This window comes from Lederbergia citrea, from assembly GCF_018343525.1.
GTDB lineage: Bacteria > Bacillota > Bacilli > Bacillales > Bacillaceae_C > Lederbergia > Lederbergia citrea.
Genome location: NZ_JAGYPH010000007.1, coordinates 1 through 57,671 on the forward strand (window position 1 = coordinate 1; position 57,671 = coordinate 57,671).

A 57,671-nucleotide genomic window follows, 5' to 3' on the forward strand; every position below is an offset into this window, starting at 1 on the left:
TTAAGTTAGAAAGGGCGCACGGTGGATGCCTTGGCACTAGGAGCCGATGAAGGACGGGACTAACACCGATATGCTTCGGGGAGCTGTAAGCAAGCTTTGATCCGGAGATTTCCGAATGGGGAAACCCACTGCCCGTAATGGGGTAGTATCCATTTCTGAATACATAGGAAATGGAAGGCAGACCCGGGGAACTGAAACATCTAAGTACCCGGAGGAAGAGAAAGAAACATCGATTCCCTAAGTAGCGGCGAGCGAAACGGGAAGAGCCCAAACCAAGAGGCTTGCCTCTTGGGGTTGTAGGACACTCTATACGGAGTTACAAAGGAACGGGGTAGACGAAGCGGCCTGGAAAGGCCCGCCAAAGAAGGTAACAGCCCTGTAATCGAAACTTCGTTCCCTCCAGAGTGGATCCTGAGTACGGCGGGACACGAGAAATCCCGTCGGAATCCGGGAGGACCATCTCCCAAGGCTAAATACTCCCTAGTGACCGATAGTGAACCAGTACCGTGAGGGAAAGGTGAAAAGCACCCCGGAAGGGGAGTGAAAAAGATCCTGAAACCGTGTGCCTACAAGTAGTCAGAGCACATTCATGTGTGATGGCGTGCCTTTTGTAGAATGAACCGGCGAGTTACGATTTCATGCGAGGTTAAGTCGAAGAGACGGAGCCGCAGCGAAAGCGAGTCTGAATAGGGCGCATGAGTATGAGGTCGTAGACCCGAAACCAGGTGATCTACCCATGTCCAGGGTGAAGGTAAGGTAACACTTACTGGAGGCCCGAACCCACGTACGTTGAAAAGTGCGGGGATGAGGTGTGGGTAGCGGTGAAATTCCAATCGAACCTGGAGATAGCTGGTTCTCTCCGAAATAGCTTTAGGGCTAGCCTCAAGGTAAGAGTCTTGGAGGTAGAGCACTGTTTGGACTAGGGGCCCTCATCGGGTTACCGAATTCAGACAAACTCCGAATGCCAATGACTTGTCCTTGGGAGTCAGACTGCGAGTGATAAGATCCGTAGTCGAGAGGGAAACAGCCCAGACCGCCAGCTAAGGTCCCAAAGTATACGTTAAGTGGAAAAGGATGTGGAGTTGCTTAGACAACCAGGATGTTGGCTTAGAAGCAGCCACCATTTAAAGAGTGCGTAATAGCTCACTGGTCGAGTGACTCTGCGCCGAAAATGTACCGGGGCTAAACGTATCACCGAAGCTGCGGACTGACACCTTCGAGTGTCAGTGGTAGGAGAGCGTTCTAAGGGCTGTGAAGCCAGACCGGAAGGACTGGTGGAGCGCTTAGAAGTGAGAATGCCGGTATGAGTAGCGAAAGAAGGGTGAGAATCCCTTCCACCGAATGCCTAAGGTTTCCTGAGGAAGGCTCGTCCGCTCAGGGTTAGTCGGGGCCTAAGCCGAGGCCGAAAGGCGTAGGCGATGGACAACAGGTTGATATTCCTGTACCACCTTTTTACCGTTTGAGCAATGGGGGGACGCAGGAGGATAGGGTAAGCGCGCTGTTGGATATGCGCGTCCAAGCAGTTAGGCCGGGGTGGAGGCAAATCCTTCATCCTAAAGCTGAGCTGTGATGGCGAGGGAAATTTAGTACCGAAGTTCCTGATTCCACACTGCCAAGAAAAGCCTCTAGCGAGGTAACAGGTGCCCGTACCGCAAACCGACACAGGTAGGCGAGGAGAGAATCCTAAGGTGATCGAGAGAACTCTCGTTAAGGAACTCGGCAAAATGACCCCGTAACTTCGGGAGAAGGGGTGCTCTTGCGGGTGCAAGCCTGCGAGAGCCGCAGTGAATAGGCCCAGGCGACTGTTTAGCAAAAACACAGGTCTCTGCGAAGCCGCAAGGCGAAGTATAGGGGCTGACGCCTGCCCGGTGCTGGAAGGTTAAGAGGAGCGCTTAGGTGTAAACCGAAGGTGCGAATTGAAGCCCCAGTAAACGGCGGCCGTAACTATAACGGTCCTAAGGTAGCGAAATTCCTTGTCGGGTAAGTTCCGACCCGCACGAAAGGCGCAACGATCTGGGCACTGTCTCAACGAGAGACTCGGTGAAATTATAGTACCTGTGAAGATGCAGGTTACCCGCGACAGGACGGAAAGACCCCGTGGAGCTTTACTGCAGCCTGATATTGAATGTTGGTGCAGCTTGTACAGGATAGGTAGGAGCCTTGGAAACCGGAGCGCCAGCTTCGGTGGAGGCATTGGTGGGATACTACCCTTGCTGTATTGACATTCTAACCCGCACCCGTGATCCGGGTGGGAGACAGTGTCTGGCAGGCAGTTTGACTGGGGCGGTCGCCTCCTAAAGTGTAACGGAGGCGCCCAAAGGTTCCCTCAGAATGGTTGGAAATCATTCGCAGAGTGTAAAGGCACAAGGGAGCTTGACTGCGAGACCTACAAGTCGAGCAGGGACGAAAGTCGGGCTTAGTGATCCGGTGGTTCCGCATGGAAGGGCCATCGCTCAACGGATAAAAGCTACCCCGGGGATAACAGGCTTATCTCCCCCAAGAGTTCACATCGACGGGGAGGTTTGGCACCTCGATGTCGGCTCATCGCATCCTGGGGCTGTAGTCGGTCCCAAGGGTTGGGCTGTTCGCCCATTAAAGCGGTACGCGAGCTGGGTTCAGAACGTCGTGAGACAGTTCGGTCCCTATCCGTCGCGGGCGCAGGAAATTTGAGAGGAGCTGTCCTTAGTACGAGAGGACCGGGATGGACGCACCGCTGGTGTACCAGTTGTTCCGCCAGGAGCATCGCTGGGTAGCTATGTGCGGACGGGATAAGTGCTGAAAGCATCTAAGCATGAAGCCCCCCTCAAGATGAGATTTCCCATAGCGCAAGCTAGTAAGATCCCTGAAAGATGATCAGGTTGATAGGTCCGGTGTGGAAGTGTAGCGATACATGGAGCTGACGGATACTAATCGATCGAGGACTTAATCAAATATGTAACAAATGTTTCAAGGTTTACCTTCTCATTTATCTGGTTTTGAGGGAATGAATACCTCAAAATAGTCTGGTGACGAAAGCGAAGAGGTCACACCCGTTCCCATCTCGAACACGGAAGTTAAGCTCTTCAGCGCCGATGGTAGTTGGGGGATCTCCCCCTGCAAGAGTAGGACGTTGCCAGGCAACTAAAAACGCGTTATGGTTTAATCCATAACGCGTTTTTTTGTGTTTATTTTAAGGCTTGTTCTCATACAGGCTCTATGCAGACAGACTTATCCAAAAAGAGTAGTAAGTTGTCTTCATACCCCCTGTATGAAGACAAACTTATCCAAAAAGAGTAGTAATCTGTCTTCATAACGCCTGTATGCAGACAGACTTATCCAAAAAGAGTAGTAATCTGTCTTCATACCCGCTTCATGAGGAAAGCCAAATCCATAAGGAGCATTTTTTTGTCCTCATGGCACCCCAAAAAAACCGTTTTAAGAATACTCATAAAGAAGTGACCTCCGGTTTCCATCTCACTCTTCAGCCACCACAGATATTGCTACAATCAATAAGTAACAAGACACAATAACATTATGTCCTGTTTTTATTTCTTCCTTTTTAATCACCGTACAAACACAGCAGGTGTCCTAAGTGCATAGAATTTACAGTGGAGTTACTCCAATTGGTTAAATGTTATAAATTGTGTATACAAATCATGAGAATGGGCAAACTATTGTGTATGGAGGTGGGATTGTGAAGAAATGTATCATATGTGAGGAACCTCAAAAGCACGGAATTCATCTTTATACATCCTTTATTTGCACAGATTGTGAGAAAGCTATGATTGCTACAAGCACGAAGGATCCAGCCTATCGTTATTATATTAATCAATTAAAAGTGATAAAGGAAACAAAAATCTTTTCGTAAACCAGGTAAAAGCTAAACTGCCTGGTTTTTTGTTTTTCTATTGTACAATATAGAAAAGTAGGTAAGTGAGGTTATTTATGATGGAGCAAAAACAAATGCCTCTTTATGAACGATTGGCAAAGCATAAAGCGAATAATCCTATTTCCTTTCATGTCCCGGGACATAAAAATGGAATGCTGTATAACGGATTTGATTCAACTTTTAAAGAATTTATGGAATTTGATGTCACAGAGCTGACGGGCTTAGATGACTTACATGACCCAAATGAGGCTATTGCTGAAGCACAGCAGCGGCTTACTAAATTATATAAAACAAAGAAAAGTTATTTTCTTGTTAATGGAAGCACCGTTGGAAATTTAGCAATGATTTTATCGACCTGTAATGAAGGCGATATAGTGCTGGTCCAGCGCAATTGTCATAAATCAATATTGAATGGACTCATGCTCGCAAACGTAAAACCAATATTTATTTCCCCGGAAATCGACAAAAATCTATTAATTCCTACAGGGGTAGACGCGAAGAGAGTTCGAGAGGCACTGGATCAATACCCCAATATAAAAGCTTGTATATTTACATATCCGGATTATTATGGACAAACATACGAATTAAAAAAAATCATTGAGATGGCACATCAAGACAATATCCTTGTTTTAATTGACGAGGCACATGGGCCGCATTTTCAATTGGGAGATCCCTTCCCACCTTCATCGTTAGCACTCGGAGCCGATATGGCTGTACACTCAGCTCATAAGATGTTGCCCGCCATGACGATGGGTTCCTATTTACATATAAATAGTGAGCGAATCTCACTCGAAAAGGTAGAATTTTATTTAAGTGTTCTACAATCAAGTAGTCCCTCCTATCCTATTATGGCATCTTTAGATGTAGCTCGTAGCTACCTTGAACATTTGTCGGAAAATGATTTAGCTTATACACTTCGGCAAAAAGATGCTTTTATTGATAAGTTAAAAAGTATTCCAGGTCTTAATGTTATAGGCGTTCATGATCCAATAAAATTGCTGCTAAGGCATGATTATTTATCTGGATATGAATTGCAAACTATTCTTGAAGGCATCGGTATATTTCCTGAACTTGCTGATCCATATCAAGTGCTGCTTATCCTTCCTTTATTAAAAGAAAAAAAGGAATATCCATTTGAACAAACGATTGAAAGAATGAAACAGTTCTCATGGAATACGATAAGAAGCTCAACTAAGATAAAAAAAGTGAATCACTTGGATAAAGAAGAAAATAAAATAATTGAATTGTCATTTTCCTATAAAGAAATGTTGAATATGGCTTACGAATGGGTGAAATTTGAAGTAGCATTGGGAAGGATTGCAGCCAAGATGGTCATTCCATACCCGCCAGGCATTCCCTTACTATTACCCGGGGAAAAAATCACAGCTGAGCATATTACACGTTTAAGACAGCTTTTACAAGCCGGTGCTCGTTTTCAAGGTGGTACGGAAGAAATAAAAGCGGAAAAGATTGCAGTATTTATCAAGTAGTTTCGCTGTCAAAAAGTTGTTACAGTGTTATACTAAAACGACATCAAGCACTGCTTACGGAGGCTAATAATGCAGGGATTATTTATAACGTTTGAAGGTCCTGAAGGCGCAGGAAAAACAACAATTATACAAAAATTAGCAAGCGATTTAGAAAAACTCGGGGTCAAAGTCCTTTTGACACGAGAACCGGGAGGTATCCAAATATCCGAAAAAATTAGACATGTTATTTTGGATCCCAATAATACTGAAATGGATGCACGTACAGAAGCGTTATTATACGCAGCAGCACGAAGGCAACATTTAGTAGAAAAAGTGGTACCTGCCTTAAACGAAGGCACGATCGTTTTATGTGATCGATTTATCGATAGTTCGCTTGCCTATCAAGGGTATGCGAGAGGGCTTGGGATTGAAGAAGTTTTTTCAATTAACCAATTTGCAATTCAAACATTAATGCCTGACAAAACTTTATATTTTGATATTGAACCTGAGCTTGGTTTTGAGAGAATTGGCAATAACGAAGGACGCGAGGTTAACCGCCTTGATTTGGAAAATCTCGACTTTCATTATAAGGTAAGAGAAGGATATCATATATTACTTGAGAAATTTCCAGAAAGAATGATTACCATAGATGCAAGTAAGCAAGTGGAGCAAGTTTATACTCAAACAAAAGAAATAGTTGAAAAGTTAATTGGTCGTTTGCACCTTTAAAATTACTGATTATCGATGTAACATATAGAGATAGCTGATATAATAAATATAATAAGAGATAAGTGACAATATTATGGAGGGGTGAATGGAAAATGAAATTAATTATGGCAGTTGTACAAGACCAGGATAGCAATCGTTTGATGAGTGCATTAGTTGAGAATAATTTTAGAGCGACAAAACTTGCAACCACAGGTGGCTTTTTAAAGTCAGGAAATACAACATTTATGATCGGTACGGAAGATGTCAGAGTAAACAAGGCACTTCAAGTAATCAAGGATAATTGTAAATCACGTGAACAGCTTATGGCTCCTGTGTCCCCAATGGGCGGTAATGCCGATTCATACATTCCCTATCCAGTAGAGGTATCCGTAGGAGGAGCAACTGTATTTGTCCTTCCGATTGAACAGTTTCATCAATTTTGATGGGTGAAAAAAATCGAGAGTAATTATTTATAAGATAGATAATAAGCAGCTATGTTAGCTGCTTAACTTTTATATGGTAAGCGAGTGAATGGGTATGTCCATGACTTGGCAAGACTTAGAACAAGAGCAGCCGTTTGCAGCAAAAATGTTAAAGAATAGTATTGAAAAAAAACGCGTTGCCCATGCTTATTTATTCGAAGGTGACCATGGTACAGGTAAGCGGGCAGCAAGCATGCTCATGGCTGAGACCTTGTTTTGTGAAAAACTTATTAATAACTACATTCCGTGTGGCTCTTGTATAAATTGCAAAAGAATAAAAACTGGAAATCATCCTGATGTTCATGTTGTACAGCCGGACGGTTTATCAATAAAGATAGAGCAAATTCGTTCATTAAGGACGGAGTTTAGCAAATCAGGAGTAGAATCGAATAAAAAATTATATATCATTATAGATGCTGAGAAAATGACAATTTCCGCGGCAAATAGCTTACTAAAATTTTTAGAAGAACCAAATTCTGAAACGATGGCTTTCCTTGTCACAGATCAATCACAGCGTATTTTACCGACTATTTTATCAAGGTGCCAATCGATTGCTTTTAAGTCACTTCCACCTGAATTATTCATAAAAAAATTGCAAGATAATGGGGTAAATCATGTAAAAGCCCCGCTCATAGCTGCAATTACCAATAATTTACAAGAGGGGTTAGAGCTAGACAGCGATGATTGGTTTGCACAAGCACGAAAAATAGTGTTAAAATTATATGAAGTCTTGAAGCAAAATCCTCTTTATGCAATGACATCGTTGCAAGATGAATGGACTAGCCACTTTAAAGAGAAAGCCCAACTTGATATGGGACTAAATCTTTTATTACTTATATATAAAGATGTGCTTTATGTTCAATTGGGGAAGGAAGGGCAACTTGTCTATCCGGACCAACTGGACAGGTTTAAGGGAGATGCACTCCAATCTTCTTCAAGAAGGCTGTCAGAGCAAATGACTGCAATTTTGGAAGCAAAACGGAAATTAAACGCAAATATCAATCCTCAGCTGTTAATGGAACAGCTTGTGCTAAATTTGCAGGGGGGACCTTCTTTTGTATAATGTTGTAGGTGTCCGGTTTAAAAAAGCCGGTAAAATATATTATTTCGATCCGGGAGACCATCCTATTCGCCAAAATGATTATGTGATTGTTGAAACGGCTCGTGGCATCGAATATGGAAAAGCTGTTACCGACAAAAAGCAAGTGGACGAAAATGATGTTGTTTTGCCACTGAAAAAGGTCGTAAGATTGGCTGACCAAAAAGATCAGTTGAATGTCGAGGAAAATAAGCAAGCAGCAGAGGAAGCTTATCAAGTTTGCTGTGATAAGGTTTTGGAGCATCAGCTCGATATGAAACTTGTGGATGTTGAATATACATTTGATCGGAATAAGGTCATTTTTTATTTTACTGCCGATGGACGGGTTGATTTTCGGGACCTTGTAAAAGATTTGGCTTCGATTTTCCGGACGAGAATTGAGCTTAGGCAAATCGGGGTTAGAGATGAAGCAAAAATGCTGGGAGGCATTGGTCCATGCGGGCGAATGCTTTGCTGTTCAACCTTTCTAGGTGATTTTGAGCCAGTTTCAATTAAGATGGCAAAAGACCAGAACCTTTCATTAAATCCATCGAAAATCTCCGGACTTTGCGGGCGACTCATGTGTTGCTTGAAATATGAAAACGATGAATATGAAGCTGCAAAAGCTGAATTACCCGACGTCGGTGAGGCGATTAAAACGCCTGATGGACCAGGGAAAGTCATCGGTTTAAATATATTAGAGCGTTTAATCCAAGTAGATTTATCAGGACAAGAAGGCGTTTTGGAATATACTTTAGAAGAAATTAAGGATGAAAATGCAACATCTGTTCCGGCCACTGAATAATGAGGTGTTAAATATGGATAAAAAGGAGTTCTTCGATTCAGTTAGCAGCATGGAGATGCAAATTGGCCATTTGTATCAGCAGCTTGGAGAGCTTAAACAATATCTTGCCGAGTTAATAGAAGAAAATTACGCCTTGAAAGTTGAAAATGACCATTTGCGAAAGCATATGGAACAAGAGCAGCAAGAGCCAGATGCCTCCTCTGACGATGGAGAAAATCGAAAGAAAAGTGTATACGACAAAATGTCGGAGATAGGTGAGGGTTATGATAACCTTGCCCGACTTTATCAAGAAGGCTTCCATATTTGTAATGTCCATTTTGGCAGCCCCCGTCGTGATGAAGATTGCCTATTTTGCCTATCCTTTCTAAATAAAAAATAAATGGAATGGCAGATGTTAGGCCATATAATTTTGAGAAGCCTTCCTCTTTTGCAATGGGGAAGGCTCTTTTATCATGTTTAGCCCGAAGCGCTTGCGCTTTTCTAATCTCTAGCTCCAGCGCCTAGCCCCTCGAGGTCAAATAACCTGATGCATTAAAAGTCAAGACCGGACTTTTATGCATCAGAACATTTTTGCCTGAGGCTGAACAAGGCGCTTGCGCTTTTATTAATAGGAGTGAGATCAATTGATAGAACTTAATAACGATGAGCGTATAGATTATTTGCTTGCAGAGGATTTGCGGATCATCCAAAGCCCTTCTGTTTTTGCTTTTTCCCTTGATGCTGTATTGCTGGCACGCTTTACTTACTTGCCTATTCAAAAAGGGAATATTATCGACTTATGCAGTGGCAATGCGGTGATACCTCTTCTGCTGAGCAATAAAACGAAAGCAAATATTACCGGAGTAGAAATTCAGAAGCGGCTATATGATATGGCTAAGCGCAGTATCTCCTATAATGGACTTGAAGAGCGGTTAAAGATGATTCACGGAGATTTAAAAGATATGCCTGGTGAATTAGGGTATAACAAGTTTGATGTCGTAACATGCAACCCGCCTTATTTTCTTTCTCCTTCACCGGATGTCATTAATGCCAATGAACATCTGGCCATTGCCCGCCATGAAATTCTTTGTACACTGGAAGACGTGATTCGGACAAGCAGCCAACTTTTAAGGCAGGGAGGAAAAGCGGCATTTGTACATAGGCCTGAACGGCTCATGGACATCTTGACACTCATGAGGGAATATCGCCTCGAACCGAAAAGACTTCGCTTTGTTTATCCAAAGGCAGGAAAGGAAGCCAATACCATTTTAGTCGAAGGTATTAAAAATGGAAATGCAAGCTTGAAAGTATTGCCTCCGCTTTTTGTTTATAACGAAAAGAATGAATATACGTCAGAAGTGAGAGAAATCTTATATGGCAATGAAGAATGACCATTATTTTTATGTGCTGGAATGCAATGATGGATCTTATTACGGTGGTTATACGATTGATCTCGAACGCAGACTTGCCCAGCACAACAGTGGAAAAGGGGCAAAATACACGAGGATGAGAAAACCAGTGAAAATAATTTATGCCTCAAAATATGACAATAAGAGTGAAGCGCTTCGTGCAGAATATTCATTTAAGCGCTTGACTCGTTTAAAAAAAGAGCAATTTTTGAATGAAGCGGGTGAGTGGGATGCAGATTCAGAAAAGTTTTGATGGAAAATCTCAAAAAGGCATATTATATTTGGTTCCGACTCCAATTGGAAACTTAGAAGATATGACCTTTCGAGCGATTCGGATCATGAAAGAAGCGAATGTCATCGCAGCTGAAGATACACGTAACACCAAGAAGATATGCAATTACTTTGAAATAAACACACCCTTGATTAGTTATCACGAGCATAATAAAGAGCTGGGCGGCAGGGAGCTTTTAAGGCGGCTGGAAAAGGGCGAGACAGTTGCACTTGTTAGTGATGCCGGCATGCCATGCATTTCAGATCCGGGTTATGAAATCACTGTAAAAGCGATAGAAGCGGGGATTACAGTCGTACCGCTCCCAGGAGCAAATGCAGCTTTAACGGCACTCATTGCTTCAGGAATTAAGCCCCAGCCATTTTACTTTTATGGCTTTTTGTCCAGAGGGAAAAAGGAAAAAAAGTCTGAACTGGAAATCTTGAAGAAACAATCCGGTACAATTATTTTCTACGAAGCACCACATCGTCTAAAGGATACATTGAAATGGATGCATGAGATTTTAGGAAACCGGAAGATTGTCTTATGCCGCGAACTGACAAAAAAGTTCGAAGAGTTTTTGCGGGGAACGATACAAGAAGCTCTGGCATGGTCTGAAAATGTCGAAGTTAGAGGGGAATTCTGTCTTATTATCGAAGAAGGAGAAACCATTCAAGAGGAAGATGATGAGCTGTGGTGGCATTCCATGGATTTAAAAGAACATGTGCGGCATTATATTGATGAACAAGGTCTTTCGTCTAAAGAAGCAATCAAACTGACAGCGAAAGATCGAAGCGTCTCAAAACGGGAAGTTTATCAAGCGTATCATATTAATACTGATTAAAAACTGTCGATTAGCCGGCAGTTTTTTTGTTGTCTAGCTCCAGCGCCCAGCGACTAGCAAACTTCAGGATTCTTCCTACGATAAGTCAACATCAATTCGCCCTTTAGGGCTCATTGTGTTTCCTTTATCTCGTCAGAATCCCTATAAGTTTGTACTCGCTAAACGGGCGCTTTCGCTTTTCTTTTTGTATTGCATTTATAAGCAACAAATGCTAAATTAAAGAATATACTAAATCCGAGTATTTTTATCTGAAAAGGAGGTATAAGCATGGCAACTGATTTTAATGAGTTATTTGATGAATGGTCTAGTTCCTATGATGAAACTGTAGCGGGGCATGATCCTGAATATAATGAAGTTTTTCGTCTTTATTCACATATATTAGAAGAAGTGTCTAATAAGTCAAAAGGAAATGTGATTGAGTTTGGAGTAGGTACAGGAAATCTTACGGAAAAATTACTGAATAGTGGAAAACAAGTGTATGGTGTAGAACCCTCAGCCGGAATGCGAAAAGTCGCAAAGGAAAAATTACCGGACCTTATTTTGAAAGAGGGAGATTTTCTTAATTTTCCTCATCCAACTGAAACAACTGACACTATTGTAAGCACATATGCATTTCATCATTTAACGGACGAAGAAAAATCTGCTGCAATTAAACAATATAGCCTCATTCTAAATGATAATGGGAAAATCGTATTTGCGGATACAGTGTTTGCAGATATAACTGCCAAAAATAATATGATTATATCTGCAGAAAGCAGGGGATATCATAGGCTTGCCAATGATTTAAAGACCGAATTTTATACGACTATTCCTGTATTGAAAGAAATATTCGAATCACATGGATTTACTGTCTCTTTTACACAAAAAAATGATTTTGTATGGATTATCGAAGCAATTAAACAAAGGAGTGTTTGAACATGACTGTAAAGAAAACAATGAATGTAGAGAGTTTTAATTTGGACCATACGAAAGTAAAGGCACCATATATTCGCTTAGCGGGTATGAAAGAAGGTCGGCACGGTGATGTAATCCGCAAATATGACCTTCGTTTTTGCCAGCCAAATAAAGAGCATTTGGAAATGCCAGCTTTACATTCACTTGAGCACATGATGGCTGAATTCAGCAGAAACCATTCTGATCAAATTGTTGACATCAGTCCAATGGGCTGCCAGACAGGGTATTATCTTTCAATGGTGAATCATGATGATTATGAAGATATTTTATCATTGGTAGAAAAAACACTAAACGATGTGTTAACTGCAACCGAGGTGCCTGCATGCAATGAAGTGCAATGTGGCTGGGCAGCTAGCCATAGCCTTGAGGGGGCGAAAGAAATTGCCAAAAAAATGCTTGCACACCGTGATGAATGGACGGAAGTATTTTAAATCATGAAATATGCAAAAAAAATTCATGAGTTGGTAGGAAATACTCCACTGCTTGAGATCACTTCTTACCCGCTTCCCACTGGAGTCAGATTATTTGCGAAACTGGAGTATTTTAATCCTGGCGGCAGTGTGAAAGACAGACTCGGCAAATTTCTACTTCAGCAGGCATTGAAAGATGGCAGACTGCAAAGGGGCGGTACAATTATTGAACCAACCGCGGGGAACACTGGAATTGGCCTTGCCCTTGCAGCTATTGAATACGATATAAAAGCAATCTTTATCACGCCAAAAAAATTCAGTCATGAAAAGCAGACCTTGATGCGAGCGCTTGGTGCAGAAGTAATCAATACGCCGACGGAACTAGGAATGGAAGGGGCCATCCAAAAAGCGAAGGAACTCCTTTCTGAGCATCCAGATGCCTTCTATCCCGGCCAATTTCAAAACCCTGATAATCCTGACACTTATTATGAAAGCATGGGTCCTGAGTTATATGCAGGGCTTAATGGTAACATTGACATATTTGTTGCTGGTGCAGGATCGGGAGGCACTTTTATGGGCACATCCCGTTATTTAAAGGAACATATTCCAGGAGTGAAATGTGTCATTGTCGAACCCGAGGGGTCGATTTTGAATGGAGGAAAGGCCGGGTCTCACCGAACAGAGGGAATCGGAATGGAATTTTTGCCTCCATTCATGGACCGAGAGTTTTTTGATGAAATCTATACAATCTCAGATGAAGAAGCGTTCGCACATCTTCAGGAAATAGCAAAACTTGAAGGTTTATTAGTAGGGAGTTCCTCGGGCGCAGCATTAGCTGCTAGTTTAAGAGAAGCGGAAAAAGCTAAACCAGGCACAAATATTGTGACTATTTTTCCAGACAGCAGTGAACGATACATTAGCAATCATATATATGATGAGGTGAATTGACGTTGAAAAAGAAAACAAGGCTGATCCATGGTGGAGTAAGCCGCGATCCATATACTGGCGCCGTTTCAATACCAATCTATCAAGCTAGTACATTTAAGCAAGATGGGGTGGGGAATTTTAAATATGAGTATGCTCGGACAGGTAATCCGACAAGAGAAGCACTTGAAAAGCTGATTGCTGATATTGAGGGCGGCAAAAGAGGATTCGCTTTTGGTTCCGGCATGGCAGCTATTACCGCTGTTGTGCAGCTTTTCTCTTCAGGTGATCACCTCATCCTTACAGATGATGTGTATGGCGGAACGTTTCGAGTCATGACGAAAGTTTTCAATCGCTTTGGCATTGACGTTACATTTGTTGATACGACAGATTTGAATAAAGTGAAGGAAGCTATTCTTCCGAATACGAAAGCGATCTATATTGAGACACCAACTAATCCGCTATTGAAAATTACGGATTTACAAGCTGTCAGTACAATTGCAAAAGAGCAGAATCTTATGCTTATAGTGGACAACACATTTAGTACGCCTTATTGGCAAAATCCTATTTCTTTAGGCGCAGACATTGTTCTCCATAGTGCAACAAAATATTTAGGTGGACATAGTGATGTTGTAGCGGGACTACTCGTTACGGCTGATGAGAAAATTGGCGAAGAGCTGCATTTCATCCAAAATTCTACGGGTGGAGTGCTTGGTCCACAGGATAGCTGGTTGTTAATGAGGGGAATTAAAACGCTTGGCATTAGAATGGAAGAGATCGAAGCGAATACAAAAGTGATTGCGGAATTTTTAACTGGTCATTCAGCAGTTGGAAAAGTATTTTACCCGGGATTTGAAAGTCATCCGGGTTATGAAGTCCACAAAAGACAGGCAGAAGGCTTTGGTGGGATGATTTCCTTTACTGTTGAAAGTGAAGAAAAAGCATTAACTTTATTAAATAAGGTTCAATATTTTACACTCGCTGAAAGCTTAGGAGCAGTGGAAAGTTTAATATCTATTCCTGCTTTAATGACCCACGCCTCGATCCCGCGTGAAAGAAGGATAGAACTTGGAATTGAGGACGGCTTAGTCCGCATCTCCGTAGGGTTGGAAGATGTCGAAGACTTATTGGAAGATTTAGAGAATGCTTTAGCGTAATAAATTTAAAAAATCCGGTTCATTATCGAACCGGATTTTTTTACGTATTATTTTTTAAAAGCGTCCTGTATTTCTTTAATTAATTGGTCAGCACCTTCACGGCTAAGAACCAATTTTCCGCCAGCAAAAAGAGCATTTTCATCAGAGGCATCCCCAGTAATATGACAAGTCATGCTTGGCTTATATTTTTTCAATATAATTTTTTCATCGTCAACATAGATCTCAAGTGCATCTTTTTCTTCAATCCCCAAAGTACGACGAAGTTCAATCGGGATCACGACTCTACCAAGCTCATCGACTTTCCGTACAATTCCAGTAGATTTCATTCCAAATTCCTCCCCAAATATCTCATATTATATTTATATATTTTTAACGTAATCGCCATTTTTCGACAATATTTTTTTACCGTTTTCATCATACCAATCCTTCCAAAAAACGTCAATTATAAAAATGTTGGTAAAAGTATCCAAACGAATAACCACATCTTTTTTAAAAAGCCCTTTCAATTAAAATTGGATAAGTTGCGTAAAGGTTTATTTTCACGTATATTTTGATGATATATGAGGTTATGATGCGAATGGTATAATATAATCAGAAGCTTATTTTATTAAGATGGAGGGGACTTGTATGAAAGAGAAATTAAAGACGTTTTATTTAACGACTCCTATTTATTATCCAAGCGGAAATTTACATATAGGACACGCATATACGACTGTTGCCGGTGATGCGATGGCACGCTATAAGAGAATGCGTGGATATGATGTCATGTATTTGACAGGAACCGATGAACACGGACAAAAAATTCAAAAAAAGGCCGAAGAAAGCGGCGTTACGCCTCAAGCTTATGTAGATGAAATTGTGGGCGGGATTAAGGAGCTTTGGGGTCGTCTTGATATTTCTTATGATGACTTCATCAGGACAACAGAAACGCGACATAAAGAACTTGTTGAAAAAATATTTCAACGTTTCCTTGATCAAGGCGATATTTATCTCGACGTATATGAAGGATGGTACTGTACACCATGTGAATCTTTTTTCACTGAACGCCAATTAGAAAATGGAAATTGCCCTGATTGCGGCCGTTCTGTTGAAAAAGTAAAAGAAGAATCTTACTTCTTTAAAATGAGTAAATATGCAGACAGATTGCTTCAATATTACGAAGAAAATCCTGGATTCATCCAACCTGAATCAAGGAAAAATGAAATGATCAATAATTTTATTAAACCAGGTCTTGAGGATTTAGCTGTATCAAGAACGACATTTGATTGGGGTATTAAGGTACCTGGGAATCCGAAGCATGTCATCTATGTTTGGATTGATGCATTATCAAACTATATTACAGCGCTTGGGTATGGATCAGATAACGATGCGAAATACTTAAAATATTGGCCTGCGGATGTTCATCTTGTTGGAAAAGAAATCGTTCGTTTCCATACGATTTATTGGCCGATTATGTTGATGGCTCTTGATCTTCCACTGCCAAAGCAAGTGTTTGCCCATGGCTGGCTGCTCATGAAAGATGGAAAAATGTCGAAATCAAAAGGAAATGTCGTTGATCCTGTGACATTAATTGATCGTTTTGGGCTTGACGCACTTCGTTACTATTTATTAAGGGAAGTTCCATTCGGTTCGGATGGTGTATTTACACCGGAAGGATTTGTCGAAAGGATTAACTTTGACTTGGCGAATGATTTAGGAAATTTACTAAACAGAACAGTCGCTATGATTAATAAATATTTTGGTGGTAAGATTCCAACTTATCAAGGTTCTATTACAGAATTCGACTATGACTTGCATCAAGTGAATGAAGCAACGATCAATCAATACGAAGAAGCGATGGAGAGAATGGAATTTTCTGTTGCTTTATCTGCCGTATGGCAATTAATCAGCAGAACAAATAAATATATCGATGAAACACAGCCATGGATATTGGCTCGAGATGAGGATAAGAGGGATGAACTGGCAAGTGTAATGGTTCATCTAGCTGAATCCTTAAGAAGAATTGCTATTTTGCTAAAACCATTTTTAACAAAAACGCCTGGGAAAATATTTGAACAGCTAAATATAAATAATGAACAATTTACTTCTTGGGAAAGCTTATCGAAATTTGGAGCAATCCCTGAAAACACATCCGTTGTTGAAAAAGGAGAACCTATATTCCCTCGTCTGGAAATGGAAGACGAAATTGCGTTTATTAAAGACCAAATGAAAGGTACTACTCCTGCAGCTGAAGAAAAAGAAGAAGAAAAAATTGAGCAAAGCCCGGAAATATCCATTGATGATTTTATGAAAGTGGAACTCAGAGTGGCTGAAGTCATTCACTGTGAGCCAGTGAAGAAGACAAATAAATTACTTAAGCTCCAATTGGATCTTGGGTATGAGAAGCGCCAAGTTGTTTCAGGTATTGCTGAATTTTACAAACCGGAAGATCTGATCGGACGAAAAGTAATTGTTGTAGCAAACTTAAAACCTGTTAAGCTGCGCGGAGAATTATCACAGGGGATGATCCTTGCAGGAGAGAAAAATGGCATTCTTTCCCTTGCAAGTGTAGATAGCACACTCGAAAACGGTGCGCTTGTAAAGTAAATGTAATATATTTGATAATTATGTAAGTTAACAACTCAATAACATAGGGAGATGTCAATGGAAAAATCCTTTTTAGATCATCTCTCTATGTTATTTTATTTGTAATAGGAATGTTATCTTGCTGTGATAAATGTTACGAAATTATGGCGTATACTCTAATAAGGAGATTTTAACTATGTTATTTGATACACATGTCCATTTAAATGATGAACAATTCGCTGATGATATTGAAGAAGTGATCGCACGTGCCAAGGCTGAAGGTGTAGAATACATGGTAGTCGTTGGCTTTGATCGAAAAACGATCACTAAAGCACTCGAAATTGTCGAGGAATATGACTTTATTTATGCGAGTGTTGGATGGCATCCCGTTGATGCAATAGATATGACAGAAGAAGATCTCGAATGGCTTGAAGAAATTGCGGCACATCCCAAAGTAGTTGCTTTAGGCGAAATGGGACTGGACTATCATTGGGATAAATCACCGAAAGATATCCAGAAAGAAGTGTTCCGTAAACAAATCAAGCTAGCTAAAAAACTAAAAATGCCAATCATTATACATAATCGTGATGCTACGCAAGACATTGTTCAGATTTTACAAGAGGAAAATGCCAAGGAAGTTGGCGGCATCATGCATTGTTTCAGTGGGAGTGCTGAAACGGCAAAACGATGTTTAGAATTAAATTTCTATATTTCTCTTGGAGGTCCAGTTACATTTAAAAATGCTAAAACACCAAAAGAAGTGGCAGATCAAGTGCCGATTGATCGTCTGCTTATTGAAACAGACTGCCCGTACCTTGCTCCACATCCTTATCGAGGCAAAAGAAATGAGCCTGCTTATGTAAGGCTCGTAGCGGAACAAATTGCAGAAATTAAAGGGATTGACTTTGAAGAAGTAGCACATGTCACTACAGCAAATGCAAAAAAAGTATTCGGCATTGATTGACAAAAAACTTTAGTTTTAATAAAAGACTAATCGCATGGTTTTAATAGAGTTTCAGGAAATTCAACAAATTATTTGCTTCTCCGAAGGCTGATATTGTCGATAACTCACCCTTTTCTTTTCATCCCACCCTGTGCATAATAAGGCATATCTTACGGGAAAGGATGTGAACGGCAATCGGCAAACGATATTCGTATAATCTCTCGGAGAAGAAGGAGGCGTGTTTTTTGAACACAAAACCACCAAAATACTCAATTTTTTCATCAATGAGCCGAAAAAAAATAGGTATTTTTATTGCTAGTTTCATAGTGTTTACAGCTACTTTAAGTTTACTGGTTTTCGAAGGAACAAAGAAAACGGTGGCATTGACAGTCGATGGAGAAAAAATGGTTGTGAAAACCCATGCAGATACGATTGGGGAAATTCTCAAGGATCTTCAAGTATCAGTCAATAAAGACGACTTTTTATCCCACCCCGTGGATACGCTTGTCAAAAACAAGTTGAATGTTGTGTTTGAACCGGCCAAAATGGTCATAGTAAAAGATGGCGAAACGGAAGAAAGTGTTTGGACGACAACTCATACAGTGGATGAATTTTTGAAAGACCAAGAAATTGCAATAAATGTTCACGATAAAATCAATTTTACGCTAGATGAACCCATTTCTGAAAATCAGAAACTGGTCATAGATCGCGCTTTTCCGCTTGTATTAAAAAATGGTAAGAAAAAGGAAAATGTATGGGCCACTTCGACTACGGTCGCTGACTTTTTAAAGCAACAAGGAGTTAAACTCGGTAAGCTGGATAAAGTAAAGCCAGATCTGAGCGATAACGTGGAGCCAAACGGTGTCATTAAAATCGTCCGCGTTGAAAAAGTCACCGATGTAGTGGAAGAACCGATTGATTTTGCAGTTGTAACGAAGAAGGATTCGAACATGAGTCAAGGTGCGGAAAAAGTAGTCCAAGAAGGAAAAGAAGGACTCTTGAAAAAAGAGTTTGAGATCACGAAAGAAAACGGTAAAGAAGTGACGAGAAGGCTAGTTAAAGAAACTACCGTGAGAGAAAGCCAAAATAAAATAGTGTCTGTAGGTACAAAAGTACTTGTGGCACAAGTATCCCGTGGTAAATCAACAACGGCCACTGGATCATCCGAAAACGATGCTTCTATTGGCGGTAAAGAGATGTATGTAAATGCTACAGCATATACCGCATATTGCAACGGATGTTCAGGTATAACTGCAACAGGAATCAACTTGCGCGCTAATCCTAACCTTAAGGTCATTGCTGTAGATCCAAGTGTCATTCCATTAGGATCTAAAGTGTGGGTGGAAGGTTATGGCTACGCTGTTGCCGGAGACACTGGTGGGGCAATTAAAGGCAATCGAATTGACCTATTTGTACCTTCAAAAGAGCAGGCATATCGATTCGGCAGGAAACAAGTTAAAATTCGTGTATTAAATTAAATATTTTATGATTGGGCAGGGGAGAATGATTCCTCTGCTTTTTCCATTTTCTTAAAAAGAGGGTTATAATTTAAAGATATTGCCGAAAACCTTCTTAACTTATGGCTAAGAAGATTTTCGGTAAGAAGATAGGGGAAAACCATCTCTATAGATTAGACGTCTATAGTATATAAAATGTTTCAATGTTTTGGAGGAAATATGAAAATTAAAGAAATTATTGTGGTTGAAGGCAAAGATGATACAAGGGCCATTCAAAGAGCAGTAAATGCAGACACAATTGAAACAAATGGATCAGCGGTTTCTATGGAAACAATTGAGAAGATTAAATTGGCACAAAAGGTAAGGGGCGTCATCGTTTTGACAGATCCTGATTTTCCCGGTGAAAAAATTCGGAAATTCATCGTAGAGCATGTACCAGACTGTAAACATGCCTTTATTGATAAAAAACATGCCATTCCAGCGTATGGGCGCGGCTTAGGAGTGGAACACGCTCCGCCAAGCGTCATTCAAGAGGCACTAAAGGATGCTCAAGCCATGGAAGCTTATGCTCCAGAGTGGATTTCTAAAGATGATTTAATCGATGCCGGTTTAATTGGAGGTCCAAAAGCGAAGGTTCGTAGAATGCGAATCGGGGAATTATTAAAAATCGGCTATACTAACGGAAAGCAGCTTCATAAACGATTAATGATGTTCCAAATCTCCAAAGAGGAGTTCGTTGAAGCCTTAAAGAGCGTTTTACAGGAGGAACAAGACTAATGCAAAAAGATATTGCTACACCGATACGTACGAAAGAAATTTTAAATAAATATGGATTTTCCTTTAAAAAGAGCCTTGGCCAGAATTTCTTAATTGATCCAAATATTTTACGCAATATTACGGGATTTGCCGAGTTGACGAAAGATTCAGGTGTTATTGAAGTCGGACCGGGGATCGGTGCCTTAACAGAACATTTGGCGAGAGCAAGTAAAAAGGTAGTTGCTTTTGAAATTGATCAACGTCTTTTTCCGATTCTAGAAGACACGCTTTCTCCGTATGACAATATAAATATTGTTCACCAAGATATTTTGGAGGCGGATTTGAAAACCGCGATTGCGGAACAATTTACAGATGTCGATGATGTAATGGTTGTAGCCAATCTTCCGTATTATGTCACGACACCGATTATTTTAAAATTATTAGAAGAGAATCTGCCGTTACGTGGGATTGTCGTCATGCTGCAAAAAGAAGTTGGTGATAGGATAGCGGCCAAACCAGGTACAAAAGAATATGGATCATTATCCATCGCCATTCAGTATTACACAACGGCAGAGACTGTCATGATCGTTCCTAAGTCCGTTTTTATGCCGCAGCCAAATGTAGACTCAGCAGTCATTCGGTTAATGAAGCGAGAAAAGCCTGCCGTAGAAGTGAAAAATGAGGCGTTCTTCTTTGAAATCACAAGAATGTCATTTGCACAGCGCCGCAAAACCATTTTAAACAATTTAACGAGTGGTCTACCGAACGGTAAAGAAAAGAAGGAAATAATCTTAAACGCATTAATGACAGCTGGGGTTGACCCTTCGAGAAGAGGAGAAACACTTTCCATCCAAGAGTTTGGGGCATTGAGCGATGCTCTTTTAGTATCATTTCACTAAACAAGCACAAGGCTCGAGTCGTCCGCATAGCCTATGACGAGTATGAATTTTATTCTGCTTTTCAATGGAGTTGACGACCGTGATTGAAATCAATATGATTGTCGGCCGCTTGTCCCATCAGTGTGACATTTTATTTAGAGTCATCGATATCATGGAGATTAACGGTCAAAAAGTGGCGATATTATACGGTGAAGATTATCGGCTCGAAGCGGATGCACCGATCGATGATTTAGTCCCGATTAATGATTTAGAACGGACAAAGAGAACCTCTCAAGTGCGTACGCTTGAAGAGCAGTCATTTGAATTGTTTAGGCAGGACATTGATTTGCTCCGGCTGGAACAGGAATTTAATGCAACATCAGGCTATAAACGGGATTTTAATTATTTTCAAGTTCCCGGGCGAGTGCTTCATCTTGACGGGGACCCCACATATTTGCAAAAATGTCTCGACTTATATGAAAGACTTGGCGTTTCTGTAGTTGGAATCCATTGTAATGAAAAAGAAATGCATCTGCGCGTTGGATCATTAATCGAACAATACCGTCCCGATATTCTTGTTATTACTGGCCATGATGCCTATTCAAAGACGAAAGGGAAAAAGATTGATTTAAATGCTTACCGTCATTCGAAGTATTTTGTCGAAACGGTAAAAGAGGCTCGAAAAAAGGTTCCAAATCTGGATCAGTTAGTTGTTTTTGCTGGTGCATGCCAATCGCATTTTGAATCCCTCATTTATGCAGGAGCCAATTTTGCAAGTTCCCCACTTCGGGTTAATATCCATGCACTGGATCCAGTCTATATTGTTTCCAAAATTAGCTTTACGCCATTTATGGAAAGAATTAACGTATGGGATGTGCTGAGAAATACACTTACCGGTGAGAAAGGTCTAGGAGGAATAGAAACAAAAGGCGTTTTGAGAACAGGAGCACCGTTTAAACCAATTATCGATGAATGATTACTTTTATAAACGATGCGAAAGCATTGGTGAATAGGAGCCAATGCTTTTCGTTATTCCGTAATGACGAGGGCACTTTATAGCGTACATAAAAATACTGAATTGAAGCATAATAAAAATGTTGCAATTTAGGTCATATTGTAGAAAAAAAACCATTGACAAAGGATAGGTTTCATTGATAAAATAAATAATTTATTTGACCTTTTTGCTGCACTGTGGTATGATTATAATCAGTGAGGTGGAGCGAAATGCCAAAAACATTAGCAAGCATTAAAAAATCCCTTGATTCAAACTTGGGTAAGAGATTAATGTTAAAAGCCAATGGGGGTCGCAGAAAAACCATTGAGCGTTCCGGGGTTTTGGCAGAAACTTATCCATCAGTTTTTGTCATCGAATTAGACCAGGAAGAAAATGCGTTTGAGCGGGTTTCATACAGCTATGCAGATGTACTTACTGAAACGGTTGAACTTACATTCTACGAAGATACAGCAGGGAATTTAGCACTAGGACAGCAGTAAACATTATTATGTTTACTGCTGTTTTTTGTTTAAAACAAAACTATAAAATATCAAGATGTAGATCAGTTTTAACAAAGTGTGTAGTCGTCCAGCTGCAGCGCCTAGCCCCTCGAGGTCAAATAACCTGATCCAATAAAAGTCAAGATCGGACTTTTGTTGGATCAGAACATTTGCTTGTCGGGGCTGAACAAGGCGCTTACGCCTTTCTCATTAAGAAAAAATTCCCGCGATAATTTTGAAATGATTTACCCACACTATAAAAGCGGGCTAAGGGGGAATTTGTTTTGGGGCGAAGAAGAGGGATTATGTCGGATCAATTGAAAGTGGAGTTGGCAAAAGAGCTCGGCTTTTATGATGTTGTTCAGGAGGAAGGTTGGGGCGGCATCAAAGCAAGGGATGCAGGAAATATGGTTAAACGTGCCATTGAAATTGCACAAGAGCGACTCGCCGGCGAAAATAACAATGGTTGATATTTTTCAAACCAATAAACAATGAACTACCCGCTAAACCGAGGCATCCGCTTCGGTTTTTTTGATAATTATTTATGTACCGGCTTGTTTCATGTTAAAATGGGGAAAATGATGAGACGGAAAGACAAGCAGGTGAAGACAATGAAACTTTTAATGAAGGCACCGGCCAAAATTAATTTATCTTTAGACGTACTTGGCAAGCGCCCAGATGGATATCATGAAGTAGAAATGGTCATGACAACAATAGATTTAGCGGACAGGATTGAACTTTCCGAAACGACTGATGGTCGGATTGAAATCATTTCCCATAATCGATTTGTTCCTGATGACCAACGAAATCTTGCCTATCAGGCTGCAAAGCTCCTTAAGGAAAGATTTAAAATTAAACAAGGGGTTGCTATCTCCATTGATAAAGCGATTCCTGTAGCTGCTGGCCTTGCAGGTGGTAGCAGCGATGCTGCAGCGACTTTAAGAGGATTAAATATTCTTTGGGGACTGCAACTATCAATGGATGAATTAGCGGATCTTGGCTCCGAGATCGGTTCAGATGTTTCTTTTTGTGTTCATGGAGGGACGGGCTTAGCACGTGGTCGAGGGGAAAAAATCACAAGGCTGCCTGCACCGCCCAATTGCTGGGTAATATTAGCAAAGCCGTCCATTGGTGTTTCTACGGCGGATGTATACAGAAATTTAAATATTGAAAATATCGAACATCCAAATACGGCAGCTATGGTGAAAGCAATTGAAAATCAACAGTACAAAGACATTTGCAGTCATTTAGGCAATGCTTTAGAAAAAGTTACATTAAATATGCATCCCGAAGTGATGCATATTAAAACGCAAATGGAGAAATTTGGTGCGGATGCCGTGTTAATGAGCGGAAGTGGACCTACTGTATTTGGCCTTGTCCAGCATGATTCAAGGCTACAGCGTATTTATAACGGACTACGTGGTTTTTGTGATCAAGTATTTGCAGTTAGAATGTTAGGTGAATAATGAGAGATTATCCCTCCAAATCTTGCTTATAACCGTACAATAATGTATATTCATAATAATAATATTCGCATTTGACTTGTGCAGGAGGTTATAGGATGAAATTTCGCCGCAGCGAGCGTCTTGTAGATATGACACACTTTTTAATGAATCATCCTCGCGAGCTTGTTTCATTGACATATTTCTCTCAAACATATAATTCGGCCAAATCGTCCATTAGTGAGGACCTGGTCATTATTAAAGATACTTTCGAAAATCAAGGTATTGGTACGCTGCAAACCCTTTCGGGAGCGGCAGGCGGGGTTAAATACATACCTAAAGTAAAGAAAGAACAGGCGGAAGAATTCATTGGCCGCCTATGTAAGTTGATCGCTGATCCCGAACGATTACTACCTGGCGGTTACTTATATATGACAGATTTATTAGGCGACTCCCAAATCTTAAATGAAGTTGGGAAGCATCTAGCCTCTGCTGTCGCTGATCGGGACATTGATGTCATTATGACGGTTGCAACGAAGGGAATTCCCATTGCCCAGACAGTAGCACACCATTTAAATGTCCCATTTATTATCGTCAGGCGCGATAATAAAGTAACTGAAGGATCTACGGTTAGTATTAATTATGTATCCGGTTCATCTAAACGCCTTCAAATGATGTCTTTATCTAAACGTAGTTTAAAAGAAGGGGCAAAGGTGTTAATTGTCGATGATTTTATGAAAGCTGGCGGAACAGTGAATGGGATGGTCAATCTTCTTGCTGAATTTAACGCAACTGTTGCAGGAATAGCAGTTTTAGTTGAGTCGGAATTTCCTGAAGAGCGTCTTGTAAATGATTATATTTCACTTGTAGAGCTTTCAGATGTAGATCTCAAAGAAAAGCGAATTAACGTATCAGCGGGAAATTATTTTACAGGAAGAACAGAATTTTTATAAAGGAGAGGTAAAGGAATGCGGATAATATCTACTGACAAAGCACCGGCTGCCATTGGTCCTTATTCACAAGGAATCGTCGTAAACAATATGTTTTACAGCTCTGGTCAAATACCTTTAACCCCAGAAGGAACGATCATTTCTGACGATACTGTAGAACAGGTACATCAAGTATTCCGTAATCTCCAAGCTGTGCTGGAAGAAGCTGGTGCTTCATTGGAAACAGTGGTCAAAGCGACTGTCTTTATAAAAAATATGGATGACTTTGCAACGATTAATGAAGTATACGGTGAATATTTTTCAACACATAAACCGGCACGGTCCTGTGTAGAAGTTGCCCGTTTGCCGAAAGATGTACAACTTGAAATAGAAGTCATTGCCCTGGTTAAATAATAAAAACCGCTACCTCATTTTAGGGGAGCGGTTTTTTTATGTCCAAATAACTTAAATAACCGATAAAATCAATAAATAAACCTTTTATTCATAAGTTTTTAAAAAATTTTACAATTAAAGAAGGAGAATTACATTCTGTGTTGAATACATACTTATGATTCTATCTAGGACCAGAAGGTGGTGAGCACAATGGAAGTAACAGATGTGAGACTACGCCGTGTCAACACAGAGGGTAGAATGAGAGCGATTGCTTCGATTACCCTAGATAATGAGTTTGTTGTACATGATATTCGCGTGATTGACGGAAACAATGGTTTGTTTGTGGCGATGCCTAGCAAACGCACTCCGGATGGAGAATTTCGCGACATTGCTCATCCAATCAATTCTAACACCCGCAGCAAAATCCAAGACGTTGTATTGGCAGAATATCATCGTTTAGGAGAAGTAGAAGAACCGGAGTTGGAAGAAGCCGGTGCTTCCTAATTATAAACTGCAACTAGAGCCCTACTTCTAAGTACGGCTCTTTTTTATTTTAGGGGACAGGTTCACGCGAACCTGTCCCCTTCCGCTTTTTAATTGTCCAGCTCCAGGCGCTAGGAGCTCGAGGTCATAAGCCAATCGCTGCAGAAGGCAAAGAGCGCCTTCGTCAGCGCTCGTCTTATGCTTGTCGCTCCTGAGCAAGCGCCTTCCGCTTTTCTAATTAGTGTCCAATTTTTATACTTTTGGTCGTTTTGTTGAAAAAATACGTTATTTAAGATATATTCATAAGGGAAAAAAGGTTTATGGGGGACCGTTTATGACAAATAGATTCGCTGTAATTTTGGCTGCGGGACAAGGCACAAGAATGAAGTCAAAACTATATAAAGTGCTTCATCCAATCTGTGGAAAGCCAATGGTAGAGCATGTAGTCGAAAACGTTTCCGAGCTCAAAGTTGACAAGATTGTTACAGTTGTTGGTCATGGAGCTGAGCTTGTGAAAACTCACCTGGAAGGAAAAAGTGACTTTGTTCTACAGGATGAGCAGCTTGGGACTGCCCATGCGGTCATGCAGGCGAAAGAAGCCCTGAGTGGCAAGAAGGGAACAACTCTGGTCATTTGCGGGGATACACCACTTATTAAAGCTGATACAATGGAAGCTTTACTTGAACAGCATAAAGCACAACAAGCAAAAGCAACCATCTTAACTGCATATACAGATAAGCCTGACGGCTATGGTAGAGTTATTCGTAATTCTGAAGGTATGGTTGAAAAAATCGTTGAACATAAAGATGCAAACGAAGAAGAAAAGAACGTGAAAGAAATTAATACGGGCACCTATTGCTTTGATAATGAAGCATTATTTAACGCACTTGAGCATGTATCGAATGAAAATGCGCAAGGTGAATACTATCTTCCCGATGTGATTGAGATTTTGAAGTCACAAAATGAGGTAGTTTCGGCCTATCAAACAGCTGACTTTGATGAAACAATGGGCGTAAACGATCGGGTTGCGCTTGCCGAAGCAGAACGACTAATGAGAAAAAGAATTAATGAAAAGCAAATGCGTCATGGCGTAACAATCATTGATCCGGCCAATACTTATATTGATGCTGATGTTGAAATCGGCAGTGATACAACAATCTACCCAGGAACAGTATTGAAAGGAAAGACTGTGATTGGGGAAGACTGCCATATTGGACCTAACAGTGAAATGGTAGATGCCGTCATTGGTTCTGAGACTTATGTTCGCCAATCGGTTATTCATGACAGTTCTGTTGGTTCACATGTTCATATTGGGCCATTTGCTCATATTCGGCCACAATCGAATATTCATGACGAGGTTAAAATCGGCAACTTTGTCGAAATTAAAAAGGCTGATTTTGGAAAAGGCAGTAAGGCGTCTCATCTAAGCTATATTGGCGATGCTGAAGTAGGTACCAATGTGAACGTGGGCTGCGGTTCCATTACCGTAAACTATAACGGTAAAACTAAAGCATTAACAAAAATAGAAGATAATGTGTTTGTTGGTTGTAACTCCAATCTAGTTGCACCGGTTACGATTGGTGAAGGTGCCTATATTGCGGCAGGTTCAACAATTACAAAAGATGTGCCCGGAGAGGCCCTTTCCATTGCACGTGCGAGACAGGTTAATAAAGAAGAATACGTCAAGAAACTAAATTTGAAAAACTAATTGGAGGTTCAACATGTCAAATCAATATCTTGACCCGAGCTTGAAAATATTCTCATTAAGTTCAAACCGTGCTTTAGCGCAGGAAGTTGCAAAAGTGGTAGGTTTGGAACTTGGGAAGTGTTCCGTAAATCGATTCAGTGATGGAGAAATTCAAATTAATATTGAAGAAAGTATCCGTGGGTGTGATGTGTATGTTGTTCAATCAACGAGCGACCCAGTAAATGATCATTTGATGGAACTCCTTATTATGATTGATGCGTTGAAACGTGCGTCAGCAAAAACAATTAATCTTGTGATGCCTTACTACGGCTATGCTCGTCAAGACCGAAAAGCGCGAGCACGTGAGCCAATCACGGCGAAACTAGTAGCAAACTTAATTGAAATAGCTGGTGCTACTCGAATAATTAATCTCGACCTCCATGCACCTCAAATTCAAGGATTCTTTGATATCCCTACTGACCACTTAATGGGAGTGCCAATTTTAGGTGATTATTTTAAAACAAAACATTTCGATAGAGATGAAGTTGTTATTGTTTCGCCTGATCACGGCGGTGTAACACGGGCAAGAAGACTTGCTGATCGTTTAAAAGCGCCGATTGCGATTATTGATAAACGTCGCCCGCGCCCGAACGTATCTGAAGTCATGAATATTGTCGGTAATGTGGAAGGGAAAATTGCCATCTTAATCGATGACATTATTGATACAGCGGGAACAATTACTCTTGCTGCTAATGCTCTTACCGAAGCGGGTGCAAAGGAAGTATTTGCATGTTGTACACATCCAGTTCTATCGGGGCCAGCTATCGAAAGAATAGAAAGCTCAAATATAAAAGAACTAATTGTAACGAATTCAATTGTTCTTCCTGAAGACAAGAAAATCGACAAAATTAAAGAACTCTCAGTGGCGCCTTTGCTCGGCGAAGCCATCATTCGCGTCCACGAGAACCAGTCGGTTAGTACATTATTTGATTAATAAAAAATGAAGCAATTAAGCACCGGAAATTTCCGGTGCTTTAGATTTGTGAAATTATAAAAAAGGACCTTAAAAGTTCCCTTTTAAAGTCAATGCACTTATAAACTTGGTTGTTGATTTGCTTCTCTTTCCGCTCCAATCAACAGTGTTAAAAAAGGTATAGTACCTCAAATTGAGGAATTATACCTTTTTTGCTGTAAAGTTATAGATCAATATGAAACGGGCCGGTACTTTAATAATAAATCAACATCGATCTTTATGAATTAGTTGGTAACACTTTGTGGGTTTGGAGAAGCGTCCGCTCGACTCCTGCGGGATCTGCGAGCCAGCCGAGACCCTGCAGGAGCGTAGCGACGAAGCGGCTCGGCGCTCGCCCTGCGGAAAGCGAGCAGTAAGCTTCGGAAAACCCGCTCTCTCTTATATAAAAATAAAATAACGAAATTTCCGGTGCTTTTTCATATCATTAGATGTTTATTCTTTAATGTGATAGGGTAAAGATAGAGATAGACCATTGTTTTACATATTAGGGAGAGGGCGTGTAATACTTATGAGTACAGTACTATCAGCAAAAAGTCGTACGAGCGAACGCCGTTCACAATTATCGGACGTTCGTAATCAGGGTAACATTCCTGCAGTAGTTTATGGGTATAGGGTGGAAAATACCCCCATCACCATTAATAGTGCAGAGTTTCTTAAGACAATGCGTGAAGTAGGTAGAAATGGTGTTATTTCCCTTGATCTCGAAGGAAAAAAGTTAAACGTACTCTTACATGAGTATCAAGAAGATCCGTTGAGAAAAGAAGTCATTCATGCTGATTTTCTCGTCGTCGACATGTCGGTAGAAATTGAAGCGAGTGTCCGCGTTGAGTTATCAGAGGATGCTGTTGGAGTGAAGAGCGGTGGAGTTCTGCAAACTTTGCTTCATGAGCTTTCTGTAACGGCTATTCCGGATGAAATTCCTGAAGTCATCCACCTAGATATTGCAAACTTGGATATTGGAGAATCCTTGACAGTTGGTGAAATTCGCAATCAATTTTCATGTAAAATCAATCATGAAGATGATGAGCCAATCGCAAATATCCAACCACCAAGAACGGAAGAAGAAGATCCGGATGGAGGAGTACGAGAAGAGAATCCATCGGAAGATAACGGAGATCCAGTAGAAAACGTTTAAATATAGTAAAATATTACAAGCGCAGCCACAAGTGGTTGCGCTTTTATTCCGTCTAGTTCAAAGTGCTTTTGTTCTTGTACCTCTGTGACTTTTCGGTATAATAAAGGAAAGAAACAGTTAAAACAAACTGGAGTGTTTGGTAAATGAAATTAATTGCAGGATTGGGGAATCCCGGTTCTACCTATAATAAAACGAGACATAATATCGGCTTTGAAGTGGTTGAGGAGTTGGCAAACCGGTTTGGTTCACCCCTTAATCAGTCAAAATTTAATGGCGTCTACTCCATCATCCATAAAAATGGAGAAAAATTCATTTTGTTAAAACCTTTAACATATATGAATTTATCCGGAGAAAGCATTCGTCCCATTATGGACTACTATGATATTGCTATTGAAGATTTAGTCGTTATTTATGATGATTTGGATTTACCAGTTGGAAAAATTAGATTAAGGCAAAAAGGAAGTGCGGGTGGCCATAACGGCATCAAGTCCACCATTGCCCATTTAAACACCGAAAACTTCAATCGGATTAGAGTCGGGATCAACCGGCCGCCGATAGGAATGACGGTCCCTGATTATGTTCTCGGCAAATTTTATAAAGAAGAATGGCAAGAAATGCAAAATGTTATCCAAACATGTGCTGATGCATGTGAAGAGTGGCTAAATAAACCATTTCTTGAAGTAATGAACCGCTTTAATGCAAAGTAACGAATAACTCCCTCCAATGCTGTTCATAATATATGGACAGATTGTATATGCAAGGAGGATAAATATGCCAGTTCATTACTATTGCCGCCATTGTGCTGCTAAAATGGGAACAATTGAAGAAGCTTCAATAAACTCGGAACAACTTGGCATTCATAAATTAACGAATGAAGAAAGGGACGAGATGGTCTCCTATAGTTCGGAGGGAGATATTCATATCCAAGCAATATGTGAAGACTGCCAAGAAGCCTTTGCCAAAAACCCCGAATTGCATCAATATGATTATCTGATTCATTAAAAGCTTTGGAGCTCGGTCCAAAGCGTTTTTCTATTTAAATATCCAGCTAGCGGTGCCTGTCAGGGCTTAAGGTTAAGCCTAATAGGTACCTCTCGCTTTTGATCGTCAACGCATTTCTTGAGAAGAGGAGATAGACATGCAAGGTTTAAAGAGCTTAATTTTACAGCAACAAGAGATACAATCAATCATTTCTGGTATCGAGGAAAACCTTGATGAGCAGTTGATCGCGGGCTTATCCGGATCAGCTAGGGCTGTTTTTATTGCTGCTACAGCCGAAAAAACCGGAAAATCTATCGTTGTCGTCACCCATAATCTTTTGCAAGCTCAAAAGCTTCACGAGGATTTATTGCAATTTATGGATGAAGAACAACTATTCCTATATCCAGCCAATGAATTAATTGCAGCAGAACTTAGCATTGCAAGTCCCGAACTGCGCGCCCAGAGAATTGAGACGCTAAACTATATGGCGTCGGGCCGTCGCGGTGTTTTTGTTGTTCCAATGGCCGGATTAAGAAAAATTTTACCCCCTCCAGCGAAGTGGAAGGAATATCAATTGCATATTGAAGTAGGTAAGGATTTAGATCTTGAAAAGGATTTGCTTACTTTTGTTCAAATGGGCTATAGCCGTGCTGAAATGGTCAGTGCACCTGGGGAATTCAGCCTGCGCGGTGGCATTTTAGACATTTATCCACTTACAGAAGTGGATCCGATCCGAATTGAGCTCTTTGATACTGAGGTTGACTCTATTCGTACCTTCTCACTTGATGACCAACGCTCAAAAGATAAAAGAGAGAAAATTGTCATTGGCCCGGCAACAGAGGCTCCGATTGACAGTAACCAATTTAATCAAATTACTCAGCAGCTTGAAGCCGGGTTATCCCGTTCATTAAAGAAGCTTAACAATGAACAAGCTAAAGAACGTATGGCAGAGAATGTTGGTTTTGATTTAGAAAAGTTTCGAAATGGACAAAAACCAGAGCAATTTTTTAAATACTTATCATATGCCTATGAGTCTCCTGCCAGTTTGCTAGATTATATTTCTACCAATGGGCTGCTTATTTTTGATGAACTAAGCCGTATAAATGAAATGAATGAACGACTGGAAAAAGAAGAAGCTGAATGGTATACATCCCTACTGGAACGTGGAGAGATTATTCACGGGCTTGCCGTTTCCAATCAACTAGGAAATCTGCTTTCTAAACATGAATTGCCACGTGTTTATCTTTCTTTATTTTTAAGACATATAGCTAATACAAGTCCACAGAACATTGCAAATGTTCCATGTAAATTAATGCAGAATTTCCACGGCCAAATGCATTTACTTAAAGCTGAAATCGACCGCTGGAGGAAAAATCAATTTTCGGTTGTGTTTCTGGCACCAGATGGGCAAAGGGCAAAGAAAATGCAATCGGTTTTAATGGACTATGAAATCGAAGCGGCTATCGTGGAAGGGTCTGAGAATCCGATAACGGGAATTCAAATATATCAAGGGGCACTGAATACTGGATTTGAACTTCCTTTGTCAAAGATGGTTGTCATTACGGAAGAGGAAATATTTAATAAAAAGACACGAAAGTCGAAGCGTCGGCAAAAACTATCTAACGCTGAGCGGATCAAAAGTTATTCTGAGTTGCAAGTCGGTGATTATGTAGTCCATGTCAATCATGGAATCGGAAAATATTTAGGTATTGAAACGCTTGTAATTAATGGGGTTCATAAGGACTATTTACATCTTAAATATCAAGCAAGCGATAAATTATATGTACCTGTTGAACAAATTGACCTCGTCCAAAAATATGTGGGCTCCGAAGGAAAAGAGCCGAAGGTGTATAAACTGGGCGGGAGTGATTGGAAGCGCGTCAAAAAGAAAGTAGAATCATCTGTTAAGGATATAGCGGATGACTTGATTAAGTTGTATGCAGAACGGGAAGCGGCAAAGGGCTACCCATATTCCCCTGACAGCGACATGCAACGTGAATTTGAAGCCTCTTTCCCATATCAAGAAACGGAAGATCAGCTCCGTTCCATTGTGGAAATAAAGCATGATATGGAAAGGGAAAGGCCGATGGATCGCCTTTTATGTGGTGATGTTGGCTATGGGAAAACAGAAGTTGCAATAAGGGCTGCATTCAAAGCGATCATGGACGGCAAGCAAGTGGCAATACTCGTGCCGACAACAATTTTGGCACAGCAGCATTTTGAAACAATCAAAGAGCGATATCAGGACTTCCCAATCAATATTGGTTTACTAAGCCGCTTTCGTACGAAAAAGCAGCAAACCGAAACCGCAAAAGGTTTGAAGAATGGTACGGTTGATATTGTTGTTGGAACACACAGGCTGCTGTCAAAAGATATCCAATTTGCTGAGCTCGGACTTTTAATCGTTGACGAAGAGCAGCGTTTTGGGGTGACACATAAAGAGAAAATCAAACAATTAAAAACAAATGTAGATGTTTTGACATTAACAGCTACACCAATCCCAAGAACACTTCATATGTCTATGCTGGGTGTCCGAGACTTATCAGTCATTGAAACACCGCCGGAAAACCGGTTCCCAGTTCAAACGTATGTCATGGAATATAACGGGGCTCTTGTAAAAGAAGCGATTGAACGTGAGCTTTCCCGAGACGGTCAAATATATTTTCTTTATAACCGGGTTGAGGATATTGAGAGAAAAGCTGAAGAGATTTCCATGCTTGTACCTGATGCAAGGGTAGCCTATGCACATGGGCAAATGACTGAGTCCGAGCTGGAATCCGTTATTTTAAGCTTCCTTGACGGTGAATTTGATGTCCTTGTGACTACGACCATTATCGAGACTGGAGTAGATATCCCGAACGTCAACACGTTAATCGTACATGATGCGGACAGGATGGGCCTTTCACAGCTTTATCAATTGAGAGGGAGGGTCGGCCGTTCAAACCGGGTCGCGTACGCGTACTTTACGTACAGAAAGGATAAGGTTCTCACAGAAATCGCAGAAAAAAGGCTCCAGGCAATAAAAGAATTTACCGAATTAGGTTCTGGATTTAAAATTGCCATGCGGGATTTGTCCATCAGGGGTGCTGGGAATCTGCTCGGTGCACAGCAGCATGGTTTCATTGACTCCGTCGGTTTTGACCTGTATTCGCAAATGCTCAAAGAAGCCATTGACGAACGTAAAGGTGAAATCCACCAAAAGAGGACTCCTTCTTTTGAAGTGGAACTTGAACTCGATGCATATATTCCCGATGCATATATTAGCGACGGACATCAGAAAATAGAAATGTATAAACGCTTTAGAAATATAGATTCTTTGGATGAATTAGAAGAGCTACGCGAAGAAATGATCGATCGTTTTGGAGATTACCCATATCAAGTCGGTTATTTATTTACTGTGGCAGAGATAAAAGTTTTTGCTCGGGCAGCAAGTTTGGAGTCCATTAAACAATCGAAATCAGAAATTGCCATTTATATGTCTGAAGAAGGAACGCAAGAAATGGATGGATCAAAGGTCTTTAGTATATGTAGCCGACATGGCCGCATGGTTGGATTAGGTATGGATGGTTCAAAGTTGAAGATTACCATTCAAATTAGCCGAATGAATACGGATGAATGGCTCGAAATCGCTCAAGCCATCATGAAAGACCTGGGAAATGCCAAAAAACAACCGTAAAATAAAGAGCCTCTCTAATCGGATGATGAGTAAATTTTAGTTAAATTGAAATGCCCTCCAAAAAAATCAGTTAATTATGTATAGAACTTTCTAACTGAAAGATACTAAATTCAATAACTGTTGGTAGGAATTGAAAAAAACGGAAGCTGGCAATGTGATGATGGAGCTGTACTGTTTGTATTAGTATCAATCAGGCTAGAGGCATCCGGATAATCATCTGATGAAAGAGAGGCAGCATAAGATGAAAGCAACTGGTATTGTTCGTCGAATTGATGATTTAGGAAGGGTGGTCATCCCGAAAGAAATTAGAAGGACACTTCGAATTCGTGAAGGAGACCCATTAGAGATTTTTGTAGATCGAGATGGAGAAGTCATCTTGAAAAAATATTCTCCAATTAATGAATTGGGTAATTTTGCTAAAGAGTATGGAGAAGCTTTATTTGAAAGTTTAGGAAGTGCCGTTTTAATCTGCGATCGAGATGCAGTTATTGCTGTTGCAGGTGGATCGAAAAAGGAATATTTGAATAAAAACAATGGAGATATGATTGAAAAGGCAATGGCAGACAGATCATCTCACCTAGAGAAAAAATCAGGTAATGTTTCGCTGATTGATGGTAATGAAGAAGAGATAGCTTCTTATACCATTGCCCCAATCATCGCGAGCGGTGATCCGATTGGTGCAGTTGTCATTTTCTCCAAAGAACAAACAATTGGTGAAATTGAACAAAAATCAGCCGAAACCGCGGCAAGCTTTCTGGCAAGACAAATGGAATCCTAGACGAAAGGAAACGAGCCAAGCATCAAGCTTGGCTCGTTTTCTATGCTATAATAACATTTCACTTGAGAATTAATTCCAAACTAGAAAGGCGAGGGAGAGCTTGCCACAAGAAAAATCAAATCACTATATCCGGGGAGCAATGGTCTTAACAGCAGCAGCATTTATAGTGAAAATTTTGAGTGCCGCTTATCGAGTGCCTTTTCAAAATATCGTAGGCGATATTGGATTTTACATATATCAGCAAGTATATCCCATCTATGGGATTGGAGCCGTTTTAGCCACATCCGGCTTCCCTATCATTATTTCTAAGATGGCTGCAGAAAGTGAAGCGGGAAAACGAAATAAGTTTACACATGATTTGCAGGCCGCTTTTTTGACCCTACTTATTTTAGGCCTATTCTTCAATAGCTTGTTTTTTTTCGGTGCAAATATCATTGCAAGATTGATGGGTGATGAGCTACTCGCTCCCTTAATTAAGGTCACCTCCTTTACCTTTCTCTTCATGCCGTTCCTTTCAGTATGGCGTGGATATTTCCAAGGTGTAGGAAATATGGTTCCCACTGCTATCACTCAAGTTACAGAACAATTAGCAAGAGTATCGGCGATATTGTTGATTGCTTCACTCTTAATAGCTAATGGACATTCACTGTATGAAGCAGGCAGAGGAGCATGGGCAGGGTCGCTGCTTGGCGGATTTATCGGCTTACTTTTAATTACGATCTTTGCAGCAAGATATAAAATTATTTCGCCCTTAATTGCCAAAGGCTTGGCCTTACGGAAATTTTATAGAACGGCCCACATTGTACTCGTTCACGGGACGGCTATGTGCTTAAGCGGCATGGTACTCATCCTTTTTCAATTCATCGATTCCTTTAGTCTTTATTCATTACTCGTTCATTCAGGAATTGAAACAGAACAGGCGAAAGCCTTAAAAGGTATCTTTGATCGCGGTCAGCCTCTCATTCAATTAGGAACTGTCGCGGCCGCTTCGTTCTCACTTGCGCTCGTTCCGCTTATCGCCTCCGCGTGGATGAAAGGTGATACTGCCGTTTTACAAACAAAAGCGATCAATGCAGTGAAAATTAGTACAGTGATTGGGACGGGAGCTGCTGTGGGGCTTGCTAATATAATGAGACCAACCAATGCTATGCTGTTTGAAAATAGTGATGGGTCATCCGTTCTCTCCATTTTAGCAATAGCAATCTTTTTCAGTTCACTGATCATGGTTTGTTCAGGTATCCTGCAAGGACTGGGTCATGTGTTTGCCCCTGCAAAATATATTTTGATTGGTCTTGCTTTCAAAGCGACTGGAAACCTCATTTTCGTTCCGTTATATGGAACGAAGGGAGCCGCACTGGCAACAATAATCGGTCTAGCAATGGTCACAATTCTTTTAATAAAAAAGCTGAATAAAAGAGTAAATATTATTGAGATTTTGTCGAAGATGATTAAGAATCTAAGTTTGGCGGGAGCGGCGATGACGGTAATCCTACAATTATGGATGCTGCTTTTTACTCTAGCTAATGTGCAAGGCAGATTATGGAGCACAATGATCGCTTTATCGAGTGTATCCATTGGTGGCGCTGTGTTCTTAGCTTTCATTTTGCGCACCCGCTTATTAACTGAAGAGGAAATCACCATTCTTCCTTTTGGAAGCAGGCTCAGTCTCATCAACGCAAACAGAAAACGAGAAAAGAGGCAGTCAGAATGAAGCAAATTATTATTATCGGCCTGGGAGCTGGAGATTTGGAGCAGCTTCCGCTAGGTATTTATAAAAAACTGAAAAATGCTGAGCAGCTTTTTTTAAGAACGAAAGAACATCCTGCTGTCAGTGAGCTTATCGATGAAGACATCTCTTTTGACTCTTTTGATGCGATTTACGAGAAACATGATCATTTTGAAGCGGTCTATGAAGAGATAACGAATACGCTTTTAAATAAAGCAGCTACAACTGATATTACATATGCTGTTCCTGGGCATCCGATGGTTGCTGAAAAAACCGTTCAATTACTACTTGAACGTGGGCCAGAGCAGGGAATTAACATCATTGTCTTAGGTGGACACAGCTTTTTGGATAGTCTTTTTACGGCTGTAAAAGCGGATCCTGTCGAAGGTTTCCAGCTTTTAGACGGAACATCGCTTAGAAAAGAAGATATTAGAATCAACCAGCATATTATTATTGCGCAAGTATACGATACATTTATTGCCTCAGATGTAAAATTGACTTTAATGGAAAAATACCCGGATGACTATGAAGTGATGATTGTTACGGGAGCAGGAAGCTCACATGAGAAAATCAGGAAGGTTCCGCTTTATGAATTGGACCGGCAAGTTGAACTGGACAATCTTACGAGTCTCTATGTCCCGCCAGTAACTTCACGGGAACTCGCCTATAAGGAATTTTCAACATTACGAGACATTATTGCTGAACTCCGTGGACCAGATGGCTGTCCATGGGATAAAAAGCAGACGCATACAACGCTAAAAAAATATTTAATTGAAGAAGCGTATGAGTTGCTCGATGCCATTGACCGCGATGATATCGACAATATGATTGAAGAATTAGGCGATGTCCTATTACAAGTCATGCTCCACGCCCAAATTGGTGAGGATGATGGAATGTTTTCGATTGAAGATGTCATCGAAAGCATATCGGAGAAAATGGTTCGCCGCCATCCCCATGTGTTCGGGGAAGCGACAGCAAATAATCCTGAAGAAGTAGTAGCTAATTGGGAAAAGATAAAAGCTTCTGAGAAAAATATAAAGGCGGATGTTTCGCTATTGAGTAAGTCGGAAAAAGGATTACCTGCTCTATTGAAAGCTTATGATTACCAAAAAATTGCTGCTAAAGTTGGTTTTGATTGGAGTCAGGCTGAGGAAGCTTGGAAAAAAGTAAAAGAAGAAATGCAGGAATTTGAGCTTGAATTAGCGAAAGGAAATAAAGAAGAGCAACTTCATGAGTTGGGAGATTTACTGTTTGCTGTTGTAAATGTGGCCCGGCTCTTAGGTTTTCATCCAGAAGAAGCACTCCAGGCATCGAACGAAAAATTTTACCGTCGCTTTTCATACGTAGAAGAAAAAGTTCGAGAGAGTGGTAAACCGTTTAAAGAGTTTAATCTCGAAGCCTTGGACCAACTTTGGGATGTAGCGAAGAAAGAAGGTTTATAGGAGAGGTGATAGTGATGGCAACAATGCGATTAGATAAATTTTTAAAAGTTTCCCGATTAATAAAAAGACGAACGCTTGCAAAAGAGGTTGCAGACAAAGGCCGTATTTCCATAAACGGTTTGCAGGCGAAAGCAAGCTCCAATGTAAAAGTTGGTGATGAGCTTGAAATCCGCTACGGACAAAAGCTCGTAACAGTCACAATTAATGAACTTCAAGAATCTACGAGAAAAGAAGAAGCAGCCAATATGTACACCATTTTAAAAGAAGAAAAAATCAATCCAGAAGATTAATCATAAAATAATAGGCGCTTCCGCTTTTCGTTGCCAGCTCCAGCGCCCAGCGACTAGCAAACTTTCGGATTCTTCCTACGATAAGTCAACATCAATTCGCCTGCGGCTCATTGTGTTTCCTTTATCTCGTCAGAATCCTTGAAATTTGTACGTCGCTTAACGGGCGCTTCCGCTTTTCGCGACAGCTTGTTCTATTTGTTCATATTCTCTCATATGTTTTAACAAAACCAGTGCGAAAATGAGGGATGAAAATGAACCAATATTATGAGTCTGTACCTGGCGGAAAGGGTCCGGTGCCAGAGCATGATGTGATCATGCGGGGTAGGAAATTACTTGATATAACGGGCGTTAAGCAAGTGGAAAGCTTTGATAATGAAGAGTTCTTGCTAGAAACATCGATGGGATTTCTTGCAATTCGTGGTCAAAATTTACAGATGAAGAATCTTGATGTCGATAAAGGGATTGTGTCAATTAAAGGAAAAATTTATGATCTTGTATATTTGGATGATCATCATGGGGAGAAAGCTAAAGGATTCTTTGGCAAGCTATTTCGATGAGCTTGTCTACCCAGTTTTTTACCATGCTTTCCATGATTGCCATGGGAAGCTTTTTTGGCGCATCCCTCGACACGTATCAGCGTTTCTTAAAAAGAGGCAAAAGAAAAAGATTGATTGTATTTTTGAACGATATCCTATTTTGGATCATCCAGGGCTTAATTATTTTCTATATATTATTTCTTGTTAATCATGGCGAACTTCGATTTTATCTTATCTTAGCACTTCTCTGCGGCTTTTCTGCTTACCAAGCATTAATTAAACATCTCTATTTAAAATTTCTCGAACTTTTAATCAATTTTACGATCAAAACTGCGTTATTTATTAGGAAATTGTTGTTAAATTTAATTTATAGGCCAATCAAAGGTCTTATTTTGCTTCTTATTGGAGTACTTTTGTTTACTGCTCGCATCCTTTTCGGACTTGTAAAAATTACGGGAAGAGTGTTATTATGGATTTTAAAGATTATTTTATTTCCCTTTAAATTAATAGGAAGAGGGTTTATCTTAATACTGCCGAATTCTGTTAAAAAAGCTGTCGGACGATTATATGCATTTTTGGCAGGATTATTAAAAGCAGGCAAGAATAAATATATAAAAGTGATAAATGTTTTACGAAAAGTTTTTCGTAAATAAATGCGAGGAGGCCTCAGGGTGGGAGTCAAACATAAAATGCCGATCGCTTCACTAGAAACAAACTATATGAAGCAACAAGAAGTCGCAATGAAAAGAGCAGTAAAAAGAAGAAAACTCCTTTTGCGTCGGTTGTCTGTATTTCTTATCCTGACGGTTGCTTTGTCTTATTTAGTTATTTCCACTCTTGTTTTCAGATCATCGATTTTGGAATCAAAGCAGGAAGAGAAAGTGAAGTTAGAAGAGACGCTTGCGAAGTTAGAAAAAAAACAAGCAATGCTTGAAAACGAAATTGTTAAGCTTAACGATGATGAATATATAGCTAAGCTTGCAAGAAGTGAATATTTTCTATCTGATAAAGGTGAAGTAATATTTAACATTCCTGATCCGAAAAAGAAAAAAGAAGAAGAGATGTCATATTGACACCTTTTTCAAAAGTCCGATATAATATAGAATAAGGTTTATTTTTTTATACTTTAAGGAGGATAAATTTTTTTATGTCGATCGAAGTAGGCAGCAAGTTACAAGGTAAGGTAACAGGCATCACTCATTTTGGAGCGTTTGTGGAATTGCCCGAGGGCACAACAGGACTTGTTCACATCAGTGAAGTAGCCGACAATTATGTAAAAGACATTAATGAGCATTTAAAAGTTGGCGATCAAGTCCTTGTTAAGGTCTTAAACGTTGAGAAGGACGGCAAAATTGGATTGTCAATCCGTAAAGCGAAAGACCAGCCGCCGGCTCAATCTCATTCAAACCAGCGTCCGCGTCATAACCGTACGAATGATTTTCGTCCAAAAGAAAGCTTTGAGCAAAAAATGAATCGGTTCTTAAAAGACAGTGAAGACCGTTTATCATCTTTGAAACGCAACACAGAATCGAAGCGCGGTGGACGAGGCGCAAGGCGAGGTTAACTTGCTGTCTGTTTTTTAATAATAAATGCGCAAGGCGCTAGACAAAAAAATGACAAATCCACATCCGGATTTGTCATTTTTTTTGAAATAACCATTGACAAGATTTTCGACTGTCTGTATTATAGACATTGTGCCTTTTAACAAAAGGAATCATGGCGGCGTAGCTCAGCTGGCTAGAGCGTACGGTTCATACCCGTAAGGTCGTGGGTTCGATCCCCTCCGCCGCTATTAAAAGAAAAGCATAAGGCGCTTGCCAAAAGAAAAACAAAAAGCGTAAGACAAATTTCCCACAAGAATTTGTCTTATGCTTTTTATTTTGCCCAATTTAGTCGAACTCTTTTTTTTGCAATCTCCATCAAACTGACAAATTTTTAATACAAGCCCCATTATAATGAGTAAAACTAATCACAGTGGGGAGTGGTGAAAAAGTGGAAAGAGGAGATCGCAGTGTAATTCCGCCGGCAGATAATGTTGACCTGCATGAAACAAAAATGGAATTTACAAATGGGCTGAAAAAATTACAGCAGAAATTAGAGTATCTTTTTTTGCAGAAGGGTATCGCTTTGCTACTCGTAGCTTTACTTTTGGGACGAGCATTAATTTTATCCCATCTTACGCCATTTGCACTGCCTTTCTTTGCGGTTGTCTATATCATAAAAAGAGAGAAGGCTCCGCTTGTTCTTTTCGGTCTCTTGGTTGGTTCGCTTACGCTGTCGATGGGGAATGCCGCATTTACATTTGCACTATGCATGCTATTTCTTGTTAGTTTTAAAATATTTGAGGCTTTTTCAAAAAGAGTCGTCAGAATCTTGCCTTATTTTGTTTTTGGTATATCCTTTTTCACGAAATGTGGCTATCAGTTTATGGTAAATGGTCAAACGCTTACTCGATACGACAGCGTAATGGCTGGTGTTGAAGCGGGGCTTGCCCTTGTACTCGTTTTTATTTTTATGCAAAGCATCCCATTTTTAACTTTTCACAAAAGGAAAAAAACACTAAAAACCGAAGAAGTAATCAGCCTTATCATCATGCTTGCTTCGGTTATGACCGGAACAATTGGCTGGACTTTTTATGACTTGTCCATTGAACATATTCTTTCTCGCTATTTAGTCATCTTATTTGCATTTACCGCTGGAGCGACAGTCGGATCGACCGTCGGGGTAGTGACTGGACTGATTTTTAGCCTTGCGAGCGTTTCTAGCTTCTTTCAAATGAGTCTTCTCGCATTTTCAGGTTTATTGGGTGGATTACTCAAAGAAGGAAAACGTGCTGGAACTGCAATCGGGCTCATTGTAGCAACCGTACTTATCGGCATGTACGGCGAGACGAATACGATTCTTATGGAAACAATCTATGAGTCATGTGCTGCCATTCTTCTACTCTTTTTAACTCCTATTAGCCTGATAGATAAGCTTGCTCGTCATATACCTGGTACACCGGAACATGCGCAGGATCAGCAACGTTATGCCAGGAAAATCCGTGATATCACAGTTCGCAGGGTTGAACAATTTTCCTCTGTCTTTCAAGCATTGTCGAACAGCTTTTCTCAACCGGAAAAATGGCAAGAAGATGAAGAAGAGCAGGAGTTTGATTTCTTCCTTAGCCATGTCACAGAAAAAACATGTCAAACTTGTTTTAAAAAATCTCAATGTTGGGGGAATAACTTTGATAAAACATATGAGCTTATGAAGAATGTTATGCATGAAATGGACGAAAATACAGGGACTATTCCTCCCCAAACCTTCCGCCAATTAGATAAACACTGCAATAAGGCAAAAAAAGTGCGGGATGCTATACACCAGGAACTAACGGTATATCAAGTAAATCAGCAATTGAAAAAACAAGTGCAAGAAAGTCGTAAGCTTGTAGCGGAACAACTTCTGGGCGTTTCGGCAGTAATGGGTGATTTTGCAAAAGAAATTCAAAGAGATCAGGAAAACCATCATCGCCAAGAAGAAATGATGTTTGATGCACTCCAGGATTTCGGAATAGAAATTGAACATGTGGAAATTTATAGCTTGGAACCAGGAAATATTGATATCGACATTACCTTGCCGAATAGTAGCAGTCTAGGTGAATGTGAGAAGATTATTGCTCCGCTACTTTCAGATATTTTAAATGAGACTATTATCGTGCAAAGCGAGGAATCTCCCGGGATGGGCTTCTGCTATGCAACGCTTCGATCCGCCAAGGCGTTTATAGTTGAAACGGGAGTGGCCCACGCGGCAAAAGGAGGAGGTTTTCTATCGGGGGACAGTTATTCAACGATTGAATTAGGGCCAGGAAAATATGCTGTGGCTATTAGTGATGGAATGGGTAATGGCGAAAGAGCCCATCATGAAAGTAGCGAAACGTTGAAACTTTTACAAAAAATTCTCCAATCGGGTATTGAAGAAAAGGTCGCTATTAAATCGGTCAATTCGGTTCTCTCGCTTAGATCAACGGAGGAAATCTTCTCTACTTTGGATTTGGCGATGATTGATTTGCAAAATGCGGAGGCTAAATTTCTGAAGATTGGTTCAACTCCAAGTTTTATTAAAAGAGGAAGTAAGATTTTGAAAGTTGAATCCGGAAATTTGCCGATGGGTATTTTACAAGAATTTGATGTTGATGTCGTATCGGAACAATTACGTGCTGGTGATTTGCTCATTATGATGAGTGATGGGGTGTTTGAAGGACCAAAACATGTAGAGAACTACGAACTATGGATGAAGCGCAAACTAAGAGAAATTGAAACCGATGACCCGCAAGCCATTGCAGACTTAGTGATGGAAGAAGTAATTAGAACGAGGTCGGGCGTCATAGCAGATGATATGACAATTGCCGTTGTGAAAATAAGCCATAATACGCCGAAATGGGCGGCAATTCCAGTTCGAAACAGGAAAATGAAAATCTCCTAATATAAAGTATAAAAACGTATACTCCCGGCGAGGATGATAGCAATAAGACAGTTCTCCTTATAGTAATGGATAGGGCTGTTGCCATAATGGAGGGGAGTTTCATGAAAAAAGGTACTTTGAAACAAATATTATTAATTACAGATGGCTGTTCAAACAAAGGTGAAGATCCCGTAGCAATGGCTGCACTTGCGAAAGAAAGCGGGATAACTGTCAATGTAATCGGTGTGATGGAGAATGATGCTATTGATGAAAAAGGGTTACGTGAGATAGAAGGAATGGCTGCTTCAGGAGGGGGGATCAGCCAAGTCGTTTTTGCGGAAGCATTGTCCCAAACTGTACAAATGGTTACGCGTAAAGCGATGACACAAACATTGCAGGGAGTTGTAAATAGGGAACTAAGACAAATATTGGGGAGTGAAACGACGATAGAGGAGCTTTCTCCCGAGACACGCGGTGAAGTGATGGAGGTAGTAGATGAACTTGGGGAGACAGCCGACGTAGAAGTGCTTGTTTTAATCGATACAAGTGCGAGTATGAAGTCCAAACTTCCAACTGTGAAGGAGGCTTTGCTCGATCTGTCATTAAGTTTGAATGCGCGGATGGGAAATAACCGCTTTGCCGTCTTAATATTCCCAGGGAAAAAGAAAGAAGTTGAAAAACTTCTCGATTGGACACCAAATTTGCAGTTATTGACAAGTGTTTTTCCAAAGCTGGCCATCGGAGGTATCACACCAACTGGCCCAGCACTTCGTGAGGCTATGACTTATTTTAAGAAAAAGCGCTCTTTGAGGGAGCTGCTATCAAAAGATGATGAACAATTTTTTGAAGAGTCAATGTAAATATCCTTCTGGAACCATTGTAAAAGGCAAATGGCATAAACATCGTTATCAACTTGTGAACGAACTTGGAGCTGGGGCAAATGGGGTTGTGTATCTAGCAAAAGGAATTAATGGATATACAGCGTTGAAAATGAGTACGGATAGTCTCTCTATCACATCAGAGGTAAATGTCCTGAAAGCATTTGCGAAGGTCCAGGGATCTGCCCTCGGACCTTCTTTGTATGATGTAGATGATTGGGAGGGAAATTCCGGTATGGTTCATTTTTACGCAATGGAATATATTCAAGGGCCTGATTTGCTTTCCTTCGTTCGGGAAAAAGGCTACTCATGGGCGGGGGTTATGATTGTTCAACTACTTGATGTGTTAGAGGAGCTACATGCACAAGGTTGGATCTTTGGCGATCTAAAACCCGAAAATTTAATTGTCTCGGGTCCTACTCCCGCGATTCGCTGCATAGATGTTGGGGGAACAACAATGAACGGACGCGCCATTAAAGAATTTACCGAGTTTTTTGACCGCGGTTATTGGAGCCTTGGATCAAGAAAAGCAGAACCGACTTACGATCTTTTTTCCACTGCAATGCTCATGATCAATCTTTTTTATCCGCAGCGATTTACAAAAAAAGATGCTGGAATCTCTCCTTTAAAGCAATTGATGGAAAAGGTTCGTTTAAATAAAGAATTAAATAAATTTGAACCAGTAATGTATAAAGCGCTTTTGGGCGAATATAAATTCGCACGGGAGATGAAAAAAGACATGTTGGTAATTTTAGCCGAAGGGGGGCGCTATAAAAAACTAAACCATAAGCAAAAAAAGAATCATACTTTCCTCGAAAGCGCATCAATCGTTCTAATTACCGGTATTTTATATGCACTCTACCTATATGGACACATCTTTTAGGGAAAAATGGTACCATATGATAAAGGCTCTATGCGTTATTTATGCCACCAAGGAAGGGTTTTATCATGTTGGATTTTGAAAAGAAAACTGAGGCGTTTATTGAGAAGCATTCACTCATAAAAGCGGGTGATTATATAGTAGCGGCCGTATCAGGCGGACCAGATTCATTGGCAATGCTCGATTTTTTAAATAATAGGGTAGAGAAATATGGTATAAGGGTGGCGGCCGCTCACGTGGACCATATGTTAAGAGGAGAAGAGTCGCTACAAGATCTATATTTTGTAAAAAATTATTGTGAGAGCAAAGATATAGAGTTTAGGGCCATTTCTATTGATATTCGAAAAAAAATGGAGCTGGACGAGACTGGCATGCAGGAGACTGCAAGAAAATATCGTTATCAATTTTTTGAAAAAGTAATGCTTGACCTTCATGCGGACAAGCTGGCGGTTGGTCAGCATGGCGATGATCAGTTGGAGACGATACTGATGCGATTAGTTAGAGGGAGTCATGGTAAATCGAGAGCGGGCATCCAGATGAAAAGACCATTTGCAAAGGGTGAGTTAATTCGCCCGCTACTCGGCGTCACGAAAGCGGAAATAGAAGAATACTGTGCTACTCATAAACTAAATCCCCGTCGTGATGTCAGTAATGAAAAGCCATTGTATACAAGAAATCGTTTTAGACTTGAAATTCTTCCATTCCTGAAAAGTGAAAATGAGCATGTCCATGAACAATTTCAACGGTTCAGCGAGGATTTAACTGAAGACGAACAGTTATTGGAACAGATGGCTAAAAAGGAATATAACGCAATGTGTCAAGAGTTGGGCAAGGATGAAATCACGCTCAACATTCCTTCTTTTTATAGAGTGCCTTTGCCTTTACAAAGAAGGGTGATTCAACTAATATTAAACTATCTTTACCAGCAAAAGGCGGCTGACTTGACAGCGCTGCATATAGATTTGCTTCAAAAGTTGCTGAAAAGTGAAAATCCGTCAGGGAAATTGGACTTTCCTTCTGGTTTGAAGGTAATCCGATCATATGATGTATGTCATTTTACGTTTGATAAGCCGGGCCAAGTTTCAAGCTTCTGTTACAAACTATATGAGGGCGAAGAAGTATCTCTGCCGGATGGTAAAATCATTCGGGTGGAAAAAGGTCAGGGGCTTTCGAAAGAAAAAAAAGAGAATATCATTGTATTAAATCCGAGTGAAGTACAATTCCCAATCATCGTTCGGACAAGATTACCCGGTGACCGAATGAAGTTAAAGGGAATGAATGGATCAAAAAAGGTAAAAGACATCTTTATTGACATGAAAATACCTTTACATGATAGGTTGGTTTGGCCGATTGTTACAGACAATACTGGCAAACTCCTCTGGATCCCCGGATTGAAAAAATCAAGCTATGACACTTCTCCTGATAATGAACACCATTTTTACAGCATACACTGCAGCAACCAAACATTTTCTGGGGGGCAACCAAACCAATGAAACAAGATATTGAAAAAATATTAATAAGCGAAGAAGAAATCAATGCAAAAATTCTTGAGATTGCAGGGCAGCTTACAGAAGAATACGATGGCCGCTTTCCGCTCGTTATAGGTGTATTAAAAGGAGCTACCCCTTTTATGGCGGATCTCTTGAAGCGTGTAGATACATATTTAGAAATGGATTTTATGGATGTCTCAAGCTATGGAAGGTCCACAGTGTCCTCCGGAGAAGTGAAAATCCTAAAGGATTTGAATACACCGGTAGAAGGAAGAGACATCTTAATTATTGAAGATATCATAGATAGTGGTTTAACCTTAAGCTACCTAGTAGAATTATTCCGCTACCGTAAAGCCAAATCAATTAAGATTGTTACCTTACTTGACAAGCCGACAGGTAGAAAAGCGGATATTCAAGCAGATTATGTTGGCTTTATCGTCCCAGATGCATTTGTAGTGGGATATGGTCTTGATTACGCTGAAAAATACCGCAATCTCCCGTATATTGGGATTTTAAAGCCTGAAGTATATGGCAAGAATGAAGAGGAATGAAATAAACATTGAAAAAGAAGTTGAAATGTTGTAAAGGCGGAAATGTCTATGATACTATTGAATATAGTTTTTTACCGTGGGAGGAGGTAAGGGATGAACCGGATTTTTAGAAATACAATCTTTTATTTACTCATTTTTCTCGTACTCATTGGGATTGTAAGCTGGTTTAATAATAGCAATGAGACGACAAAAAATATAACTTACAATGAATTTGTCACACATTTGGAAAATGGTGATATTGATAAGTACGCAATGCAGCCTGAAAGAGGCGTCTATGAGATTAGAGGTACGTTGAAAGGCGCTAAAGAAGGGGAGTATTTCCTTACTTACGTCATGAACAGTCCAGCGATGCTTGATCGTATTGATACGCATGCAGCGGGACTTGATGTCAAGCCGGCTAAAGAAACAAGTGGCTGGGTATCTTTCTTCACAACGATTATTCCATTTATCATCATCTTTATTTTATTCTTCTTCCTGTTGAATCAAGCGCAGGGTGGAGGAAGCCGAGTGATGAACTTCGGTAAGAGTAAGGCGAAACTCTACTCAGAAGAAAAGAAGAAAGTTCGCTTTAAGGATGTTGCCGGAGCGGATGAAGAGAAACAGGAACTTGTTGAAGTGGTGGAATTCCTGAAAGACCCGCGGAAATTCTCTGAAATCGGTGCCCGAATTCCTAAAGGTGTCCTCTTAGTTGGACCACCTGGTACTGGTAAAACATTGTTGGCTCGAGCGGTTGCTGGAGAATCTGGCGTGCCATTTTTCTCTATTAGTGGTTCGGACTTCGTAGAAATGTTTGTTGGTGTTGGTGCGTCACGTGTACGTGATCTATTTGAAAATGCTAAGAAGAATGCGCCATGTATCATCTTTATTGATGAAATTGATGCTGTTGGTCGCCAGCGTGGAGCAGGACTCGGTGGTGGGCACGATGAACGTGAACAAACCTTGAACCAATTGCTTGTTGAAATGGATGGGTTTGGCGCAAATGAAGGGATCATCATTGTAGCGGCAACAAACCGTCCGGACGTTCTTGACCCTGCATTACTGCGTCCAGGTCGTTTTGACAGACAAATCACAGTTGATCGTCCTGATATTAAGGGACGCGAAGCGGTGTTGCACGTACATGCTCGAAATAAACCATTAGATGAATCTGTTGATTTAAAAGCAATTGCTGCGAGAACTCCTGGCTTCTCGGGTGCAGATTTAGAAAACTTATTGAACGAAGCTGCATTAGTTGCTGCTCGTCATGATAAAAAGAAAATTGATATGGACGATGTTGATGAAGCAACAGATCGTGTAATTGTAGGTACTGCTAAACGTAGTCGCGTCATTTCTCAAAAGGAACGAAATATTGTTGCTTACCATGAGGGTGGCCATACAATCATCGGCTTAGTGTTAGATGAAGCAGATGTGGTTCATAAAGTAACGATTGTTCCGCGTGGGCAAGCTGGCGGATATGCTGTTATGCTGCCAAGAGAGGACCGCTACTTCATGACTAAACCAGAACTATTGGATAAAATTACTGGTCTTCTTGGAGGTCGTGTTGCAGAGGAAATTATCTTCGGCGAAGTATCGACAGGTGCCCATAATGACTTCCAACGGGCAACGGCAATTGCGCGTAAGATGGTAATGGAATATGGTATGAGTGATAAGCTCGGTCCATTGCAGTTTGGCCAACCACAAGGAGGCCAAGTGTTTCTCGGCCGTGACTTGCATAATGAACAAAATTACTCCGATGCGATTGCTTATGAAATCGACATAGAGATTCAGCGTATTATTAAAGACTGTTATGATCGTGCTAAAACAATACTCACTGAAAACCGTGATAAGCTTGAAATCATTGCTCAAACACTTCTTAAAGTGGAAACACTTGATGCAGATCAAATTACGAGCTTATACGAAACCGGGAAATTGCCGGATCGAACAGTTCCAACTAAAGATAATGACGAACCTAAGGTGACGATTCAACCTAAGGAATCAGACTTATCCATTAAGGAAGAACGAGTGGATCCGCCTGTAGGCCCACCTGAAAAAATGGGACCGTCTAAACAGTCCGATGAAGATAATCCCAAAAAAGATTAAACTTAATGAAGACACCGCTCATGCGGTGTCTTCAGTCTTTTTGTTTTTATATTGGATAGACCAGGTTTTCCGAAGCTTACCACTCGCTTTCCGCGGGGCGAGCGCCGAGCCGCTTCGTCGCTACGCTCCTGCAGGGTCTCGGCTGTCTCGCAGATCCCGCAGGAGTCGAGCGGACGCTTCTCCAAACCAATAAAGTTCTATATTTTACTTTTCTATATACCCATTTATTTTTATAGTGGAAAGTAAGGCTAACCTTGAGGTGATGGAATGATGACAATAAACCAATACGGCTTATCGTTGCCAGTTACGGGAATTGAAGAATGCAAGTGAACAGGCTCTCCTTACTGCAGACTGTCAAAATATAAAAAGATTGCAACACACATAGCAGGTTAGAAAAAGTGTGATGTAAAACCTTATGTTGATACGCATCCCTGTTGATTGGAGCGGAGGGTACTCGACTCCTGCGGGATCGAGAGGTTACGGGAGACCCCGCAGGCGCCAAAGCGCCGAGGAGGCTCCCGGACCTCCCCGCGGAAAGCGAGTGCCCGGAGCGGAAATCAACAGGCCGGTTAGCCGGGACCATCGATTAATAAAAAATTGCCGAGAAATATACCTTTTATCGACAATCTGAAGACACCAATTATGCGGTGTCTTTTCTTATATGTAAGCAATATGTTTATTTGCCACATAATAAAGTGATTATGGTATGATATTTGAAGTGAAAAAAGTCTCTTTTAAAAGTGGTGAGAATATTGATTTTTGTACTGGATGTTGGCAATACAAATATCGTTCTCGGTGTATATCATCGTGAAGAGTTGAAATATCATTGGCGAATCGAAACGAGCCGTCATAAAACGGAAGATGAATTTGGGATGGCTATTAAGTCCTTATTCGATCATGTGGGACTTCGATTTAAAGACATTAACGGCATTATTATTTCTTCTGTTGTTCCTCCAATCATGTTTACCTTGGAAAAAATGTGCCATAAATATTTCGGAGAAAAGCCGCTAGTTGTTGGTCCGGGTATTAAAACGGGCTTAAATATAAAATATGAAAACCCGCGCGAAGTAGGTGCAGATCGAATAGTCAATGCAGTGGCAGGTATTCACATTTATGGAAGTCCTTTGATCATTGTAGATTTTGGAACTGCAACAACATTTTGCTATATCAATGAAAAAAACGAATATATGGGCGGTGTCATTGCCCCGGGAATTGGTATTGCTACTGAAGCGCTATATTCAAAAGCGGCCAAGCTTCCTAGAATCGAGATTACCCATGTTGATGAAATTATTGGTAAAAACACCGTGGCAGCGATGCAGGCAGGCATTTTGTTTGGTTTTGTCGGACAAGTAGAGGGTATTGTAAAACGCATTATCGAACAAAGTAAACAGAAGCCTACTGTCATTGCAACTGGTGGGCTTGCAAATTTAATTGCTTCTGAAACAAAAATGATCGATATTGTAGACCAAGACTTAACATTAACAGGGCTGCAGCTCATCTATAAAAGAAATGTAAGTGAATGAAAGGTGGCTTGCAAATGAGTGACTACTTAGTAAAAGCATTGGCCTATAACAGCCAAGTGCGCGCTTATGCGGCAAAAACGACAGAAACGGTAGGAGAAGCGCAGCGTCGCCATTATACTTGGCCGACTGCCTCTGCTGCTTTGGGAAGGGCCATGACTGCAGGCGCTATGATGGGTGCTATGCAAAAAGGCGAAGAAAAACTCACAATCAAAGTAGAAGGCGGCGGGCCGCTCGGCATTATTCTTGTTGATGCTGATGCAAAAGGTAATGTGCGCGGATATGTAACAAATCCACAAACCCATTTCGACTTGAATGAGCAAGGGAAATTAGATGTCCGGAAAGCGGTTGGAACCGATGGAACATTATCCGTTGTGAAGGATGTCGGGCTCCGCGACCATTTCTCGGGACAAGTACCGATTGTTTCTGGAGAATTGGGTGAAGATTTTACCTATTATTTTGCCACATCAGAACAAACTCCTTCATCTGTCGGTGTAGGCGTACTTGTTAATCCCGATAATTCCATATTAGCTGCGGGTGGTTTTATCATTCAATTGATGCCGGGTACAGAAGATGAAGTAATCGATGTGATTGAGGAAAGATTAAAATCATCACCACCCGTATCTAAGCTGATTCATGATGGCTTAAATCCTGAAGAAATTCTTGAGCAGCTTCTTGGTGCAGAACATGTGAAGATATTAGAGAGAATGCCAGTGAATTTTCGTTGTACGTGCTCAAAAGAGCGATTTGGCAATGCGATTGTCAGCCTAGGTAAAGCAGAAATTCAGGATATGATAGAAGAAGACGGCGAAGCAAATGCTCAATGCCATTTTTGCAATGAGTCTTACCACTTTACAAAAACAGAACTAGAAGAATTAGAAGAAGCTTCCGAAAAGGAATAAAGGGAGAAGGTGGTATTTAAAAGTACCGCCTTCTTTTTTTGTTGTTTCTTAAATGTCTCTTAGGTTAATAATTATAATAGGAGTACACGCTTTCATTATTGACATCAGCCTTTTGTCATGGTAATTTGTAAATAAACCAACAAAAATACTCGGAATTAGGGGTGGAGAAAATGGCACAATTGGTAAATTCTATTGCGGAACTCGTGGGGAATACCCCGGTAGTCAAATTAAACCGAATGGTTGATGAGAACAGTGCTGAGGTGTATGTGAAGCTGGAATACATGAACCCGGGAAGCAGTGTTAAAGATCGGATCGCTTTATCAATGGTTGAAGCGGCTGAGAAAGACGGAAAACTTAAAGAAGGCGATACAATCATCGAACCGACAAGTGGCAACACAGGAATCGGACTCGCGATGATTGCGGCAGTAAAGGGATATCGTGCTATTCTCGTCATGCCAGATACGATGAGCATGGAGCGCCGTAATCTGCTAAGAGCATATGGAGCAGAATTAGTGCTCACTCCTGGTTCTGAAGGAATGAATGGCGCTATTAAGAAAGCGAATGAATTAGCGAGTGAAAACGGATATTTTATACCACAGCAGTTTGAAAACTTTGCAAATCCTGAAGTGCACCGTCTAACCACAGGTAAGGAGATCGTCGAGCAAATGGGTGAGGAGCTTGATGGTTTTGTATCGGGAATCGGAACAGGCGGTACGATCACGGGTGCAGGTCAAGTACTTAAAGAAAAATATCCAAATATAAAAATTTATGCGGTCGAGCCTGAAGATTCTCCTGTCCTTTCAGGTGGAAAACCAGGTCCTCACAAAATCCAAGGGATTGGCGCTGGGTTTGTTCCTAAAGTCTTAAACACAGACATTTATGATGAAGTAATCAAAATTACAAATGACGCTGCTTTTGAAACAGCAAGAAAGACAGCCAAAGAAGAAGGAATCCTTGGGGGAATTTCTTCCGGAGCGGCTATCGCGGCAGCTTTGAAAGTAGCAAAAGAACTAGGTAAAGGCAAAAAAGTGCTAGCAATCCTCCCAAGTAATGGAGAGAGGTATTTAAGTACGCCGCTATACCAATTTGAAGACTAATAAAAAAAGCGTAAGCGCCCGTTCAGCGACGTACAAACTTTTAGGGATTCTGACGAGATAAAGGAAACACGGTGAGCCTGAAAGGTAAATCGATGTTGACTTATCGTAGGAAGAATCCTGAAGTTTGCTAGTCGCTGGGCGCTGAAGCTAGACAGAGAAAAGCGTAAGCGCCCGTTTAACAGGCGCTTACGCTTTTTTATTTGTCCAGCTCCAGCGCCTAGCCCCTCGAGGTCAAATAACCTGATGCAATAAAAGTCAAGATCGGACTTTTCTTGCATCAGAACATTTGCTTGTCGGGGCTGACCAAGGCGCTTACGCTTTTTTATTTTCATTCTAATCGTAAAAGGTTAGACTAAAGGAATAGATTGCAACGTGGAAGGAAAGGTGTGTCCAGATGAAGAAAGTTATGAAATGTGGACCGTATGAACTGAATTTTAACGATAAAACTTTAATCATGGGAATCCTAAATGCTACACCAGATTCTTTTTCGGATGGTGGGCAATATCACTTAGGTGAAATTGCTGTAAGGCGTGCGAACCAAATGATTGAAGATGGCGCAGATATTATTGATATTGGCGGTGAATCGACAAGACCGGGGCATGAGCCGGTTTCTGCGAATGAGGAAATTGAACGAGTACTGCCTATTATCAAAGCGGTTGCTGCAGATGGAAAGGTTCCTATTTCAATTGATACATACAAAGCTGAAACTGCGAAGCGAGCGGTCGATGCCGGAGCATCCATCATAAATGATATTTGGGGTGCTAAAAAGGATCCGGAAATTGCCGCCGTAGCGGCGGATCTCAATGTTCCAATTATATTGATGCATAACCGGGATAGCGGCAACTATGATTCATTTATCCGCGACGTTCTGAATGATATATACGAAAGTATCTCCATTGCGAAAAAAGCTGGCGTGAAAGATGATCAAATTATTCTCGATCCCGGCATTGGTTTCGCAAAAGATTATGAAGAGAATATCGAGATGATGAAAAACCTAGACAAGCTTGTCGGGCTTGGCTACCCAGTTCTTCTCGCAACATCCCGAAAGCGAATGATCGGTACGGCGCTTGATTTACCAGTGGAGGAGCGCATGGAAGGAACGGGGGCTACCGTTTGCTTCGGTATTCAAAGTGGTTGCCATATAGTCCGCGTTCATGACGTCAAAGAAATGAGCCGGATGGCAGCGATGACGGATGTCTTAGTGGGAAAGGGAGATCGTAATGGATAAAATATATTTAAATGAAATGGAGTTTTACGGATATCATGGCGTATTACCTGAGGAGACGCGGCTTGGCCAGCGTTTTCGTGTAAACGTCATTGCTGAAACTGATTTTCGAGAAGCTGCGCTTGCTGATGATCTTGAACAAACCGTCAGCTATGCTGAGATTTACTCCTTGTGCAAAGAAATAGTCGAGGGACAAACATACAAACTAATCGAAGCTGTAGCGGAAAAAATATCCGCTTCCATACTTGAAAAATTTTCTAAAATTGAACGGGTCACTGTAAAAGTCATTAAGCCAGATCCACCTATACCGGGACATTATCATTCGGTAGCGGTAGAAATAGTGAGAGAAAAACATGAAGGATAATAGTGCATACTTGTCATTAGGTTCTAATATGGGAGATAGGCAGGAATGCTTGAGGCTAGCTATACAGGAGTTAGAAAAAAATCCCGATGTAAAAATAGCCGCTTTATCCTCCATTTATGAAACCGACCCAGTCGGATATACAGACCAAGCAAATTTTTTAAATATGGCCGTGAAAGTTTCAACCACATTATCGGCGTTGCAACTTCTTGAACTTTGCCTAAGAGTTGAACAAGATTTAGGGAGAATAAGGGAATTCAGATGGGGTCCCAGAATAATAGACCTTGACATTTTATTGTATAATAAAGAAAATATTGAGATGGAGACATTGCAGGTTCCTCATCCTCGGATGACAGAACGGGCATTTGTACTTATTCCATTGTTGGAAATCGACCGGAGCCTAGTGCTTCCGAAAACATATACCCCTTTGGTTGAAGTTCTGGACGAAATACCTGATAAAGAAGGAGTTCGGTTATGGAAACAGATAAATGGGGAAGACGCATCCGCGCTTTTCGAAAGTTAAAAGGATTTACACAAGAAGGACTTGCGAAAGAAATAGAAATTTCCGTTTCTGTCCTTGGTGAAATTGAAAGAGGCAGCCGACTGCCTTCAGAGCCTGTTTTGGAGAAAATATCCGAAATCCTCGGTGTTTCAATGGAAGAACTGACTCCCCAAGAAGAACAGGACGAGTAATAAAAAGAGGGAGGAGGTAATGAAGGTGTTGAAAATCGGAAATATTGAAATGAAAAACCAAGTGGTCCTCGCTCCAATGGCGGGCATTTGTAACTCCGCTTTTCGTTTAACTGTTAAAGAATTTGGCGCCGGTCTTGTTTGTGCAGAAATGATCAGCGATAAAGGCATCGTCAGTAAAAATGCAAAAACGATGAACATGCTCTATATCGACGAGCGGGAAAAGCCGCTATCATTGCAAATTTTCGGCGGTGTAAAAGAAACCCTTGTGGAAGCAGCAAGATTTGTTGATCGTAATACGAATGCTGACATTATCGATATTAATATGGGTTGCCCAGTGAATAAAATTATCAAATGTGAAGCGGGCGCTAGATGGCTGCTTGAACCGAATAAGATTTATGATATGGTCTCAAGTGTTGTGGAAGCGGTTGACAAGCCTGTAACGGTAAAGATGCGCATTGGCTGGGATGAGGAGCATATTTTTGCAGTGGAAAATGCACAAGCGGTTGAGAGAGCTGGTGGTGCTGCAGTTTCTATGCATGGCCGCACGCGCGTCCAAATGTATGAAGGTGACGCGAACTGGGATATTTTACGTCAAGTAAAGCAGTCCATTAATATTCCTCTAATCGGTAACGGAGATGTTAAAACACCGCAGGGTGCAAAAAGAATGCTAGAGGAAACAGGTGTGGATGGTGTCATGATCGGACGCGCGGCTCTTGGAAATCCGTGGATGATTTATCAAACTGTTAAATACCTAGAAACAGGAAAATTAATAGATGAACCTTCAGTTCTAGAGAAGATGGATGTATGTAAACTTCACCTCGATCGTTTGATTGCTTTAAAAGGGGAAAATGTAGCAGTGCGTGAAATGCGAAAGCATGTTGCTTGGTATTTAAAAGGTATTCATGGAACTGGGAAAATTAGAAATGCCATTAATGAATGTCATACTAGAGCCGAGCTTGTAGCGATACTTGATTTTATCGTCGAAAATGCAGAAGTAAAAGAAATGCAAGCTGGATAACCATGCTGATTGACTGCCAGTTACTGCTGGCAGTTGTTTTTTTAGTTATAATGATGTGTGCATGGCTATAATTGTGTACAATAATAAAGGATATAATCGTGGTTTCGGCTTACTAATAGATAGGAGTGGTATATATGAGTCATGAAGAATTAAATGATCAACTACGGGTTCGTCGCGATAAAATGGCTTCATTACGTGAGAGTGGCCTTGATCCATTTGGAAAAAGATTCGAACGTACGCATAATACAAAAGAAATTAAAGAGCAATATGATGGTCTTTCAAAAGAAGAGTTAGAAGAAAAGGCGATTACAGTAACTATCGCTGGTCGTTTAATGACCAAACGAGGAAAAGGAAAAGCGGGTTTTGCCCATATTCAGGACCTTCCAGGACAAATACAAATTTATGTACGCCAAGACGCGGTTGGAGAAGAACAGTACAACCTATTTACAACTGCTGACCTAGGCGACCTTATCGGCGTCAAGGGAACTGTATTTAAAACAAAAGTCGGTGAGCTGTCAATCAAGGCGACTGAATTTACGCACTTAACGAAAGCTCTCCGTCCGCTTCCGGAAAAATTTCATGGCCTTAAAGATGTTGAACAGCGTTATCGCCAGCGCTACCTTGACCTAATCACTAATCAAGGAAGCAAGGAGACGTTTATCGCTCGCAGTTTAATAATTCAAGCGATGAGGCGCTATCTTGACCAACAAGGATTTTTAGAAGTGGAAACACCAATGCTACATTCCATTGCGGGTGGAGCGGCTGCTCGTCCTTTCGAAACGCACCATAACGCCTTGGATATGCCGTTCTTTATGAGGATCGCAATCGAATTGCATCTGAAGCGCTTAATTGTTGGTGGATTAGAAAAGGTATATGAAATTGGTCGTGTATTCCGTAATGAAGGTGTATCGACAAGACATAATCCTGAGTTTACAATGATCGAACTCTATGAAGCATATGCTGACTACAATGATATTATGGAACTAACAGAAAACCTCGTAGCGCATATTGCGAAAGAAGTTCTTGGCTCTACAACCGTTCAATACGGCGAATATGAGGTGAATCTTGAGCCGAAGTGGCGTCGCCTCCATATGGTTGATGCGGTAAAAGAATTTACTGGCGTTGATTTCTGGGGAGAAGTAACAGACGAAGAGGCAAGGCAACTTGCGAAAGAACATGGTATTGATATTACCGAGCATATGACTTACGGACATATCGTTAACGAATTCTTCGAACAAAAAGTTGAAGAGAAGTTGATTCAGCCTACATTTATTTACGGGCACCCAGTGGAAATTTCTCCACTTGCCAAAAAGAATGAAGAAGATCCTAGGTTTACTGACCGGTTTGAGTTATTTATCGTGGCGCGTGAACACGCGAATGCTTTTACAGAATTAAATGATCCGATTGACCAGCGCGAACGTTTTGAGAGCCAATTAAAAGAACGTGAGCAAGGAAATGATGAAGCTCATGAAATGGATGAAGACTTCATCGAGGCTCTTGAATACGGAATGCCACCAACAGGCGGCTTAGGCATCGGCATTGATCGTTTAGTTATGTT

Annotated in this window: 56 protein-coding genes, 1 tRNA gene and 2 rRNA genes (1 of these 59 running past the window's edge); 58 read left to right on the forward strand and 1 reads right to left on the reverse strand. The window is 40.7% G+C overall.

Annotation, left to right across the window (positions count from 1 at the left end):
* The 16 genes from KHA88_RS20385 to KHA88_RS20460 all read left to right on the forward strand — a co-directional run bounded on the left by KHA88_RS20385 (position 1) and on the right by KHA88_RS20460 (position 14,355).
* Positions 1-2,930, forward strand: a 23S ribosomal RNA gene (locus KHA88_RS20385).
* Positions 2,931-3,001: 71 nt separating this feature from the next.
* Positions 3,002-3,118, forward strand: a 5S ribosomal RNA gene (gene rrf / locus KHA88_RS20390).
* Between the two features lie 555 nt (positions 3,119-3,673).
* A complete protein-coding gene (locus tag KHA88_RS20395) occupies positions 3,674-3,847 on the forward strand; it encodes a sigma factor G inhibitor Gin (RefSeq protein WP_213100073.1) in 174 nt (57 codons plus the stop codon).
* 80 nt (positions 3,848-3,927) lie between these two features.
* Positions 3,928-5,358, forward strand: a complete 1,431-nt coding sequence (locus KHA88_RS20400) for an aminotransferase class I/II-fold pyridoxal phosphate-dependent enzyme (RefSeq protein WP_213122748.1) — start codon at positions 3,928-3,930, stop codon at positions 5,356-5,358.
* A gap of 69 nt (positions 5,359-5,427) precedes the next feature.
* Positions 5,428-6,066 (forward strand): dTMP kinase, encoded by a 639-nt coding sequence (gene tmk / locus KHA88_RS20405; RefSeq protein ID WP_213108812.1) that lies wholly within the window; start codon positions 5,428-5,430, stop codon positions 6,064-6,066.
* Between the two features lie 92 nt (positions 6,067-6,158).
* Positions 6,159-6,488 (forward strand): cyclic-di-AMP receptor, encoded by a 330-nt coding sequence (locus KHA88_RS20410; protein ID WP_213100076.1) that lies wholly within the window; start codon positions 6,159-6,161, stop codon positions 6,486-6,488.
* Positions 6,489-6,582: 94 nt separating this feature from the next.
* Entirely contained in the window at positions 6,583-7,590 is a 1,008-nt protein-coding gene (gene holB / locus KHA88_RS20415) for a DNA polymerase III subunit delta' (RefSeq protein ID WP_213100077.1), read from the forward strand.
* Complete coding sequence (locus KHA88_RS20420; RefSeq protein WP_213100078.1) at positions 7,583-8,410, forward strand: PSP1 domain-containing protein; 828 nt, start codon at positions 7,583-7,585, stop codon at positions 8,408-8,410. The genes holB and KHA88_RS20420 overlap by 8 nt, the downstream gene beginning before the upstream one ends.
* Before the next feature lie 13 nt (positions 8,411-8,423).
* Complete coding sequence (yabA, locus tag KHA88_RS20425) at positions 8,424-8,789, forward strand: DNA replication initiation control protein YabA (RefSeq protein ID WP_213100079.1); 366 nt, start codon at positions 8,424-8,426, stop codon at positions 8,787-8,789.
* 244 nt (positions 8,790-9,033) lie between these two features.
* On the forward strand, positions 9,034-9,780 hold the full coding sequence (locus KHA88_RS20430) for a tRNA1(Val) (adenine(37)-N6)-methyltransferase (protein WP_213122749.1): 747 nt from the start codon (positions 9,034-9,036) through the stop codon (positions 9,778-9,780).
* Positions 9,764-10,051 (forward strand): GIY-YIG nuclease family protein, encoded by a 288-nt coding sequence (locus tag KHA88_RS20435; RefSeq protein WP_213100081.1) that lies wholly within the window; start codon positions 9,764-9,766, stop codon positions 10,049-10,051. The genes KHA88_RS20430 and KHA88_RS20435 overlap by 17 nt, the downstream gene beginning before the upstream one ends.
* On the forward strand, positions 10,029-10,910 hold the full coding sequence (gene rsmI, locus KHA88_RS20440; protein ID WP_213122750.1) for a 16S rRNA (cytidine(1402)-2'-O)-methyltransferase: 882 nt from the start codon (positions 10,029-10,031) through the stop codon (positions 10,908-10,910). The genes KHA88_RS20435 and rsmI overlap by 23 nt, the downstream gene beginning before the upstream one ends.
* A gap of 267 nt (positions 10,911-11,177) precedes the next feature.
* A complete protein-coding gene (locus tag KHA88_RS20445) occupies positions 11,178-11,825 on the forward strand; it encodes a class I SAM-dependent DNA methyltransferase (protein ID WP_213122751.1) in 648 nt (215 codons plus the stop codon).
* A gap of 2 nt (positions 11,826-11,827) precedes the next feature.
* The gene (locus KHA88_RS20450) at positions 11,828-12,295 is read left to right on the forward strand and encodes an S-ribosylhomocysteine lyase (protein WP_213100084.1); all 468 of its coding nucleotides are present in this window, start codon (positions 11,828-11,830) and stop codon (positions 12,293-12,295) included.
* Between the two features lie 3 nt (positions 12,296-12,298).
* Complete coding sequence (locus tag KHA88_RS20455; RefSeq protein ID WP_213122752.1) at positions 12,299-13,222, forward strand: PLP-dependent cysteine synthase family protein; 924 nt, start codon at positions 12,299-12,301, stop codon at positions 13,220-13,222.
* Positions 13,223-13,224: 2 nt separating this feature from the next.
* Positions 13,225-14,355 carry a bifunctional cystathionine gamma-lyase/homocysteine desulfhydrase gene (locus KHA88_RS20460; RefSeq protein WP_213100086.1) on the forward strand — a complete coding sequence of 377 codons (1,131 nt, stop codon included), beginning with the start codon at positions 13,225-13,227 and terminating at the stop codon, positions 14,353-14,355.
* A gap of 47 nt (positions 14,356-14,402) precedes the next feature.
* Here the strand turns inward: KHA88_RS20460 and abrB are convergent, their stop codons facing one another.
* Positions 14,403-14,681, reverse strand: coding sequence for a transition state genes transcriptional regulator AbrB (gene abrB / locus KHA88_RS20465; protein WP_213100087.1), 279 nt, complete (start codon positions 14,679-14,681; stop codon positions 14,403-14,405).
* 301 nt (positions 14,682-14,982) lie between these two features.
* Here abrB and metG point away from each other — a divergent pair, with 301 nt between their 5' ends.
* The 42 genes from metG to lysS form a co-directional block, all read left to right on the forward strand.
* Positions 14,983-16,941, forward strand: coding sequence for a methionine--tRNA ligase (metG, locus tag KHA88_RS20470; protein WP_213100088.1), 1,959 nt, complete (start codon positions 14,983-14,985; stop codon positions 16,939-16,941).
* Positions 16,942-17,116: 175 nt separating this feature from the next.
* Positions 17,117-17,884, forward strand: a complete 768-nt coding sequence (locus KHA88_RS20475; RefSeq protein ID WP_213100089.1) for a TatD family hydrolase — start codon at positions 17,117-17,119, stop codon at positions 17,882-17,884.
* 224 nt (positions 17,885-18,108) lie between these two features.
* Positions 18,109-19,341, forward strand: coding sequence for a resuscitation-promoting factor (locus KHA88_RS20480; RefSeq protein WP_249313353.1), 1,233 nt, complete (start codon positions 18,109-18,111; stop codon positions 19,339-19,341).
* Between the two features lie 198 nt (positions 19,342-19,539).
* A complete protein-coding gene (rnmV, locus tag KHA88_RS20485) occupies positions 19,540-20,097 on the forward strand; it encodes a ribonuclease M5 (RefSeq protein ID WP_213108807.1) in 558 nt (185 codons plus the stop codon).
* Positions 20,097-20,975, forward strand: a complete 879-nt coding sequence (gene rsmA / locus KHA88_RS20490) for a 16S rRNA (adenine(1518)-N(6)/adenine(1519)-N(6))-dimethyltransferase RsmA (RefSeq protein WP_213100091.1) — start codon at positions 20,097-20,099, stop codon at positions 20,973-20,975. Before rnmV ends, rsmA begins: the two co-directional genes overlap by 1 nt.
* Positions 20,976-21,039: 64 nt before the next feature.
* Positions 21,040-21,930, forward strand: a complete 891-nt coding sequence (yabG, locus tag KHA88_RS20495; protein ID WP_213100092.1) for a sporulation peptidase YabG — start codon at positions 21,040-21,042, stop codon at positions 21,928-21,930.
* A 248-nt stretch (positions 21,931-22,178) separates the two neighbouring features.
* Positions 22,179-22,448 (forward strand): biofilm formation stimulator Veg, encoded by a 270-nt coding sequence (gene veg / locus KHA88_RS20500; protein WP_213100093.1) that lies wholly within the window; start codon positions 22,179-22,181, stop codon positions 22,446-22,448.
* A 284-nt stretch (positions 22,449-22,732) separates the two neighbouring features.
* Entirely contained in the window at positions 22,733-22,918 is a 186-nt protein-coding gene (locus tag KHA88_RS20505; protein WP_213122753.1) for a small, acid-soluble spore protein, alpha/beta type, read from the forward strand.
* 141 nt (positions 22,919-23,059) lie between these two features.
* Complete coding sequence (ispE, locus tag KHA88_RS20510; protein ID WP_213100122.1) at positions 23,060-23,914, forward strand: 4-(cytidine 5'-diphospho)-2-C-methyl-D-erythritol kinase; 855 nt, start codon at positions 23,060-23,062, stop codon at positions 23,912-23,914.
* A gap of 95 nt (positions 23,915-24,009) precedes the next feature.
* Positions 24,010-24,843 carry a pur operon repressor gene (purR, locus tag KHA88_RS20515; protein WP_213100095.1) on the forward strand — a complete coding sequence of 278 codons (834 nt, stop codon included), beginning with the start codon at positions 24,010-24,012 and terminating at the stop codon, positions 24,841-24,843.
* 15 nt (positions 24,844-24,858) lie between these two features.
* The gene (locus KHA88_RS20520; protein ID WP_213100096.1) at positions 24,859-25,233 is read left to right on the forward strand and encodes a RidA family protein; all 375 of its coding nucleotides are present in this window, start codon (positions 24,859-24,861) and stop codon (positions 25,231-25,233) included.
* A 189-nt stretch (positions 25,234-25,422) separates the two neighbouring features.
* A complete protein-coding gene (gene spoVG / locus KHA88_RS20525; RefSeq protein WP_213100123.1) occupies positions 25,423-25,716 on the forward strand; it encodes a septation regulator SpoVG in 294 nt (97 codons plus the stop codon).
* A 313-nt stretch (positions 25,717-26,029) separates the two neighbouring features.
* Positions 26,030-27,403, forward strand: coding sequence for a bifunctional UDP-N-acetylglucosamine diphosphorylase/glucosamine-1-phosphate N-acetyltransferase GlmU (glmU, locus tag KHA88_RS20530; RefSeq protein WP_213100097.1), 1,374 nt, complete (start codon positions 26,030-26,032; stop codon positions 27,401-27,403).
* Positions 27,404-27,416: 13 nt separating this feature from the next.
* Entirely contained in the window at positions 27,417-28,376 is a 960-nt protein-coding gene (locus KHA88_RS20535; protein ID WP_213100098.1) for a ribose-phosphate diphosphokinase, read from the forward strand.
* A gap of 547 nt (positions 28,377-28,923) precedes the next feature.
* Positions 28,924-29,550, forward strand: coding sequence for a 50S ribosomal protein L25/general stress protein Ctc (locus tag KHA88_RS20540; protein WP_213100099.1), 627 nt, complete (start codon positions 28,924-28,926; stop codon positions 29,548-29,550).
* Positions 29,551-29,693: 143 nt separating this feature from the next.
* The gene (pth, locus tag KHA88_RS20545) at positions 29,694-30,257 is read left to right on the forward strand and encodes an aminoacyl-tRNA hydrolase (protein WP_213100100.1); all 564 of its coding nucleotides are present in this window, start codon (positions 29,694-29,696) and stop codon (positions 30,255-30,257) included.
* A 64-nt stretch (positions 30,258-30,321) separates the two neighbouring features.
* On the forward strand, positions 30,322-30,552 hold the full coding sequence (gene fin / locus KHA88_RS20550; protein ID WP_213100101.1) for an anti-sigma-F factor Fin: 231 nt from the start codon (positions 30,322-30,324) through the stop codon (positions 30,550-30,552).
* Positions 30,553-30,688: 136 nt separating this feature from the next.
* A complete protein-coding gene (gene mfd / locus KHA88_RS20555; RefSeq protein WP_213122754.1) occupies positions 30,689-34,207 on the forward strand; it encodes a transcription-repair coupling factor in 3,519 nt (1,172 codons plus the stop codon).
* Between the two features lie 241 nt (positions 34,208-34,448).
* Entirely contained in the window at positions 34,449-34,985 is a 537-nt protein-coding gene (gene spoVT, locus KHA88_RS20560; RefSeq protein ID WP_213108816.1) for a stage V sporulation protein T, read from the forward strand.
* A gap of 100 nt (positions 34,986-35,085) precedes the next feature.
* A complete protein-coding gene (locus KHA88_RS20565; protein WP_213122755.1) occupies positions 35,086-36,696 on the forward strand; it encodes a putative polysaccharide biosynthesis protein in 1,611 nt (536 codons plus the stop codon).
* Positions 36,693-38,153 carry a bifunctional methyltransferase/pyrophosphohydrolase YabN gene (yabN, locus tag KHA88_RS20570; RefSeq protein ID WP_213122756.1) on the forward strand — a complete coding sequence of 487 codons (1,461 nt, stop codon included), beginning with the start codon at positions 36,693-36,695 and terminating at the stop codon, positions 38,151-38,153. Before KHA88_RS20565 ends, yabN begins: the two co-directional genes overlap by 4 nt.
* 23 nt (positions 38,154-38,176) lie before the next feature.
* A complete protein-coding gene (locus KHA88_RS20575; protein ID WP_213108815.1) occupies positions 38,177-38,443 on the forward strand; it encodes an RNA-binding S4 domain-containing protein in 267 nt (88 codons plus the stop codon).
* A 251-nt stretch (positions 38,444-38,694) separates the two neighbouring features.
* Complete coding sequence (yabP, locus tag KHA88_RS20580; protein WP_213100106.1) at positions 38,695-39,000, forward strand: sporulation protein YabP; 306 nt, start codon at positions 38,695-38,697, stop codon at positions 38,998-39,000.
* Positions 38,997-39,632: a spore cortex biosynthesis protein YabQ gene (gene yabQ / locus KHA88_RS20585; RefSeq protein ID WP_213108802.1), complete on the forward strand. Its 636-nt coding sequence runs from the start codon at positions 38,997-38,999 to the stop codon at positions 39,630-39,632. Before yabP ends, yabQ begins: the two co-directional genes overlap by 4 nt.
* A 36-nt stretch (positions 39,633-39,668) precedes the next feature.
* Complete coding sequence (locus tag KHA88_RS20590; RefSeq protein WP_213100125.1) at positions 39,669-40,052, forward strand: FtsB family cell division protein; 384 nt, start codon at positions 39,669-39,671, stop codon at positions 40,050-40,052.
* Positions 40,053-40,126: 74 nt separating this feature from the next.
* Positions 40,127-40,543: a S1 domain-containing RNA-binding protein gene (locus KHA88_RS20595; RefSeq protein ID WP_213100108.1), complete on the forward strand. Its 417-nt coding sequence runs from the start codon at positions 40,127-40,129 to the stop codon at positions 40,541-40,543.
* A gap of 154 nt (positions 40,544-40,697) precedes the next feature.
* Positions 40,698-40,771 (forward strand) — tRNA-Met (locus KHA88_RS20600).
* 200 nt (positions 40,772-40,971) lie between these two features.
* Positions 40,972-43,443, forward strand: coding sequence for a stage II sporulation protein E (spoIIE, locus tag KHA88_RS20605; RefSeq protein ID WP_213108800.1), 2,472 nt, complete (start codon positions 40,972-40,974; stop codon positions 43,441-43,443).
* 8 nt (positions 43,444-43,451) lie between these two features.
* Entirely contained in the window at positions 43,452-44,282 is an 831-nt protein-coding gene (locus KHA88_RS20610; protein ID WP_346729020.1) for a vWA domain-containing protein, read from the forward strand.
* Complete coding sequence (locus KHA88_RS20615; protein WP_213122757.1) at positions 44,251-45,183, forward strand: protein kinase domain-containing protein; 933 nt, start codon at positions 44,251-44,253, stop codon at positions 45,181-45,183. The genes KHA88_RS20610 and KHA88_RS20615 overlap by 32 nt, the downstream gene beginning before the upstream one ends.
* Positions 45,184-45,248: 65 nt before the next feature.
* Positions 45,249-46,673, forward strand: coding sequence for a tRNA lysidine(34) synthetase TilS (gene tilS, locus KHA88_RS20620; protein WP_213122758.1), 1,425 nt, complete (start codon positions 45,249-45,251; stop codon positions 46,671-46,673).
* Positions 46,670-47,221: a hypoxanthine phosphoribosyltransferase gene (hpt, locus tag KHA88_RS20625; RefSeq protein ID WP_213100113.1), complete on the forward strand. Its 552-nt coding sequence runs from the start codon at positions 46,670-46,672 to the stop codon at positions 47,219-47,221. The genes tilS and hpt overlap by 4 nt, the downstream gene beginning before the upstream one ends.
* Before the next feature lie 93 nt (positions 47,222-47,314).
* Complete coding sequence (gene ftsH, locus KHA88_RS20630) at positions 47,315-49,297, forward strand: ATP-dependent zinc metalloprotease FtsH (RefSeq protein ID WP_213100114.1); 1,983 nt, start codon at positions 47,315-47,317, stop codon at positions 49,295-49,297.
* A gap of 752 nt (positions 49,298-50,049) precedes the next feature.
* Positions 50,050-50,820, forward strand: a complete 771-nt coding sequence (locus KHA88_RS20635) for a type III pantothenate kinase (RefSeq protein WP_213100126.1) — start codon at positions 50,050-50,052, stop codon at positions 50,818-50,820.
* A 14-nt stretch (positions 50,821-50,834) separates the two neighbouring features.
* Positions 50,835-51,719, forward strand: a complete 885-nt coding sequence (hslO, locus tag KHA88_RS20640) for an Hsp33 family molecular chaperone HslO (protein WP_213122759.1) — start codon at positions 50,835-50,837, stop codon at positions 51,717-51,719.
* 170 nt (positions 51,720-51,889) lie between these two features.
* Positions 51,890-52,816 (forward strand): cysteine synthase A, encoded by a 927-nt coding sequence (cysK, locus tag KHA88_RS20645; protein ID WP_213100116.1) that lies wholly within the window; start codon positions 51,890-51,892, stop codon positions 52,814-52,816.
* Between the two features lie 406 nt (positions 52,817-53,222).
* Complete coding sequence (folP, locus tag KHA88_RS20650) at positions 53,223-54,044, forward strand: dihydropteroate synthase (RefSeq protein WP_213108814.1); 822 nt, start codon at positions 53,223-53,225, stop codon at positions 54,042-54,044.
* The gene (gene folB / locus KHA88_RS20655) at positions 54,037-54,405 is read left to right on the forward strand and encodes a dihydroneopterin aldolase (protein WP_213108795.1); all 369 of its coding nucleotides are present in this window, start codon (positions 54,037-54,039) and stop codon (positions 54,403-54,405) included. Before folP ends, folB begins: the two co-directional genes overlap by 8 nt.
* Positions 54,395-54,925, forward strand: coding sequence for a 2-amino-4-hydroxy-6-hydroxymethyldihydropteridine diphosphokinase (gene folK, locus KHA88_RS20660; RefSeq protein WP_213100118.1), 531 nt, complete (start codon positions 54,395-54,397; stop codon positions 54,923-54,925). Before folB ends, folK begins: the two co-directional genes overlap by 11 nt.
* Entirely contained in the window at positions 54,877-55,095 is a 219-nt protein-coding gene (locus tag KHA88_RS20665) for a helix-turn-helix domain-containing protein (RefSeq protein ID WP_213100119.1), read from the forward strand. The genes folK and KHA88_RS20665 overlap by 49 nt, the downstream gene beginning before the upstream one ends.
* A gap of 25 nt (positions 55,096-55,120) precedes the next feature.
* A complete protein-coding gene (dusB, locus tag KHA88_RS20670; protein WP_213122761.1) occupies positions 55,121-56,113 on the forward strand; it encodes a tRNA dihydrouridine synthase DusB in 993 nt (330 codons plus the stop codon).
* Positions 56,114-56,247: 134 nt separating this feature from the next.
* Positions 56,248-57,671, forward strand: the 5' portion of a protein-coding gene (lysS, locus tag KHA88_RS20675; RefSeq protein ID WP_213100120.1) for a lysine--tRNA ligase. 64 nt of this gene lie beyond the right edge of the window; only the first 1,424 of its 1,488 coding nucleotides appear in the window; the start codon lies at positions 56,248-56,250; its stop codon lies off the right edge, out of view.

Coding starts and splice junctions, on each gene's coding strand:
- yabN (WP_213122756.1), top strand. CDS start 36,693: ATGAAGCAAATTATTATTATCGGCCTGGGAGCTGGAGATTTGGAGCAG.
- spoVT (WP_213108816.1), top strand. CDS start 34,449: ATGAAAGCAACTGGTATTGTTCGTCGAATTGATGATTTAGGAAGGGTG.
- metG (WP_213100088.1), top strand. CDS start 14,983: ATGAAAGAGAAATTAAAGACGTTTTATTTAACGACTCCTATTTATTAT.
- KHA88_RS20615 (WP_213122757.1), top strand. CDS start 44,251: ATGATGAACAATTTTTTGAAGAGTCAATGTAAATATCCTTCTGGAACC.
- KHA88_RS20665 (WP_213100119.1), top strand. CDS start 54,877: ATGGAAACAGATAAATGGGGAAGACGCATCCGCGCTTTTCGAAAGTTA.
- yabG (WP_213100092.1), top strand. CDS start 21,040: ATGGAGTTGACGACCGTGATTGAAATCAATATGATTGTCGGCCGCTTG.
- ispE (WP_213100122.1), top strand. CDS start 23,060: ATGAAACTTTTAATGAAGGCACCGGCCAAAATTAATTTATCTTTAGAC.
- folB (WP_213108795.1), top strand. CDS start 54,037: ATGGATAAAATATATTTAAATGAAATGGAGTTTTACGGATATCATGGC.
- folP (WP_213108814.1), top strand. CDS start 53,223: ATGAAATGTGGACCGTATGAACTGAATTTTAACGATAAAACTTTAATC.
- fin (WP_213100101.1), top strand. CDS start 30,322: ATGCCAGTTCATTACTATTGCCGCCATTGTGCTGCTAAAATGGGAACA.
- yabP (WP_213100106.1), top strand. CDS start 38,695: ATGAACCAATATTATGAGTCTGTACCTGGCGGAAAGGGTCCGGTGCCA.
- spoVG (WP_213100123.1), top strand. CDS start 25,423: ATGGAAGTAACAGATGTGAGACTACGCCGTGTCAACACAGAGGGTAGA.
- KHA88_RS20445 (WP_213122751.1), top strand. CDS start 11,178: ATGGCAACTGATTTTAATGAGTTATTTGATGAATGGTCTAGTTCCTAT.
- KHA88_RS20450 (WP_213100084.1), top strand. CDS start 11,828: ATGACTGTAAAGAAAACAATGAATGTAGAGAGTTTTAATTTGGACCAT.
- cysK (WP_213100116.1), top strand. CDS start 51,890: ATGGCACAATTGGTAAATTCTATTGCGGAACTCGTGGGGAATACCCCG.
- KHA88_RS20435 (WP_213100081.1), top strand. CDS start 9,764: ATGGCAATGAAGAATGACCATTATTTTTATGTGCTGGAATGCAATGAT.
- holB (WP_213100077.1), top strand. CDS start 6,583: ATGTCCATGACTTGGCAAGACTTAGAACAAGAGCAGCCGTTTGCAGCA.
- veg (WP_213100093.1), top strand. CDS start 22,179: ATGCCAAAAACATTAGCAAGCATTAAAAAATCCCTTGATTCAAACTTG.
- yabQ (WP_213108802.1), top strand. CDS start 38,997: ATGAGCTTGTCTACCCAGTTTTTTACCATGCTTTCCATGATTGCCATG.
- KHA88_RS20590 (WP_213100125.1), top strand. CDS start 39,669: ATGCCGATCGCTTCACTAGAAACAAACTATATGAAGCAACAAGAAGTC.
- rsmA (WP_213100091.1), top strand. CDS start 20,097: ATGCAAAAAGATATTGCTACACCGATACGTACGAAAGAAATTTTAAAT.
- KHA88_RS20540 (WP_213100099.1), top strand. CDS start 28,924: ATGAGTACAGTACTATCAGCAAAAAGTCGTACGAGCGAACGCCGTTCA.
- pth (WP_213100100.1), top strand. CDS start 29,694: ATGAAATTAATTGCAGGATTGGGGAATCCCGGTTCTACCTATAATAAA.
- purR (WP_213100095.1), top strand. CDS start 24,010: ATGAAATTTCGCCGCAGCGAGCGTCTTGTAGATATGACACACTTTTTA.
- folK (WP_213100118.1), top strand. CDS start 54,395: ATGAAGGATAATAGTGCATACTTGTCATTAGGTTCTAATATGGGAGAT.
- abrB (WP_213100087.1), bottom strand. CDS start 14,681: ATGAAATCTACTGGAATTGTACGGAAAGTCGATGAGCTTGGTAGAGTC.
- KHA88_RS20475 (WP_213100089.1), top strand. CDS start 17,117: ATGTTATTTGATACACATGTCCATTTAAATGATGAACAATTCGCTGAT.
- ftsH (WP_213100114.1), top strand. CDS start 47,315: ATGAACCGGATTTTTAGAAATACAATCTTTTATTTACTCATTTTTCTC.
- hpt (WP_213100113.1), top strand. CDS start 46,670: ATGAAACAAGATATTGAAAAAATATTAATAAGCGAAGAAGAAATCAAT.
- KHA88_RS20410 (WP_213100076.1), top strand. CDS start 6,159: ATGAAATTAATTATGGCAGTTGTACAAGACCAGGATAGCAATCGTTTG.
- mfd (WP_213122754.1), top strand. CDS start 30,689: ATGCAAGGTTTAAAGAGCTTAATTTTACAGCAACAAGAGATACAATCA.
- KHA88_RS20520 (WP_213100096.1), top strand. CDS start 24,859: ATGCGGATAATATCTACTGACAAAGCACCGGCTGCCATTGGTCCTTAT.
- rnmV (WP_213108807.1), top strand. CDS start 19,540: ATGAAAATTAAAGAAATTATTGTGGTTGAAGGCAAAGATGATACAAGG.
- KHA88_RS20595 (WP_213100108.1), top strand. CDS start 40,127: ATGTCGATCGAAGTAGGCAGCAAGTTACAAGGTAAGGTAACAGGCATC.
- glmU (WP_213100097.1), top strand. CDS start 26,030: ATGACAAATAGATTCGCTGTAATTTTGGCTGCGGGACAAGGCACAAGA.
- KHA88_RS20575 (WP_213108815.1), top strand. CDS start 38,177: ATGCGATTAGATAAATTTTTAAAAGTTTCCCGATTAATAAAAAGACGA.
- KHA88_RS20455 (WP_213122752.1), top strand. CDS start 12,299: ATGAAATATGCAAAAAAAATTCATGAGTTGGTAGGAAATACTCCACTG.
- tilS (WP_213122758.1), top strand. CDS start 45,249: ATGTTGGATTTTGAAAAGAAAACTGAGGCGTTTATTGAGAAGCATTCA.
- hslO (WP_213122759.1), top strand. CDS start 50,835: ATGAGTGACTACTTAGTAAAAGCATTGGCCTATAACAGCCAAGTGCGC.
- rsmI (WP_213122750.1), top strand. CDS start 10,029: ATGCAGATTCAGAAAAGTTTTGATGGAAAATCTCAAAAAGGCATATTA.
- KHA88_RS20400 (WP_213122748.1), top strand. CDS start 3,928: ATGGAGCAAAAACAAATGCCTCTTTATGAACGATTGGCAAAGCATAAA.
- tmk (WP_213108812.1), top strand. CDS start 5,428: ATGCAGGGATTATTTATAACGTTTGAAGGTCCTGAAGGCGCAGGAAAA.
- KHA88_RS20535 (WP_213100098.1), top strand. CDS start 27,417: ATGTCAAATCAATATCTTGACCCGAGCTTGAAAATATTCTCATTAAGT.
- yabA (WP_213100079.1), top strand. CDS start 8,424: ATGGATAAAAAGGAGTTCTTCGATTCAGTTAGCAGCATGGAGATGCAA.